Here is a 57,671-nt window from a genome sequence, read left to right as displayed (position 1 = left end):
GTTATTCCCCCTTATATTGGGGTAATCAGCTTGAGCCTTTAATTGCCAACTATTACCAACACAAGACAGGTCATAAGGTGCGTAAGGTCAATGCGGTGTTACAGCATCCTGATCCTGACAAACACTTTATGCTGGCGAATCTGGACTATGCCGTTGTGGGCTGTAATGAAGTACAGATATTGGAATGTAAATCAGTGGGGGAATGGGGAACCAAACTCTGGCGTGATGGTGTGCCTTTATACGTGATTATTCAGGTACAGCACCAACTGGCAGTGACAGGCAAACAGGCAGCGCATATCTGTGCCTTGATCTGTGGACATGAAGCCAAGATTTTTAAGGTTGAACGCAATGAAATTGTGATAGACCAAATCATGACTTCTGAACGGATATTCTGGAGCTGTGTGGAAAATGACATACCACCGAGTGTTGATGCCAGTGCATCGGCAGCCAAAGCCCTGCAACTGCTTTACCCACAACATACCCCTTTACAGACCGTTGATTTCTCCACACTGGAGGGTGTTGATCAACTGTTTACTGACCTGCTGCATGAGGAAAAACAACTGACTGACCATCAAACCAAGTATGACTATCTCAAACATCGGATTCAGGCACTCATGAAAGATGCCGAGAAAGCCATCTTTTCCAATGGTACTGTGACATGGAAAAAATCAAAGGACAGTGTGGTACTGGATCAAAAGGCATTATTACAGGCACAGCCTGAGCTATTAAACCAGTACCCACAGCCCCGACAAGGCAGCAGACGCTTTAATATTTATTCTGCAACAACCTAAATCGTCTGACTAAACAAGTTTTAGACCTATTTCCATCACACACCACATCAAACCATTTTATTTCCCTAAATTTAGAATTTGTGCAAAGTCGCCCCTCTTGTCCTTTCCCTAATACTAAGGAAAAGACGGTGGAGCAGCTTTGCATTTTTTATGTTCGCACAATGATTTCTCCCATGACATATGACTGGAAATCGTTTTTTCAGGAGGATTAAAAATATGGTGTAGGAGACAGTGCCTTCAATGGATTTGGGGAATCCGTAAACAAATGCAATAAAGGATAATCACCATGATTAAAGGTTTAGCAATTACCCCACCTGTGTTGGGACGTATCAGCATTGGCAAGATCGTTGAAAAAAATGGCAAACGTCTACCTGAAAAGGATGACCAGTTTACCATTACCAGCCAAATCCAGACTAAGGATGGCTGGGTGAAACATCCACTGGATGAACAACTTCGGGAAAAGGCACAAAATCAGAAACTTAGAACCATTCCAGCCCGTATGATCTTTAATGAACCTGAACTCAATCTTCGGGCAGAGTACAGCCTGTTTGACCGACAAACAGGACGCTTAATCTGCTCAGGCAATGGTGAAACCTGTCAGCGACTTGGACAGAACGGCATTGAGCAGCATCCATGTCCATCACCTGATCTATGCCCACTGGCACAAGGCGGACTGTGTAAGCCTTATGGCAGGCTGTATGTCAATCTGGATGAGTCGGATGAGTTTGGGACGTTTATCTTTAGAACCACAGGCTTTAATAGCATTCGGACATTGGCAGCACGGCTTCGTTACTACCATGCTGCATCGGGTGACTTACTATCATGCTTACCGTTGCAATTGACCTTACGAGGAAAAAGTACCACTCAAAGTTACCGCACTCCGATTTATTACGTGGATTTAACTTTACGTGATGGAATCAACCTGCAAGAGGCAATTACATCAGCTAAGCAGATTGATGAACAAAGCAAAGCCGCAGGGTTTTATCAGGAGGCGTTGGATCATGTGGCACGGCAGGGTTATGGCAATGCTAGTTTTGAGGTGGGAGGTGACGAGGGACTGGATATTGTGGAGGAGTTTTATTCGGATGATTCAGCTAAACATGAGCAACACTATCAAGCACAAGACATGGTAGATGTTCAGGATATCAAGAAAGGGCTACAGCAATCTGTACAGGCTTTGAACTAGGTAAGCTTTAATAGTAAGGGGGCTTTTGCTCCCTTATTTTTTTATTTGAGCAATAATAGGTTGTTGGTTTTTAATTCATCTTAACCGTGTATGAAATAATGAATTTATTTTTTATTTATTTGCAGTACGTAAAAAAGTGCAAAAAATATTTGCATTAGTGAATGCAGCACAGTATAGTGACTTCACGCAGTAAAAAACTTCAGTAGAAGTTCTACTGCGTGAATTTGAAAAATTAGCTAATTGCCAAACCAGTAATTTTTCAAAACAAAACTCACTAATCACAGGAGACTTTGTTAAACAGATTATATCTGAAAAATAACAAAGTACTCCAAGTTTATTAAAGGAAGGACTATGGAGACAAAATTAAAAAATATTGCTGAGATTTATACAGGGTTTACGCAACGCCCCCCTGAAAAATCAGTAAATGCTTTTGATTTAAAAACGATTCAAATTAAGGATTTAACCAAGGAACAAGTCATCATTTTAGATGATCAACTGGTTGATCTTGAGTGGTCTTATGATTCGAAGCCACAATATTTAAAGCATAATTCACTCATTGTGGTTGCTCGTGGGGAACCACGAGCATATGTATTCAAAGGTCAGCAACTGGATCAGGTTGCTGTGAGTAATCAATTTATCGTTGTAAATTTAAAGGTTGATGAAATTAAACCCGAATTTTTAGCTTGGTACTTTAATCATTCACAAGCAATGCGATCTTATTTTGAAATGAATAGTCGAGGATCATTGCTCATGATGCTCAGTATTTCGACCTTAAAAGAAGCTGAAATAGTTATTCCCTCTATGTTTCAACAAGAAGAGATTCTTCGACTTGCCGAAGAAGCACACAATGAAGCTTTAATATTCAAACAATTGACAGCTTTAAGAGCTGAATACAATCAAGCGAAGAGCGAACAAATTTTAGTGCAAGCCAAAGTGGCGCAATAAACCGAATTTTTGAATTGGAGAAATGAAAATGACAAATGAAGTAAATCAACACCCACAGCATTCTAAACTTGTTGGACTAGTTTGGAGTATTGCCAATATTATTCGTGGACCTTATCGTCCACCGCAGTATCGTCGTGTGATGTTGCCGTTAATTGTATTAGGGCGTTTTGATGCGATTCTTGCACCGTATGCAGATGAGATGAAAGCATGCTATGAAAAAGCTGTGGCGAATTTGCAAGATAAAACCCCAAATGTCTTTTTACAAAAGCAGTTGAGCCAAATTGCGGATAAAAATCGTAAACAAAATCTTTATAACATCAGTGGTTTTAATCTACAAAAACTGTTGGATGATCCAGATCAATTCACGGCAAATTTAACAAAGTATATTGATGGTTTTTCACCTAAAGCGAAGGATATTTTTGCCAAGTTTGAATTTGCGAAAGAAATTGAAAAACTTGATGATGCAAACCGTTTATATAAAGTCTTTCAAGAGTTCCGTAATGGTTTGGTTGAATCAGGTTTAAGCCTTGCGCCTAGTAGCGTAAGTAACTTACAAATGGGCTACCTATTTGAAGAGTTAGTACGTAAGTTTAATGAACAGGCAAATGAGGAAGCAGGGGATCACTTTACTCCACGTGAAGTGATTGAGCTGATGGTGAATTTAATCTTTGAAGAAGATCAGGATGAGCTGATTAAAGCAGGCGTGCACCGTAGTATTTATGACCCAACGGCGGGTACGGGCGGGATGCTGTCTGAGTCGGAGAAATTTCTTAAGAAATACAATGAGAAGATTAGCCTTGATGTCTATGGGCAAGAATATAACCCTGAGTCTTATGCGATTTGTTGTTCTGACTTATTGATTAAAGATGAACCTGCTGAAAACATTGTGTATGGCGACACGCTTGGTGTGAAAAATGCCAAGGAAAAAGATGGGTATGTTCCACGTGATGGTCATGCAGATAAAGACTTCCACTATATGTTCTCAAATCCTCCTTTTGGTGTGGAATGGAAAAACCAAAAAGACTTTATTGATGAGGAAGAGAAGCAAGGCTTTTCAGGTCGCTTTGGTGCAGGCTTGCCACGAATCAATGACGGATCATTATTGTTCGCTCAACACATGATTTCTAAAATGAAGCCTTCGCCTGAAAATGGTGGGGAAGGCTCACGTATTGCTGTGGTATTTAATGGTTCACCATTATTTACAGGTGATGCAGGCAGTGGTGAAAGTAATATTCGTCGTTGGATTATCGAAAATGATTGGCTTGAAGCGATCATCGCTTTACCTGATCAGATGTTCTATAACACAGGTATTTATACTTATATCTGGATTATTTCGAACAAAAAATCTGAACAGCGTAAAGGTAAAGTACAGCTCATTGATGGTACAACACATTATCAAAAGATGGCGAAGAGTTTGGGTAATAAGCGTCATGAGTTATCTAAAGCTCATATTGCTGAACTGACTAAGTTTTATTCGAAATTTAAAGACCAAGACACCAGTGCATTGATCCAAACCAAAGCTGGTGAGGCAAAGGTGTGTTCAAAGATTTTCAATAATCAAGACTTTGGTTATTTAAAGCTGACTGTAGAACGCCCTTTACGGTTGAATTTTACAATATCTGCTGAACGTATTGCCTTGTTGGATGATCAATCTGCTTTTGCAGGCTTAGCGAAGAGTAAGAAAGTAAAAGATACTGCTGAAATTGCAAAGGAAGAAGCAGCAGGTCGCTTGCAGCAAGAAGAAATTAAACAGGTACTTACAGAAAAAATTTCTGATCAAGTTTGGAAAAATCGTGATGAATTTTTAAAAGTACTTGATCCAATTCTAAAAGGATTAAGCTTTAAACTTGGCGCACCTGTGAAGAAAGCGATTTTGGAAGCGTTGTCTGAGCGTGATCAAACTGCGGATGTCTGCAAAGACAGTAAAGGGAATATTGAGCCAGATACGCAATTGCGTGATACGGAACTTGTTTCATTCCCTGACAATTTGACTTTACCTTTGCCTGTGAATTATGACAAAGAGCCTGACTTGTCTAAGTTATTGCCATTGGTTACAGCGCATTGCGAAGCTTATTTAAAAGCGGAAGTTTTACCGCATGTGGCTGATGCGTGGATTGATTATAGTAAAACTAAAGTGGGTTATGAAATTCCAATTAACCGTCATTTCTACGTGTATGAGCCACCACGCCCTTTAGAGGAGATTAAGTCTGAGATTGTTCAGCTTGAGCAGGAGATTATGCAGATGTTAGGAGGTTTGTCTGCATGAGCCAATTACCACGTTACGAAAGTTATAAGGATAGTGGCGTGCAATGGTTAGGGGAAATCCCTAGCCATTGGGATGTTAAACGCATGAAATTTGTAGTTGCTAATGTAGGGGATAAAGTTGATGCCAAAGAATCTGATCTTAGATATTTTGGTTTAGAAAATATTGAATCATTTACAGGTAAATTACTTGATTCAGTAGAGATTGAAAGTGAGGGGATAGGTCATAGATTCCAAAAGGAAGATGTTCTATTTGGTAAGCTAAGACCCTATTTAGCTAAAGTTTTTTTAGCTCAAGAAGAAGGTTTATCTTCTACCGAAGCTTTGGTGTTTAGATCTTCTGAAGTAATTTATCCAAAGTTTTTAAGTTATTACTGCTTATCGCAAGATTTCATTAATGAAGTTAACGGAACAACTTTTGGCTCTAAAATGCCTCGTGCAAGTTGGGATGATATTTCTTCATTTAGAATGGTTTATCCAAGTTTGGATGAACAAAAAATCATCGTAGGTTTTTTAGATAAACGTCTTGCCCAAGTTGATGCTTTAATTGCTAAGCAAGAAATTTTATTGGAGAAATTGGCTGAACAGCGCGTGGCTTTGATTTCTCATGCAGTGACTAAGGGTTTAAATCCTGATGTGGAAATGAAAGAGAGTGGCGTTGAATGGTTAGGGAAGGTGCCTAGAAGTTGGGATATTGCGAATTTAAGATATTTTATATCTTGTAATAGCGGTGATGCTTTAGAAAGTTCTAAAATTCTGAGAGACGCAGACGAATTTAATTATATACCAGTTATTGGTGGTAATGGTTTATTAGGTTTTACTGAAAATTCTAATTATAAAAAAGAGTGTATTGCTGTAGGACGGGTAGGTGCTCTATGTGGCAATGTTCATTTTATTGATTATGAATCATGGATTAATGATAATGCACTGTTAATTAAATTGATTTCAGATAAATTCAATATAAATTATTTAGTTTATTTATTAAGATCTAGAAATTTAAATGAATTGGCTTCTAAAACGGCTCAACCACTTTTAACAGGGACACAAGTTAAGGCTGAAAAAGTGTGTATTCCTTTAATGAGTGAGCAATTAGAAATTGTTAGGTATTTAGATACTAACTTAGAAGCCTTAGATAAATTACTTGAAACAGTAAATAAGACAATTCAAACGCTAAGAGAATATCGCTCAACCTTAATCACGCAAGTGGTGACAGGGAAGATTGATGTTCGAAATCTTAAAGTAAACTAAAAATATTGGGTCATATTTTTTTGGGGGGAAATGCCATGCATAGCGAATATTATTTTGAACAAGCCATCGAACAAAGCTTAACAACGGCTGGCGGTTATGTAAAAGGCAACCCTAAAGACTATGACCCAAGAATTGCTCTATTTCCTAAAGATATCGTTGCCTTTATTCAGGAAACGCAACCAAAAACTTGGGAAAAAATCCATAACTCATGTAAAGATGAAACAGAAACTCGTATTGTCAATGATTTAGCACATGCGTTAGATACGGAAGGTGCTCTATCAGTTTTACGCCAAGGCTTTAAATGCTTTGGTAAAAAAATCAAAATGGCATACTTTGCACCGAATACCAGCATCAATAAAACCACTCAAGAACAATATGATGCCAACGTACTCAAATGTACCAGACAGCTTCATACAGAATTTAATGAAATTCCAGATATGGTGCTTTCGTTAAATGGTATTCCACTAGTCACACTTGAACTTAAAAATGAGTTTTCAGCATCGGGTTGGAATGTTGAAGATGCCAAAATTCAATTTAAAAAAGATCGCAATGCCAAAGGACGTTTATTCGACTTTAAAAAACGTACCTTGGTTCATTTTGCAGTAGATACTTGTGACGTCTATATGACCACGAAGTTGGATGGAGAAAATACCTTTTTTCTACCCTTCAACAAAGGTTATTTAAACGGTAAGGGTAATCCTCCTGTAGAAGGTGATGTACGCACGCATTACCTATGGACGGAAACTTTAGCGCGTCATAGCTTTATGGAAATTTTTGCGCGCTACATGCATTTGAGTGTAGAAAGCAAAAAGATTAGAACGGATACAGGTTTTCGATATATCGAAAAAGAAATAATGATTTTCCCACGTTACCATCAATTAGATGCTGTGCGTAAACTCACAAAACATAGTAAAGCCAACGGTTCAGGTCATAACTACTTAATTCAGCACTCAGCAGGTTCAGGTAAGTCAAATACCATTGCTTGGCTCGCACATCAATTGGCATCGATGCACAATGCAGATGATCAGAAAATATTTAACTCTATTATTGTGATTACTGACCGTATTGTACTTGATCGCCAGTTACAAGATACCATTGCACAATTTGAGCATAAAGATGGTGTGGTACAAAAGATTGATGAGAACACCTTACAGCTCACCAATGCCTTAGCTTCAAATGTACCGATCATTATTACCACAATCCAAAAATTCCCATACATCATGCAATCTATTCGTACCCAAGCGAAAAAAGGAATTAAGGTTGATTTGAGTACAGAAGGAAAGCGTTTCGCTGTTATTGTCGATGAAGCCCACAGTTCACAAAGTGGCGAAACAGCAATGGAGCTACGCAAAATTCTAAATAAAGATGGGATTGAATCTGCGATTGCTCAAGAGTTTTTAGATGATGGCGATGAGGATGAAAGCGAACTCACCGATGATGTGAAAAAGCATTTATTTGCAGAAGCATCAAAGCGTAGTCGCCAACCTAATTTAAGTTTCTTTGCTTTTACTGCAACACCCAAATGGAAAACACTCGCTTGCTTTGATGAAGCAGGTGATAACGGAGAAGCTCCGTTTCATCATTACAGTATGAAACAGGCTATTCAGGAAGGCTTTATTTTAGATGTGTTGGCAAACTATACGACTTATGGGCAATACTATAAATTAATCAAAATTGCTGACAATGATCCAGAACTTGCAAAGAATAAAACCAAAGCTTTGATGGCTCGTTTTGTTTCCATGCATCCAAGCGTGATCGCTCAGAAAGTAGAAATCATTGTCGAGCATTTTAGAACAGTGACGATGCACCGAATTGGTGGTCGTGCCAAAGCAATGGTTGTAACGAATTCTCGTGAACAAGCAGTACGCTATAAGCTGGCATTCGATGAATATATTAAAGAAAAAAAATATACAGGGATTAAGTCTTTAGTCGCTTTTTCAGGGAAATTAGAGGTCGATGGTACTGAATATACAGAACCTAAAATGAACGGTTTTAAAGAAACTGAATTACCTGATCAATTTGACACAGATGATTATCAAGTACTCTTGGTTGCTGAAAAATATCAAACAGGATTTGATCAGCCTTTACTACACACCATGTTTGTAGATAAGAAGCTATCGGGAATTCAAGCAGTACAAACCTTATCTCGTCTGAACCGTTGTGCTTATGGTAAAGAAGATACTTTTGTATTGGACTTTGTGAATACCCATGAAGACATTTATAAAGCATTTAAACCATTTTACGAGTTGACTAAACTTGGCGATATTCCAAATGAGCAAAAGTTGAATGAGCTTGGTCATACATTGGATCAATGGAAGTTTTACTTTGATGCTGATTTAAATGAGTTTGCAAACATTTGGTTTAAGGATCGAAGCAAGCTAACAGGTCATGAACATAAACAGTTAAATAGTATTATTGATCGTGCTGTTGACAAATATAAGAAAATTCATCCTGATGATCTTGTGCATCAACAAGAGCAACAAAAACTATTTAAAAGCCAATTACAAAGCTATTTAAATTTATATCTGTTTGTCTCGCAAATCATGGACTTTACAGATTCAGAGCATGAGCAACGATATGCATATTTAAAAGCTTTACTGCAAAAGTTACCGAAAGGCTCTAAAGAAAATGAAGTTGATTTATCTAAAATTGTTGAACTTCAATTTTATCGCCTACAGAAGTTAAGTGAAAATAGTATCGATTTAGGGCATGGTGAAGCGAATGCCTTGAAAGGTTCTACAGATGTGGGAACAGGGCAGGCAGAATCTACTGATAATGTATCGCATCTGATTGATGAGTTGAATGAGGCGTTCGGTACAGACTTTACAGTAGCTGATCAATTGTTCTTTGATCAGGTTGAGCAAGCAGCCATCGAAAATGAAGAAATTGTACAAGCAGTGAACGCAAATTCTTTAGACAGTTTTACAGAGTACTTATCTGGAAAGTTGATTGATCTGTTTCTTGTTCGCCTTGCAGGAAATGAGGAAGTCTGTAATAAGGTTATGAGTACGGATGAATTGCGTAAAAAAGTTGCTGAGCGATTGGCGAAGCATATTTATACACGGACGAAAAAGATGGTATCTTAAATGATTCATTCATTTCCAAATTGTAAAAAATCTATAATTACTTGATTAGTTTGGGTGTTACCCAAACTGATGAGAGTAAGTATATCTATGAATTTTAACTAATTAATGGTCCAATCATTTATATATAGTGATTGAAAGTCAGCCAGCTAGTCAAAATGAGAGTATTACCGTCCCAGTCAGAAAAAACTAAATCGATGTGGGATGGAGGGGAGTTGCAGGACTGTTCGAGCACGAGAGATGTTTATAAAAAGAATATCAAGCATATTATGTCTTTGAGATAGCTTCAAAATGAGACTGTTTTGTGTCTTAGAATATTGAGAGAAATCCAAAAATTAATTGAAATTTATTTTAAGAGATTCAATATTATTTTGAGATTTCATTAGAAATAATAAAAAATTATCATGATCTATTTTCGAAAAAACAAACTTGAAGTCATAGGAAATCGTGATTTTAACTGTAGGCATATCATTAAAGAATAAATCTATTTTGAATATTTTATAAGATTTAGTAGTTAATTTTTTACCGAAAAAATCGAATAAATCATTATCAAAGCTCTGTGTGTAAAGAATTTTCTTTTCAAAGATATTGTTTGGATGAATAATTTCACGAGCATCAATTTTGGAAATGTGGTTAATCGATTCGAGATTATTTTTTACAAAACTATCTAAATTTAAAGTCTTTTTATTTAAGGAAAATTGAAAATTAAAAATTTTAGATAATAGATTACGTAATTTTAATATGCTTCTAGGTTGATCAAAGACTATAAAATTATTCGTGCTGAATTTATAAATTCTAAAGATAGTAGTTTCGACTTTCATTCTCTCTAATTTATTTAAATTATTATTTAGGTCTAAGTATTCCTCAATAAAAATATTTTTGTAATTAAAAACACACTCTATATAGGAAGTACGTTTTTTTACAACTTTTATACTCTCAGACTCATTTCTTTGGGTCTCACGTTCTAAACGTGATGGTATATCACCAAAGTCACAAGGAAAGGATGCATCATAAAAGCTTATTTTATTCATCATCTTTTACCAATTGGTTATCATATTCAGTTACGATCTGATCATAGGTCATGTACAGGAACTTGTCGAAAAATTTTAAAAACTCCGCTTTTTCAGTATCTAAGATCTTGTGTCTTTCTGTCGTATAATTTTCACCTTTTATATTTTTTTTGTATGTTCCTTTTATGTCATAAAAGAAGCGAGTACATTCTTTTGGGTTATTAAAACCAGCATTGATTTCAATCAATCTATTATTTTTTGAATCTTCTACAGTCCATGTTATTTCTGTTATGTAATGGCCTAGAGCTCTTAATCCTTGATATAGTGTATTTGTGTGTAGTGATGAACCAGATAGATGAGCGGTTTTAAGGAAGCCAGAGTCTTTGCTAGGTTCTAAATCATTTGGATCCAAGTCCATTACTGAGTTTTTAGAGTTATGATGAACTTTTATTCGTTTTACATCATGCAAAGAATACTTTTTATCATCCATTACAATTAGATTGAGAAAAAAAGTTGTTCTATATTCAGATAATAAAATATTTGATAAAGTAATTTCTTTTTTCTTAAAGGTTTGGTGTTTTGCACCTGCCACCTTTTCTATGATTTTATTTACAATAGGGTCAAGAACTTCATCAGAATCATATCTAAATACGACGTCATTACCATTTTGTTCTACCGAAATAGATTGATCTGTTAATGGTTTTTGAATCAATCTAGTATTACTTCTTTCGAGTGTCGAAGTTGTTAAATTTACTTCGTATTTATTAACACCTACACCTTTATGGCTCATTTGATTATCAGAAAATTGTGGGGCTATATCTTTGATTACTTCTTTGAAGTCTGCCAACGAAGCACCTGAAATCAGTAAGGAAGAAGTTTTCTTACTTTTTTCATTATAGTTTAAATTATCCAAAATGGTTTTTAAGCTATACCAATCCTTGAACTGTGTGGAAATATATTGACAAATACTTTCTCTACTTTCATTCGTTGATAAAAAAATCCCTATATTTCTACAAATGGCTAAAAGTTTTTCATCAGGTAGTTTCTGTTTTTGGCTATATAGTGCATCAAATATTTCACGATCAGAGACGAGTAAATTATCAAAACCAAATTTTTTCATTATCTAATACCCATTCCAATTTCTAACTCACTAAATTCGGTCGTAAATCTTTTAATTTTCTGATGTTCAATACTATCTAGGAGCTCAATTAGATTTGGTTCTTTAATATTTAGTATGCTTTTACATTTATTGATTGCAGTTGTAAAATTTATAGGGGCAAATTGATCTTGTTCTAGTTGAAAAATTTTTATGGAATTTCCCTGCTCTAGAATTTGATGATGTCGAAGGTAGTCAATCAAATAGATAAACTCATCAACTTCTTCACCTGAGGGTCTATAAAATATTACTTTACAACTTTTTTCCTTATCTTCAATTATGAAAAATGGGGATTTAAGTAGATCTATGGTGGCTGATTTGCTAGAACCAATGGTGGCTTGATCTTTGCGTTGAGGGTAAAAGAAAGTATAGTTTTCTGTTAATACTTTTCTTTCAAGAAGTTTTCCAATATGAGATGCAACATTGTTTAACCAAAATATATCATTAGGATCTAATACGTATATTTTACTTTGCTTCGGTAGATTAAAAATATTAGAAGGAACTTTTTGAAGTTTACTTGTAAATGATTTTGTATACTGCCCATCATGGTTATAAATAAACAGCATTCCATGAATTCTATAATCTGTTTCTTGCCCTGAGTAAAGTTTCTGCCACTCATCACTAATTTCTGCACATTGAACTTGCATTGATAGACTAGTTAGAGTTGATTCAAGATCTAATTTTTCGAGTGTACTTTCACTAAAACTTTTCAAGTCTGTATGAATGAAGTTTAAAGTGTTGGTATATGGATCATTGTAATGAAACACTACGTCTGCAGGGTGTGTTTTTTTATTATGATCTAAGTCCTCACATTTCCAATTTTGATCTTCTGGTTTTGATTTTGACCAACCAAAGTAACTAAATATGTCTTCAGACATTATTTTGGCCATCTCACCAATGTTTTGAGTCTCTGCCATTATTTTTGGCTCCATTAGATTATTCTAAATTTTAGAAAACGGATTCTCATATACAAATCAATAATGCGAGCATTTATTCCTGTCACTTCTTGACCTACATCAAAATTAACTATTAATTTTGACTTCTATAGAGCTTGTGATTTAAATTAACAATTAAATTCTATAATAGCAAAGACATACCATAATTTCTTCTCTTTTCGCTATCCGTAAGCCTCGTTTTTTATATTCAGTTACTTGATCTTTTATAAGTAGTAAAAATTAGTTTTAATTTAATAACTGACTATATACAGGGACATAAAAATATTACTTCAGATCTTGATGAAAAGCTGATAAACGGAAATGCCATCCATATGTCTGATTTAGACCTAATCCTAATAGTTAATTTTTCGGTGGGTTATTGGATAACTTGATAGAGCTGGATGAGTTTTGCGGATGATAATAGTTTTGGGTATTTTTACCGTGAGCATTTATGAACCATCTTGTATATCATTTAGCAGCATTTTCCCTACATTTTCAACTAATTCCCCCTTATTTCACCGCCTTACTTGAGATTGAAAAATCAACTTGATAGGGTGCTTTAGGTGATTAAAAACTAGAGTTTTTACAGTGGCTAAAATTACAGTTTATGTATGTCGTGATTGTGGCAAGGAGGAGGATACGTGGATTGGAGAGTGTCTTCAATGTGGAGCATATAATAGTTTCAGCAAAACAACAGTTGAACGAAAGGCTCAACATCGGGCTACAGCAGGTTTAAGTCATTCTGGCTATGCAGGACAACAACATCATATTACCAAATTAAATATGGTGAAGATGAGTCAGGAACTTAGGTGTTCAACAGGTATAGGAGAATTTGATCGTGTATTAGGTGGTGGGCTAGTCACTGGATCAGTGGTATTAATTGGTGGTGATCCTGGCATAGGCAAATCAACGCTACTTTTACAAACTGCTACGCATATCGCAGAAAATCAATCGGTTTTATATATCACAGGGGAGGAGTCACTGTCACAAGTTGCTATGCGGGCTAAACGATTAGGTTTGCCACTGGACAGACTGGATGTCATGGCAGAAACGAAAGTAGAACGCATTTGTGAGATATTAACGGAACAAAAAACTTCTATGGTGATTTTGGATTCCATTCAAACTTTATATACGGAGGCTATTCCTGCTGCATCAGGCAGTACATCACAAATTAAAGAATCTGCTGCAATTTTAACCCGACTTGCAAAACAAAGAGGGATGTCTTTACTTATTGTTGGTCATGTGACCAAAGATGGTGTATTGGCTGGCCCTCGTGTACTGGAACACATGGTTGATTGCGTATTGTATTTTGAGGGGCAAAGTGACTTACAGTATCGAATGATGAGAGCTGTTAAAAACCGCTTTGGGGCTGTAAATGAATTAAGTGTTTTTGAGATGACAGATCAGGGGCTAAGGGAAGTTATAAATCCGGCAACGATTTTCTTGGATCGCTATGGTGAGGCAGTTGCTGGTTCTGTTGTCATGGTCAGTCGAAATGGGGTGCGACCATTTTTAGTCGAAGTACAGGCTTTAGTGAGTGAAACAAAAACTACACCTAGACAACTTATTTTAGGACTGGAGTATAATCGCCTTACTTTGCTGTTGACCATTATGAAAGAACAAGCCAACGTGGATATTCTTGAACATAATGTCTATGTCAATATTGTGGGTGGATTGAAAATTACAGAAACAGCGTCAGATTTAGCTGTTCTATTGGCTTGTGTATCGAGCCTAAAAAATCAACCCTTACCTCACGATATGGCTGTGTTTGGTGAAGTAGGTTTGTCTGGCGAGATTCGGTCTGTACCCAATGCACAGGAACGTATAAAGGAAGCACAAAAGAACGGATTTAAAACTGTAGTCGTACCTAAAGTGAATCAGCCAAAGCAAGCTTTGGACTCTATGCGAGTGATTGCTGTGGAGTATCTGTACCAAGTCTTACAAATTGTTTTTGATCAAAATAGTGAGCAGCTTGAGTAAGTAGGATAGATCAAATTGGTTTTACCTGACATTATCTACGGCGTTTGCTGTAAAAAATGAGCTTCATCTAGTAAAGTAGCGATTATGGTACAGGTAAAATTTTGTTGTGGTATCTACTTAATTTATTGCCAGTATTACCGTATTGAAAATCCATACTGAAGAGAATTGAAAGATAGCTAATGAATGCTGAACATCCACTACTGCTAGAAATTCAAAAAGGCGAAAGCAAGACGCTAGAGTTTAAACAGCAGTTACCTAAAGGCCAGCAAATCGCCAAGACTTTAATCGCCTTTGCAAATAGTAGTGGTGGTAAGTTGATTGTTGGGGTTTCGGATGATCGGCAGTTGGTTGGGATTCGAGAAGATATCTTTGACCTGCAAGATAAAATTACCTCAATGATTTATGAGTTGTGCAGTCCGCAACTGGCAGCACAAATCTATATTGAAAATATTGCAGGCGTAGAATTATTGGTTGTGGAAGTGGCTCGGGGAAGTTTATTTCCATACTATCTTAAATCTGTGGGGCGTGAGCAAGGTACGTATATCCGCTTAGGTGCAAGTAACCGTGTCGCATCACCTGAGAATATTCAACAACTGGAATTGCAACGCCTCAATGTGAGTTTTGATTCGTTAGCAAATTATCAATACCCTTTAGAAAAACTAGATTTAACAGTATTGGAAACGGCTTTTAAAGCTGCTGATAAGGCACTTACCTTAGAAAAAATGCTGAACCTAAAGTTGGTTATAGAGGAACAAGGGCAGCATTATGCCAGTCATGGCTTATTGATTTTATTGGGTAAATATGAGCATGTCATGACCCAGTGTGCCCGATTTAAAGGCACAAATATGAGCGTGTTTTTAGATCGTAAAGAATATACAGGAGATTTGTTTTCTCAAATTGAGCAAACAGAAATTTTTATTAAAAATCATTTGTCTTTACGTGCAGAGATTCGTGGATTAAAGCGTTACGATTATTTGGAAATTCCAGAAAATGCCATCCGTGAAGCCTTAGTCAATGCTTATGTTCATCGGGACTATAGTAATTTTGGACGCAATATTAAAGTTGCTGTTTATGATGATTTGATCAATATTGTATCTCCAGGTGGATTACCTAATGGTTTAACTGAAGCAGATTTGTTGCAAGGACGTTCAGAAATTCGTAATCGAGTATTGGCTCGTGTGTTTAGAGAGCTAGGTTATATTGAGCATTGGGGTAGTGGTCTGCAACGGATAAAACAAATCTGTGAAGCAGAACATTTAACCACACCTGAATTTTTGGAAACTGGTGATTTTTTTGATGTGAAGTTATATCGTCCTGTGATTGAGTCATTAGGTGGCTCAATAGGTGGCTCAATAGGTGGCTCAATCGAAGATTCAGGTGGCTCAATGGTAAACACTGAAATATTGACTGACCGACAAAATGAGATTTTAGTTTTAATTCAACAAAATCCTAAAATTTCTTATCGTGATATGGCGGTACAGTTGGGTATCAATAATTCGGCAGTAAAAAAGCACCTCAATCATTTAAAAGATGCAGGTTGGCTTGAGCGTGTTGGTGGAACACGTGGGTATTGGTTAGTAAAAAAAGAAATTGAGTAATTTTAGTTGTTTATCGAGCCACCGTACATGTTGCCGATCAAGCTACCGTACACGCTGGCGATCATGTTCGACATTTGATTTTAGTGATGAATCAAAGATAGTATAATTAGATACTAGTAAGTGTCATTATCATAGCCAAACTGATATGAAGTGAATATGGCTTTGAAGAAATCAAAAAATAATTTAATTACAGAGAATTGATTTTAATGAGTAATCATTTAATTCCTTTATCTACAATAAGTTTGATTTCTGACTTTTTGTCAGATTATGAGACCCATGCTTCAATTGATTCACTCTTAATGTATACTTTAGCTACAGGAGAGGCTCCTCAAGGTAGTAAGCCTGTTAAGGTAAAACAATGGTTGATGAATACTAATAGGGATTTATCCGCAAATCCATTAAAAGTTTTGGGGCGCATCCTTGAGGGATATATTGAAACATGTCCTTTTCAGAACTTGAGTGAAGAGTCACTGGATAATTACTGGAAAGCTATAGAAAAAATTAAAAAGAATCTCGCTGATAATTCCTTAGTTTACATGAACGGAAATATTTTATTTGGAAATTTGAATAGTTCTTCAAGGACATTGGAACAGTTAATTAAAGAGTTAGATGTTGCATCAATTAATCAGGAGTTTGACAGAGCAATTAATAATGTTGAATCTAGCCCACGTGAAGCGGTGTCAGCAGCTAGCAATATATTGGAGTCTATCTGTAAAGTATATATAGAACAAAATAAGTTGGAGAAGCCGAATAAACAGGATTTAAAAGCTTTATTTACAGTTGTTAGAAAAGATTTGAATATCAGTACAGATTCCATTGAGGATGAAGATATATTAAAAATAATATCAGGGATAGTAAGTACAGTCGACGGTATTTCTGCGCTAAGGACTCATGCGAGTTCTGCACATGGAGCGGGTGTTCGGACGTATAATTTGCAGCCTAGACATGCCAGACTTGCTATTCATTCTGCTCATACTATCGCACTATTTTTACTTGAATCATGGAGTCACAAAAAGAATAAAATTGCGATCTAAAAGTATTTAGTAAAATATGTAAATATTTTTAATAGAAAATTTACGCCATTTTTACGCCATTCTAAGAATATTATTTAATTAAGTTTTTGATTTGGTTAGTTAAATTTGTTTTAAGTGTCCAATCCATCATTGGCGCAACACTAATTCGTGGTTGAAGTTTATTTTCAATGGGTTGGAGATCAGTCATTAAAAAAACACGCCTTAAAAGAACAAGATGGAAGAACGAAATGGAAAATGGTGAAGAAATACCAAAAGCTGTCTGAAATACGATGAAAAAAACCGCATTTCAAGACGCGCGCAATATTAGCATAAATTGTGGTTTGGGGCATGGTCTTGCTAGCGTGACATATTCAAGGTCAGGCTAGAAAAAGTCGGAAGTGTGGCTTAAGTAATTTAAATTTTTATGTGATTAATCTATAATTTTATAAACTTTATTGTATGGTTTCTCAGCAGATTTAACTGCCTGCCTTTATGTCTTTATTTTCCCAATATCTATTGCAACGCCAGTTTTGTATCTCGTTTGAATATCTAACGACGCAAAAAACGCATCTGGTCCCAACGACATTTGCAGGCTTTCCTGTGTGCATGACATTGGCTGACCGAGTACAAAGTGACACGGATATTGCTCCTTTAGAAGCAATGCAAGACTACCCTCAAAGCATTGAAAAAATTCTGCATTATTCGGGGAAAGGTCGAGATATCTCAGATTTTCAAACTTTTCTGAAAGATGCTCAGCAGCACGGGGTAGAGAATTTACTTTTGCTCAGTGGTGATAAACTCAAGCAGCATCAGGATGGGGCAAATGATCCGACTCTACGGAGCCGTTATTTAGAGTCGGTCAATCAAGTCATGGCAGCCAAAGACTTTGGCGGGTTTTATTTAGGAGTGGCATTTAATCCTTTTAAATATGCAGAAGCAGAAAAGGATGCGCAGTATTTTAAACTGAATAAAAAAATTCAAGCTGGCGCTGACTATGTGATTACACAGTTGGGCTTTGACATGGATGTGTTGAGCAGTTACCAACACTATATGCAGCAATACTATCCACATGTACCTGTATTGGCTTGTGTCATGCCTCTGACATTTACCCGTGCCCGCTTTATGGCCAAGCAAAAAGTCGCAGGCATCGTGCTTTCAGCAGATGTATTAAATTTTTTGCAACAAGAACAGCAAACTGATGCCATACAAGCTGAACAAAATGTCTATGCTCGCTGTGCCTTACAAATTTTAATGTGTCAGCAATTGGGCTATGCAGGGGTTCATTTATCGGCTTGCCATAAAGCAGAAGAACAAGAGAAGTTGCAAAAAGCAATTCTGCAATTTGCCACATTAACGTTTGAACAATGTTTAGCAAAATGGAAGATGCTTTGGCGCTCTAGTGTCGATGTGAACTTCCACCCGACGGGCGCAAATAACCATAAGGCTCCAGTTGAACAAGTTTTGAAATATAAAAGTATGCATGTCATGCATGAGTTATTTTTTAGTTCAAAACTGGCCAAAGGGGCGGGATCTTATATTTTTGCGGCCAAATTATGGCAAAAACCGAAAGCTGATGCGGCCTTGCTGAAAACAGAATTTATCAGTAAACATGGCATCGTGGGTTGTGAAAGTTGCGGACAATGTCGTTTAGGTGAAACCTTATATATTTGTCCTGAAACCTGTCCCAAAGGATTAGCCAATGGACCCTGTGGTGGCTCCAACCTTGACCGCTGTGAGTTTGAAGACCGTGAGTGTATACACTCGGTCAAAGCGCGGTTGGCGAAAGCCGTCGGTCAAGAAAAAATGCTGAAGCAAGAGCTCATCCCTACCGTTGCAATTGAAACTCGCCACAGTAGCTCTTGGAAAAACTGGTTTGTTCCACCGAATTCGTCACCAACAGAACAATAATTCACTTAAAGCATTATTCAGTCTAAAACCTTCATAAAGGTGATTCTTTCAAGCGCTAATCATTCTAAAAATCAGACGAATAGTCGTATAAAAAAATGAAAAAGATGAAATAAACAATTAAGATCAACAGCAGATGAAAATCAAAAATTAAAAATAGAAATGTGAAGAATTTGGGGAATACCACATGATGAAAAAGACCTGCTTAGGAATAGCTTTAGTTTTCACATTGTCAGGCACAACAGGCTGTTCAGTTGTCATGGCAAGCAAGCAGCCAAACAAGAAAAATACCGAAATGATTCAACAAGGGCTGTCTCGTAACTTGGTGATTGCTGAATTTGGCGCACCGATCACCTCTGAATATAAAAATGGCAAACGCTATGAAATTTATACTTTTACCCAAGGTTATTCGACTGCCAGTAAAGTCGGACGTGCATTTTGGCATGGTGCTGCAGATGTGGCGACCGTGGGGTTATGGGAACTTTTAGGAACACCTGCCGAATCCGTTTTTAATGGAAAGAAAATGTCTTATGAATTGATTTTTGATGAAAATGATCTGTTAGAACGTTATACCTATCTCACACAAGATGAAACCAAATAGTTGAATACAGAGATATTTTGATTGCATGCCGGTAAACAATTGCGCTAAGTTCAAATGGTAGAAAAATAAACGAATTATCCATTGGAATTTAGCAGGCATGATGCTACTTGAAGAAATATTCAAAAGTAAAAAGTCGGAACATACCGACCAATTTAATTTACGCATTCATCGAGGTTTGAGTTGGCTGAAAAAGTCGATTGATCTTCAAGATGACCTCGATTTGCAATTTATCAGTTTGTGGGTGTCCTTCAACGCAATATATGCGCAAGACTTACAGATTGCTCAGGACAAGCAAAGCTTAAGGCAGTTTTTATATGTGATTTGCCAAAAGGATGCAGAGCATAAAATCTATAATATTTTATGGGAGCGTTTTAGTCAGCCGATACGGTTGTTTTTGGATAATCCCTATGTTTATCAGGGTTTTTGGGATTATCAAAATCAAAAAATTAGCCATGACGCATGCAAAGAGGGCTTGGCGCATGAAAAACAGAAAGTACTACGCGCGCTTAAAGAAAAAGATTCCGTTGATATTTTAATGGTGCTGTTCAATCGCATGTATACGCTACGCAATCAAATGGTTCATGGCGGCGCGACCTATAAAAGTTCGGTCAATCGGAAACAGCTTCAAGACGGCTGCACAATACTGTTGGCACTCTTACCGGTGTTTATGGTGATTCTTTTGGAAAATGCAGAAACCTTGGATTTAGGCAAACCCTTTTATCCCGTGGTGCAGGTCAGTTAATTTGCAAAAATAAAGCCACTTATTGTGGCTTTAGAGCAATGATCCATACATTTCATTGTGGATATTTCAGTTGCCGTGCAGTATAGAGTTGATCGATTAATACGAAAAATCCAGCAGCAATTACTAAAGCAATCCCTGTCATGCAGGTGGTGGTCCAGCCACCATGATGCCATGCAAACACGCCCAAAGCTGAACCACATGCACCACCGACAAAATAAAACGTCATGTAAATTGAATTGATTCGAGAGCGTGCAATCGGGTTGAGTTGGAAGATAATATTTTGATTACAGCTATGTACCATAGCCAAACCGAGGTTGATTAAACCATAGCCCAAAATATAAAAGGCGAGGGAGCTTCCACCCAAATATAGCAGTCCCCAACTGAGGGCCAAGATGCTGCAACCGAGCCAAGTTAATTTTCGGTTGAAACCCAAATCCGCCCAACGCCCAATCCACTGTGTCGATAGGGCACCAAATACACCAACTAAAGTCACAACACCGACCCAAACATCGGCCAATTGAAAAGGTGGCTCAGTCAGTAACATGGCAATGGTGGAAAACAGCATACTCATCGCGGCAAAGACACAGCCTCCAATTAGAGAACGGAAAATTAACCGTGGCTCATGTTTGAGTAATGCGCCCATTGACTGGAAAACTTGGCTGTAGGGCATCCGTGTGATGCTGACCACGGGCAGACGTTTTTTGAGTAAGAGTGCTAATACCAACATCAAGAGCGCACTGAGGATGTAAATCGATTTCCAATGAAACAGATAGGACAATAAGCCAGAGAGACTGGTCGATAACAGAATGCCGACCAATAACCCACTCATTAAAAAGCCAACAACTGCCCCAATTTTTTCAGGTCGTATCGCAACAGTGACCAAAGGGATAAGAACCTGAGCAGCCACTGAAAATAGCCCCGTGATAATGGTTCCTGCCCAAAGCATGTATAGATTGGTCGAAAAAGCACAGAGGGCTAAACCGACAGTCGCACCAAGCATGAGTAATGGAATAAATTTGGCTTTATTCACAATATCGCCAATCGGCACAATAAACAGTAGACCCAAAGCATAAGAAATTTGCGCAAAGGTGACGGTTAGCGCAACTTCAGATTGTGGAATTTGAAAGCTCTGTTGGATAGAAGCCACTAAAGGTTGGCAATAATAATTGGCACCCGCACATAAACCACATGCAGCAGCCATAAGCCACAACAGGGTTTTATCATGGCTAATGTCGATCGAGGCTTTCATAAATTGTCCAGATATTGGGCGGAAGCGTATGCAAAGAATTTGCTGCCACGCTGTTGTGGTCACTATAAGGAAAATCAAACAGGTCTTAAAGTGTTTCTCTGTGAATTGTATCCACGCACGCGTTTAGGATTTCTTACTGAGACTGATCATCAAGACACCCAGCATATTCAGACCGCAACCGACCCATTGCCATAGGTTTAAGTGTTCATTCAATAAAGCGACGGCCAGTAAAATCGTTAAAATGGGCCCGATAGAGGCAATCATAGCCGATTGTGCAGCCCCAAGTCGGACGATACTTTGCATCATCAAAATGGTTGGAAGCACGGTTACCAATAGTCCTAGCGCTAAACCATACAGCCAGACTTGACTCGGGAGTTGTTGGAGCAAGGCGATAGGCTGTGGTGTTGCAAATAGAAAATGAATAATCGTCCCAACGCAGGCTATGCTCAGGGCTAGACCAGTAAAGTGTAAAGAACCAAACTTTTGCATGAGGCCTGGCGTGAGTAATAAGTAAATTGCAAATAACACGGCACTGGCAAAAACCAAACTACATCCGAGCCAAAAATACTGATCATGTGGTGTGGTACTTTGTTCTTGTAGCATCACTAACACTGTCCCGCCATAACTTAAAATCAGGGCAAGGATGGTTTTAAAACTCAGTGGCTTTTTGAATAAAACAGCGGAAGCCAGTACAGTTAATGTGGGATACAGGAAAAGTATAATTCGTTCAAGCGAAGCACTGATATACATCAAGCCACGGAAGTCGAGCCAACTCGAAAAGTAATAGCCGATTAGACCGGAAATGAGCAAGAGCACCCAATCTTTTCGTTGAATCGTTTGATAGGAACGTCGACTCAGCCATGCAATGACCAAGAAAAACGGCAATGCACTCATCATGCGTAAAGCCATGAGGACTGTGGCATCGACAAGAGGAGAAAGTGCATAGGCTTGCTTAATAAAAATCGCTTTGGTACTAAACAAGAAGGCAGCAATCAGTGCAAAAATTGCACCGATGAAGTGCGGACTAAGGTTTCTTGACATAAGTTAAGGTGTGCCTCATGACGACTGAACGAATTCGACAGCATTGTTCTGATAAGTTTGAACTGTCATTTTGATTATAAAAAATGCATCGTGCGAGTAAAAATGCAAAAAAGAATAGTACTTATTCCTTTATGCATAAGGGATTGCTAGATCAAACATGAAAAACAGCGGAAGAAATGACCAATTTGGTTTTGAATTTTTTAATCTCAACATGACTCGGCAGGTCAAATATATCAGGCTGAAACATTTAAGGTGAAAATTGCACACAAATGGTGCAATAGTGTTTTTTAGGGATAGAAAGTCAGTAGCGATATCATGATGCTAAATATTCAAAAAATTATTTTTTTAGCTAAAAAAGTCAATTCTAAGACTTAAGGCGAAGCATCAGGTGGGGAGGGCAAGACTTCGATAAACCCGAAACGTGCGCAAAAATCCATCGGATATTCAAGCTGACCAATTTGACGAGACTGTGGCAGAAAAATGTCAGTTTTCAATGCAGGTCAACACGTCAAAACTGTCAAATGAGTCAACGAGCTGATGCAGTCTGCATGAAAGAGTGACTCTACCTGACTTAAGTCGATTTTTAATGACACGTTCAGCTCATTGTGGGTTGAATGAAAATGTCACAATGATCAACGCAGTGAAACAATCTGCACTAAAACTAGCGAAATTATTTATGTTTTTGGTCTTAAGTAATATTAAAAAGTTATAAATAGGATAAAAATGAGTAATAAATCGACAAATAAAACTGAATAAATGAAATATCGCACCATTCTTTTCATGAATCATGAGTTCAAAATATGGGTATTTATTAAATAAATATTGGGTAGTATTTTAAAAAAGTTCAATTAGAATCCAAAAATTGTACAAAAACACATCCTGAGGGGAGACATCGCGGATTGCGATGTTTACTTAAGAAAAATTAGCTTGAGGAACGCTCATGCAGATCGGAATTCCAGCCGAAACTGTTGTCGGTGAAAATCGCGTCGCTGCGACGCCTGAAACAGTAAAGAAGTTGATCAGCGCTGGTCATAGCGTCGTTATTGAACGTGGAGCAGGGGTAAACGCTGCTTACATCGATAGCGCCTATGAACAAGTTGGTGCCAAAATTACGGATGATGCCTATACCGGTAGTCAAATGATTTTGAAAGTTCGTGCGCCTAAAGGTGACGAAATTCAAAAACTCACAGCGGGTACCACCGTTGTAGGGATGTTTGACCCTTACCGCAACACCGAACTTGACCAATTTGCGTCACAAAACGTGTCTGCATTTGCATTGGAGCTTTTGCCACGAACCCTATCTCGTGCGCAAAACATGGACGTACTTTCATCTCAAGCCAACCTTTCAGGTTATAAATCTGTGCTTTTGGCTGCGGCAGAATATCAACGTATGTTCCCAATGCTGATGACAGCAGCAGGTACAGTAAAACCTGCACGTGTGGTGATCATGGGCGTAGGTGTCGCAGGCTTACAAGCCATTGCAACAGCGAAACGTTTAGGTGCCGTAGTTGAAGCAACTGACTTACGTCCTACAGCACGTGACCAAGTTGAATCTTTGGGTGGTAAATGGTTAGACGTACCAATGTCACCAGAAGAGCAACAAAAAGCAGCTGATGCTGCGAAAAATGGTTATGGCTGGATGCCGGGTGAAGACTACATTCGCGACCAAGCGATTATTGTTGATAAAGCCGTATCGAATGCTGACATCGTGATTACGACTGCATTATTACCGGGTCGTGACGCACCACGTTTAATCAAAGCAGAAACCGTTGCCAAAATGAAACCGGGCTCAATCATTTTAGATATGGCGGTTGAAACTGGCGGTAACGTTGAAGGTTCTGTTTGCGGCGAAAATGTCGTGACTGCAAATGGTGTGAAAATTCTCGGTATTCCAAATATTCCTTCAACAGTTTCGACTGAAGCGTCGGCACTGTACGCACGTAACGTTTTGAATTTCATAGAAACCATGTTTGATAGCGAAAAGAACTTCGCGATTAACCCTGAAGAAGAAATTCAAAAAGCACTACTTGTCACTCATGGCGGCCAAGTGCTGCTGAAACGTGGTTAAGGAGAATCATCATGGTTGAAACGATTACTATTTTTGTCTTGGCAATCTTTGTTGGTTACTACGTGGTTTGGGGGGTAACACCTGCGCTACATACACCATTAATGGCTGTAACCAATGCTTTGTCATCGATCATTATCGTTGGTGCGATGATTCAAACCGTTGGCATCCCAGGCATTGTGGATGCAAGCGTACAGTTCCAAAGCATTAACGTGGTAAGTATTTTAGGTGCGGTTGCCGTTTTCCTTGCAAGTATCAACATTTTTGGTGGCTTTGCGGTGACTGCACGTATGCTTGAAATGTTTAAACCTAAGCAAAAGAAAAAAGAGGGTTAATCCATGGAATTCATTAAAGAATATGCGGATTGGTTCTACCTGATTGGTGCCGTTCTTTTTATCTTAACGTTGCGTGGTTTGTCTGGTCCGAAAACTGCGATTCAAGGTAACCGTTACGGCATGATCGCAATGGCGATTGCTGTAATTACTACATTCTTTGTCGCAGATCATCCCGTGATTTGGATGATTGTGGGTGCAATGGTGTTGGGTGCAGTCGTAGGTATTGCACGTGCAAAAACAGTTCCGATGACTCAAATGCCTGAAACTGTGGCACTGATGCACTCATTAGTCGGTTTGGCTGCGGTACTGATTGCGATCGCTGCAATTCTACATAACAACCAATTGACTGCGGCATTCGCGGAAAATGAAGCAGTACTAACAGCTGCGGGTGTAGAACATGCTCATATGAGCAAAGTTCATTTATTTGAATTGTTTGTAGGCTGTTTCGTTGGTGCGATTACCTTCACAGCATCGGTATTTGCTTACGGTAAATTGGCTGCGAAGAAATGGGCAAAAACCATTTCAGGTGGATGGGTAAAACCTGTTCAAGCCTTAATTTTCCTTGCGATGTTGGCGTGTGGTATCTACTTCTTCACTACAGGCAACATGAATGCTTTCTGGGCAATGACTGTTCTTGCACTTGCATTTGGTTGGGTATGGATTGCGCCAGTAGGCGGTGGTGATATGCCAGTGGTGGTATCGCTACTGAACTCGTTCTCAGGTTGGGCTGCAGCAGGGATTGGTTTCACGCTTGAAAACAACATGCTGATTGTTGCAGGTTCACTGGTTGGTTCATCGGGTGCGATTCTGTCTTACATCATGTGTAAAGCCATGAACCGTTCAATCATCAACGTCTTGTTTGGTGGTGCAATGGGTGGTACAGCAGTAGCGGCGGCGGATAATGGTGAAAAAGCACAGCGTAATCACCGTTCAGGTTCTGCAGACGATGCTGGCTTCTTGATGTCAAATGCGGATAGCGTTGTGATCGTACCGGGTTATGGTATGGCGCAAGGTCGTGCACAAAATGCCGTGAAAGAATTGTGTGAAATCTTAAAAGAGCAAGGTGTAAAAGTTCGTTTTGCGATTCACCCTGTGGCAGGTCGTATGCCGGGCCACATGAACGTACTTTTAGCTGAAGCTGACGTTGCATATGAAGACATTCTTGAAATGGACGAGATCAACTCTGACTTCCCTGCAACAGATGTAGTACTGGTGATTGGTGCGAATGACGTTGTGAACCCAGCGGCAAAAGACGATCCAAGTTCTCCAATTTACGGTATGCCAATCCTTGAAGCGCATAAAGCACGTACCATTATGGTGATCAAACGCTCTATGGCTACAGGCTACGCAGGTCTAGACAATGACTTGTTCTATAACGATAAAACGATGATGATCTTCGGTGATGCGAAGAAAGTTGTGGAAGATATGACAAAAGCCATTAATGGCGGCGGTCATTAATCCATATTGCCAAAGTCCCGCTGTGATAAAGCGGGTTTGAGGAAGATTTAAACCACCTTCGGGTGGTTTTTTGTTTTCTTTGCTTTTATTTTCTTGGCTTTTGATTAATTGGTGCTTCACACTAAAAGTGCACAAATATTTAGCGCATCAGGTGCTTGAATCAAATTGATGCGTATTTTGAAACCAAGGTGCAGATCGATGCGCTGTTTTGTTTCATTAAATTTTGTTTCAGAGATTCAAAATATTGTCACGAACTGGTTTTGTGACGCAATGCATTGAGAAATAATTAATTGTCTGAAATTTGGTATTCTTTTTGCACAGCATGGTTATTCTTGGGGGAATAATCATGAAAAAAACATACTTGATGGCACTGTTTCTGAGTGTCCTGACATCGACTGCATGGGCAGTCGACCCGCAAATCGCCAGTAATATTCAAGACATTCGTATTTCGCTCGACAGTATTTGGGTGGTACTGGGCGGTATCTTGGTGTTCTTTATGCAAGCCGGATTTGCCATGATCGAAAGTGGTTCAGTTCGCAGTAAAAACACCGTGAACGTACTCATGAAAAACTACATGGATGCCTGCTTGGGTGGTCTGGTGTTTTGGCTGGTGGGTTTTGGTCTGATGTTTGGGGTCAATACCACGGGCTGGTTTGGCTTAAGTCATTTTGCACCCGATCAACTGGATGATTGGCACTGGAACCTTTTGTTTTTCCAAATGATGTTTGCTGCAACGGCAACCACTATTGCCAGTGGTGCCATGTCGGAGCGGATTCATTTTGTGGCTTATGTGGTGAGTGCGGCCGTTGTGTCAGGTCTGATTTATCCTGTCTTTGGTAGTTGGGCATGGGGCAGTTTATTTGGCGGAGACGGTTGGTTAAAAGCACTCGGGTTTATCGATTTTGCAGGTTCGACCGTGGTGCATTCGATAGGCGGCTGGGTGGCTTTAGCGGGCATCATCGTACTGGGTCCACGTTTGGGGCGATTTGGACGCAATGGGCGAAGCCATTATTTACCGGGGCATAACTTACCTTTAGTGGCATTAGGTGGTTTTATTTTATGGTTAGCATGGTTTGGTTTTAATGCAGGCTCGACCATTAATGCCAATGTCAGCGTAGGACGTATTGCTTTAAATACGCATCTTGCAGCGTGTGCTGCCGCGGTTGCATATATGTTGCTCTGCCTCATCCGATCTAAAGCCATTTTGATCCGCAGCACGATAAATGCCTCACTGGGTGGTTTAGTTGCCATTACGGCAGGCTGTGCAACGATGTCTCCACTCTATGCAGTCATCACCGGTTTATGTACAGGTGTTATGGTGACCTTCCTGCCAATGCTCATGGAAAAAATGAAACTGGATGATGTGGTTGATGCGGTGACCGTGCATGGATTCTGTGGCGCATGGGGAACATTGGCTGCAGGGATCTTCCTTGAAAATAACATGTTTAATGGCGATGTCATCGCGATACAAGGGCTTGGAGTGATTGCAGCCTTTTTATGGGGCTTTGGCGTTGCGTTCATTGTATTTAAGGTCTTAGATAAATTGTTGGGTGGCTTACGGGTGAGTAAGCAACATGAACAACGTGGTTTGGACTATACCGAACATGCTGAATTGTCTTATCCCGAGTTTCAAAAAGATGTGACTTTTGAAACGGATGATATGACCAAACGTCATTAACAGGAGTAATGCAATGAGCACCGAACTGTTGAATTTGGCACAACGCCGCGAAGCTTTAGAAAAAGGCTTACAACAATTTATTCATGGGACTTTACTCGACAGTGCACTACGGCACTGGGAGCAGCAGTACAGCATGAAACCGTCATTTGTCTTAAATCGCTTCTTAAATGATATCTGTACCACAGAAGAGCTACGCTTTTATCGTAAAGATATGCTGAAGCAAGTCTTGTATGAGTTATCTACCTTAGAAAAGCAGGAACTGTTAAGGGTTGAAAAACCGCAGGAGCAGGAGCAAGAAGACGAGCTCATTGCAGAGACCATTAGCGAGGCCTTTTTAGGCTTTATCGAGTCAGTCATGCTGACGGTGAAATCTACAGATCAGGCTGATTTCACCCAAGATGTGATTCAGCAATTAGAAGAAATCGGGCTGGCAATTGCGGCAAATGCACAAATTAATTCAGCGAGTTTTGTCGAGTTTTTGCCTTTGACCAGTTATGCCAAAGTTTTAACGAGCATTTATGAAGTGTATTGTGACTTTTATGGCCCGATGCGTGCAGACCAAGTTTATGCACAAACCAAGCTGAAAATTAAAGCCAATTATCCTGAGGTGGATTTACACCAACTGCTTTAGTGTCGGGGGTAAAACACCATGAAGCTGATTGTCCGTGTATAAAGTGAAGGGATAAAAAAAGCGACCTATTTAGGTCGCTTTTTTCTGGAAGCTTAAGCTACAGTTTCTGGAGCTGTACGCCATAAGCTTTCTAAATCATAGAATTTACGTGCTGTAGGTAACATCACATGTACCACTACAAAACCGAGATCAATCAGGATCCATTCTGCATCACGTTCGCCTTCAACACCGATAGGGCGGAATCCAGCTTTACGTGCTTCTTCTGCCACGTTGTCTGCAAGAGACTTAATGTGACGAGTTGAAGTACCGCTCGCAATAACAATCGCATCTGCTACGTTGCTGATAGTGCTGATATCAAGTTCAATAATATCTTTGGCTTTTACATCTTCAAGTGCTTCACGTACAACAGCTAAGCAAGCTTGTACGTCTTTGATTTGCGTTGATTTTGCGAGATCGAGAGAATTAGAAGCGCTGGGCGATGGTTCTAAATTCATAGAGGGTATGATTTCCTTACAATTATACATGATCTAATATAGCGGTTTTGTTGCTGAATTTCAAATCAACACGTCATTGACCATTGGCTAAATGAGGGAAGTATTTGTCTTTCCACGCAAAAGAATGTGATGAGTTGCTTCGTGGTCGGTATTCAGCCGCGATGTAACCTGTATATTGGCTTTGATCTAACCATTTAAAAATCTCTGCAAATGGAATCTGCGCTGAGTCAGGTTCATGTCGCCCCGGACAGTCAGCAAACTGTATGTGACCGATATCCTGAATATTTTCTGCCAAAGTACTGAGAATATCTTCACCCATCATCGCCATGTGGTAGCAGTCATATTGCATCTTCAAAGTAGAGTGTTGTACAGCTTCAAGCATTTCCTGAGCTTGGGCAATATTTTGGACCAAAAAGCGCGGCATATCAGTGCCATTAATCATTTCAAATACTGGTTGAATATGATGTTCAGACAACATGTGGCACGCCAGTTTGAGGTTGCTCGACAAGGTATTTAAACATGGGAGCAAGTCAGCATCTTGGGGCTGTTTGCCGGCTAAAATATTGACACTCGGTACATTTAACGCAGTGGCATAGCGAATACATTGCTCTAAGGCCTGATGAAATTGATTTTCACGCCCCGGAACTCCCGCAAGACCATCACCACCTTGCATCAAATCACCCGCAGGGACATTGATTAAACACAGGCTTAAATCATTGATGGTGAGTTGGGTTTGGATCTGCTCAATACTCAGCTCATACGGAAACTGAATTTCAACATGCTTAAAACCGTGTTCACGAGCCAAAGCAAAACGCTCTAACAATGGCACTTCGGTAAAAATCATGGATAAATTAACCGCGAGCTGAGTCATGTATATCGTCCTTGAAGCAATTTACTTCTAAAGTGAAAGTCGTTAGTTATGTTCGACATGTTGAATGATGGTGGCTAAATCTTTTTCTGCAAAACCATTGTCCTGATGGGCTTTGAGTTGCGATAAAGCAAGGCTGGCAACAGGGATGCTTAATTCAAACTGGGCAGCCAGTTGGACTGCATTATTCAGGTCTTTAGATAAAGTTTGAACTTTCCATTGCACGGGCTCGAACTGATGCGTTGCCATACGTGGAGTTAAAATCTGAAAAGGCTTTGAGTCTGCAAATCCACCAGCAAGTGCTGGTGCTAATAACGTGGTGTCTACACCTGATTTCTCGGCTAATGCGACGGCTTCTGCGATTAACGTGCTATTGGCAGCGACGATCAGCTGATTACAAATTTTGGTGGCTTGACCTGTACCTGAGTCGCCCATGCGGGTAACACGTTGTGATAAAACATTGTAGATCAGACTCAAATCTTGAATCGTTTGAGCATCACCACCGGCAAAGATGACCAAAGTGCCTTGCTCAGCGCCTGCTGTGCCCCCCGAAACAGGAGAGTCAATCCAAGTGACTTGTTTCAACGTTGCAGCATGAGCCAATTGATGAGTTTGATTCACAGAAAGACTCGAGAAGTCGACAATAATTTGTCCTGCCGCTAAATGATTTTCGATGCTTGCATACACCGCGGCAACAACAGCATCATCTGCGAGACAAGATAAAACCACAGGATAATGGGCAATATTCTCCAATTGAAGCGCTGTCGCGCCAATCGCAATCAACTCATCACACGCAGCGGCAGTTCTGTTCCACACCGCAACTTCAAATCCTGCCTGAATGAGGCGCGTGGCCATGCGGCTACCCATCAGCCCCATACCTAGAAATGCAATTTTTGTATTACGATCAAACGCCATGTGCTGTACTCAATCTATCCTGTGTGACTATTTTACTTATATTGGCGTGGTAAAAACTGAACCTCTGGGTTCTTGTCTTTTTTACGTGCCAATTGGCTGTTTTTGCCGAGCAGTAATTTAAATTGCCAGATTTTTTCTAAACGTAAAGATCGTTTTGGACTATGTTCCATGGCATCTAGCACTTGTTTTGCTGCTGCCAAGGCATCTGGTGAACGTTGTGATAATTCTTCGGCTAACTGCTGCGCTTGAAGCAAAGGCTGTTCATTTAAATGCGTCACTAAGCCAATTTCCTTGGCATATTCTGCGTCAAAAATACGTGCTGTTAAGGTTAATTCTTTGGCTAAATCTAGTCCTATCACACCTTTGAGTGAGCGAGTTAAGCCCATATCAGGAACTAAGCCCCAACGACTTTCCATAATCGACATTTGCGTTTTCGGGTGGGCAATACGGATATCGGCAGCCAAGGCAAGTTGCATGCCTGCTCCAAAACAAAAGCCTTCAAGTGCGGCAATCACCGGCACAGGAAGTTGCTGCCAAATCAGAAAGGCTTTTTGAAATAAACTTTGACCGGGTTTTAACAGTTCCCATGCAGCATAGGCACGATTTTTCGGATCATTTAGGTCAGCCAAATCAATGCCAGCACTAAATACATTGGCTTCACCGGTTAAAATGACACAGCGTAAGCTACGATCTTTTTTTAATTTTTCAGCGGTGCTGACCAATTCTTTGAGCAATGCAAAGCTCATTGCATTACGTTTTTCTGGACGGTTTAAGTAAACCGTTGCAATGCCATTATTTTTTTCTACACGTAATAAAGCCATGGTAATTACTCTTGTTGTTTCTGCGCCCGAGCATAGCATGCACCCTGACAGGATACATGACAGTGCAGTCACAACAGAAGCTGGACGGCACTGACTTTAGTCGGACTGTGCTTAATTATTTTGTTTGGCTAAGATTTGTTGAGCTGCGTGTTCAACTTGAGCCATGACATTTTTTAACTCATCAAAACGGTTCAGGGTTTCTTGGACAAAAGCGTCATCTGCTTTACGGCGTTCCTTACGTAAGGTCGATACAAACTGCTCAAAATGACCTGAAACCTCTTGGAGGGTCGGAGCGCCCACATAGCGGGTTGCGCCATAAAGCCGATGTAGCACATGCTCTAATTGTGGAAAATCTTCATCTTCGATGAGCTGTGCCATTTCATGGATTTCTTGCTCAAAGCTATCGACGAGCATTTTCAGTAAATCGACTGCAAGGTCTTCTTTATTCGCGGCCAACTGCAAGCTTTGTTGCCAATCTAAAATGCTCGGCTCTAGGGCTTCAATCACTGAACTGCGCTCTATAACCGGCACTTTCTTAAAGTTATCGGTAGTCCATTGGGTCAAGATTTGAATAATTTGATCCATTTGAATGGGCTTTGTGACATAGTCATCCATACCACTTTGCAGAAGCTTTTGTTTTTCATCAGAGAGCGCATGTGCCGTCAAAGCGATAATTGGAAGGCGCTTATGATTTTCAAAAGTCGACTCAAGAGAACGAATGGCACGCGTGGTATCGACACCTGACATCACAGGCATTTGAATATCCATAAAGATGAGGTCAAAAGCCCCCAAACCTTGCTCTTGGCGAGCTTGAATGATTTCAATGGCTTCTTGTCCACTCAAAGCCTTGGTGGTTTTCACATTTAACTCAGAGAGCAGGGCTTCAAGTACAATCAGGTTCGGTAAATGATCGTCGACAGCCAAAATGTGCAGACCTTGACCATTAAATTCTTCATGTTGCTCTTGATCAAACCACGGCTCATTACTCAACAACTGAATCAGCGCTGTACGGCTGAGTGGTTGATGCAATGGACGGGCACGGTACTCGTTCAACATGTTTGGATCGAGCATCATTTGGTAGCCATAAACCGCTAAGTTACCGCTATAACGATGACGAATTTCTTTCAGTAAGGCTTCGGAGTCACCACTGTGATCGACGATCAACCAGGTATTTTCGTTGGTTTGCAACTGATTGAGTCGGCTAAATAAATCTAGGATTGACTGCGTTTCAATATGTTCAACATCATAATTTTCTAAATAATGACGTAGGACATTGGCAGTTGCTGGGTGCGCCAAATAAGACACAACTTGTAGATTGCTAAATTGTGGATGCACAATTTCAATTTCATCATCCACCACAAAGCGCGCAGTAAACCAGAAGGTTGAGCCTTTTTCTGTTGGGGCACGTTCTTGGTTATCTTCAAAACCAATTTGTCCATGCATTAGGCTGACCAATTGTTTGGAAATGGCAAGACCTAAACCTGTACCGCCAAATTGACGGGTCACAGATGCATCACCTTGTGAGAAGGATTCAAACAGTTTCTTACGGTCGGTACCGCTTAGGCCGATACCACTGTCTTGGACACTAAAATGCAGCAGACATTGACCGATGTCATCATGCTCCATACGGACACGGACAATAATTTCACCATCTGGGGTGAACTTAATCGCATTTGAAATTAAGTTGGTCAAAATTTGCTTGAAGCGTAGGGCATCGCCGACCACAAATTTCGGCACATTGTCCGCATAGTAGAAGGTCATATCAATATGCTTTTGCGCTGCCAATGGCGACAACATATCCATCACATCAAAGACGGCTTCTTCTAAGTCAAATTGCGCAGTTTCGAGTTCTAGTTTGCCGGCATCAATTTTGGAGAAATCGAGCACGTCATTAATTAAAGCCAATAAATGCGCAGAAGATTTACGAATCGTTTGTAGATATAAATTTTGCTCATTACTGAGGTTGCCTTGGCGCAGTAAAAGATGAATAAAACCATCAATACTGTTAAGTGGCGTGCGCAGTTCATGGGAAATATTGGCTAAGAACACCGACTTCGACTGATTGGCATGGATTGCTTGGTCACGTGCTTGACGGTAGGTGATGTTTTGCACCTCTAAAGTATCGAGCGTGCGTCTTAAGTCATCTTCCGTTTGTTCGGTATGTTCACGTAGTTCTAAAAAGCTGAAATGTAAGCGTTTAACAACATTGGCAATATCACGCTGTAATAAACGGAGTTCGCCAGTACTGTTAATGATCATGTGCTGATCTAGGGTGTCGGCATTTAAACGTTGTAACTGCATGCGAATTTCGTACATTGGTGCGATCCAACGACGTGAATAAAAATTCAAACACAGCAAAAGTAATAAGAGCGTCAATAAGCCTGTTGCAATCAACACGATTAACACGCGATAGCGGGCAATTTGCAGCGGTTGATTATCCAGTTCAATGCTTAACCATGCCGGCGTCTGGGTTGAATCTGAAATTTTCAGGGCATAAACATGGTTACCCTGATGTGGAATTGGTCCAATAAAAGATGCTTTACTGTCAAAAGCAGGCCAAATAGCTTGATCTTGAAAGCCAATGCTCAGGCGGTTATTGCCTTTGAAATCTATAATCGCAGCACGAATCAAATGTTTTTCGTTCAACATGCTTTGCATGGCATTACGAGCTTGATCAAACTGCCACGGATAATGGTTGAGTAACTCTATGGCAGATTCTGACGTGGGTTGATAGCGCGTCAGGATCGCGACAGCCATTTGTTTTTGTTGTGCTTTGGCTGCATTGGAGGTTTCTGTTATTACCAACATTGCACCGACACAGGCCAAAATGGTGATCGGCACGAAAATAAGTGCAATCAACTGACCATAGGCATGATTTAAGTGTAGGCGTTTAAAAAGCTTTTTGTTGATATTTGACATGGTTTAAGCAGTTTATTCCTTATGCCCCGAATATTAGCATGGATTATTTAAAACTGATTGCGCTTTAATCACTTTCGCGAAAAAGCGAGGCAAATGGGTGCAGGCAAAGGCATTTTTTCATACAATAGGCGCACCTCGATATAGGTGTGAATAATGAGTAATACAACCCCTGATTTTCAAGCAGACGATTTTTTATTAGACCATTACGTCGGCAACACGCCGTTAGTGCGTTTACAGCGTCTGGCAAGTCATACTCAAGCAACAGTATTAGCCAAGTTAGAAGGCAATAACCCAGCGGGTTCGGTCAAAGATCGCCCTGCATATAACATGATTATGCAAGCGGAAAAGCGTGGTCAGATTAAACTGGGTGATACGTTGATTGAAGCGACGAGCGGAAATACGGGGATTGCTTTAGCCATGGTTGCAGCAATGCGTGGCTATAAAATGACTTTGATCATGCCCGCAAGTTCTAGCCAAGAGCGTAAAGATGCCATGCGTGCCTACGGTGCTGAACTGATCGAATCAGAAAACATGGAAGAAGCACGTGATCTTGCCCTTCAAATGGAAAAAGACGGCAAAGGTTTAGTCCTAAACCAGTTTGGTAACCCAGACAATGTGGAAGCACATTACCTTACTACTGGGCCTGAAATTTGGAAACAAACAGGTGGTAAAATTACACATTTCGTCAGCTCAATGGGAACCACCGGGACCATTATGGGGATTTCGAAATATTTAAAAGAACAAAATCCGGATATTCAAATTGTCGGTTTACAACCGTCTGAAGGCTCAAACATTGCTGGTATTCGCCGTTGGCCACAAGAATATCTTCCTACGATTTTTGACCCTTCACGTGTTGATCGCATTATGGATATTCCGCAAATTGAAGCGGAAAAAACGGCTCGTCGTTTAGCACGTACAGAAGGTATCAGTGCAGGTACCTCATCGGGTGGTGCGGTATGGGCTTCAGTTAAATTGGCTGAAGAAAATCCGGATGCCGTGATTGTTTGCATCGTATGTGACCGTGGTGACCGTTACTTGTCTACTGGTCTATTCTCTGTTGTTGATCCTGAATAATTACAGTGGCCGAACGGCACTGGTGAGTACTTATGCGTTTACCTGTTTTAATTTTTGATATCGAAACACTGACAGATTTGAAGTCAGGTGCGCATTTGTATGGACTGGATCTGCCTGAGGTGGATTTAGATGCAGCGCTGACTAAACTGCGTCGCCAAGAGGTGGGCACGGATTTTCAGCGTTTGGCCTTGCATGAAATTGTCTGTATCTCTGGACTATGGATTGATGAAAAGGGCATGAAGTTGTTTTCATTTAGCCGTGAAGACAATAGCGAAGCTGAAATTTTAAAAAAATTCGTTTCTATTTTTGAAAAGCGTCATCCGACCTTGGTCAGTTGGAACGGTTCGCAGTTTGATTTGCCTGTGATTTTGTTCCGTGCCATGTATCACGGATTATCTGCACCAAGTTTGTTCGATCAGGGCGAGATTGATACGCAAAAGCGCTATAATAACTACCAGAATCGTTATCATCATCGTCATGTAGATTTGATGGATGTCATGGCCATGTTCCATGGTCGTCATTTTCAAAAACTTGACGATGCAGCACATTTACTTGGTTTCCCTGGTAAACGTGGTGATGGTGGCTACCATGTGCCTGAATATGTGCGTGAACAACAGTGGATGGAACTGACCAGCTACTGTGAAGGTGATGTGCTCAATACATGGTTGATTTATTTACGCTGGCTGTTGCTGAAAGGACAGTTATTGTTAAATGATCATCAGCACTTGATTCAAAGTACGATTCAATATTTACAAACTCAGCCGCAACACGCTGACTTTTTATTGGTATGGCAGCAAACCTCGCAACGTACCGAATTCACCCAATCTGATTTCCCATCTTCCACACATTAGGTACGCATGAAACACAAAGCCAAACCCCAAAAAGCCCAACAACCCATTTATACATTTCAGGTTGAATCGCTTTCACATGAGGGGCGAGGCATAGCGCACTTTGGGACGCATCCAGATCATCCTGCAGAAAAACACGGTAAGAAAGTCTTTATCCGTTATGCCTTGCCGGGTGAAACGGTGCGTGCGCGTATTACTAATGTCGTTAAGCGTCTCGAAGAAGCAGACAGTCTGGAATTACTGAGTGAAGAGTCTGCTCTACGGGTTAAACCGGCCTGCCCACATTATGGGGTTTGTGGTGGGTGTAGCATGCAGCATATTCATCCCGACGAGCAAATTCGTTTAAAACAAGATGTTTTACAATCACATTTGCAACATTTTGCTGGGATACAACCTGATCAATGGTTAGCTCCTTTACGTTCATTGCGTGAAGACTACCGTCGCAAAGCACGTATTGGTGTGCGTTACCTACCTGCAAAAGATAAGCTTGTGGTTGGCTTTCGTGAAAGCCAGTCAAATAAACTGACTTCGATTGACCGTTGTATGGTGTTGGATCGTGAGTTTGGCTCCATCACCACACTCAAACAATTGTTACAAAGTCTGCAAGGTAAAGCAGATATTGGGCATATGGAACTGGCCATGGGAGATCAAGAAATTGCCCTCCTAATTCGTCATACGGCGGAACTTTGCGCGGAAGATGTCAACCAATTAGTAAAATTTGCGTTACATAAAGAGTGGCAACTGTACTTGCAACCTGAAGGGCCAGACAGCTTACATCGCGTGGATCATCCCGATGCACCGATGCGTCTGCACTATGGTCTAAGTGACTTTGCTGTGGAATTTGGCTTTAATCCTCAAGACTTCACGCAAGTGAATTCCACGATTAATCCGCAAATGGTGAAACTGGCATGTGAATTGCTTCAGTTACAACAAGGTGAGCGAGTTCTAGATCTGTTTTGTGGCTTAGGAAACTTTTCTTTACCACTTGCTCAATGTGTGGGTTCAACGGGTCAAGTCGTTGCAGTTGAAGGGAGTGCAGAAATGGTTCAGCGTGGTGCAGAAAATGCACAAAACAATGGCCTTTCGCAACTGAAATTTTATTCACAAGATTTAACAAAAGATTTTTCGCATCATTCTTGGGCAAAACAAGGATTTGATGCATTATTGATAGACCCACCACGTTCTGGTGCAGAAGAAATAATGCGTTATGTGCCCCAATTTGGTGCAAAAAGAATCGTTTATGTGTCATGTAATCCTGCAACACTAGCACGCGATGCTGGAATGCTGGTACAACAAGGCTACCGTTTGAAAAAAGCGGGTGTCATGGACATGTTTACCCATACAGGGCATGTCGAATCGATTGCTTTGTTCGAAAAAGAAAATCAGATAAACGATCAAAAGTTATGAAGCGTAGAAAACTAGGAGTAGGGTATGGTCACAGTACGTGAACAATTACCTGGACGTCTCAATGAGTTGTCACAGGAAACGACTGTAGAACATGCCGAGCAAGCACAGCATGATTTGGCTGAATGGCTAGAGCGTGTGAGTGGCATGTTTGACGGGGCTCCTCTAAAGCAACTCGAAGAAGTTGCACATCTGACCTTACAGAATGAACTTGAAACAACGGTCAACCATCGCTCGAATACCTTCTATACGGGTATTGAAATGGCGGATATTCTTGCTCATCTGTATGCGGATGAAGATACGTTATCAGCAGCCATGCTGTATCGAAGTGTTCGTGAAGGCGTAACCAGTTTAGAAGAAGTCCAAAGCAAATTTGGCGATCAAGTGCATGCTTTGGTGAAAGGCACGCTTGCCATGGGTAAGTTGTCTGACCTGATTGAGCAAAATAAACGTCTAGAAGATCATTTTAATAATAACCAGCGTGAACATTTGACCGGCATTTATAAAATGCTGATTTCGGTGACCGAAGATGTTCGCGTTGTATTAATCAAACTTTCTGAACGTACCTATGCATTACGTGAGTTAGCGCATTCAACCAAAGAGCGTCAAGAGCGTGTCGCACGAGAAATTTTAACCATTTACTCGCCGCTCGCGCACCGTTTAGGGATTGCACAGCTTAAGTGGGAGCTTGAAGATCTCGCTTTCCGTTATCTAGCACCTGAACGCTATAAAGAAATTGCCTCTTTACTGAATGAAAAACGTTTAGAGCGTGAACAATATATTCAGTTCGTTACAGAAAAGTTGCGTAAAGAACTATTAGATCATGGCATTGAGGCCGAGATTAATGGTCGGGTGAAACACATTTATTCGATTTATCGAAAAATGAAGAGTAAGAACCTGAGCTTTGATCAGCTTTATGACATTCGAGCGGTTCGTGTTCTGGTGGATAATGTACCTGAGTGTTATCACACACTGGGGATCGTCCATCAGATTTGGCGTCATATTCCGCATCAGTTCGATGATTATATTACCAACCCGAAAGCCAATGGTTATCGCTCACTGCATACGGCCGTGATTGCAGAGAACAAATCTTTAGAAGTGCAAATTCGTACGCATAATATGCATGAAGAAGCTGAACTCGGGGTATGTTCACACTTTAACTATAAAGAAGGTTCTAAAACCACAGATTATTCATTTAATCATCGCTTACATTCTTTGCGTGCAGTGCTTGAACATTATCAAGAACGAAATGATGCTAGCGCACATAAAGAAGATGAAGATTCTGAAAACTTCGAACAAATCCAAGAGTTTGAAGATTTTGAGAAAATCTATGTGTTTAGTCGTGACGGTGATATCAAAGAATTACCACGCGGTTCGACTGTGCTCGACTTTGCCTATCATGTGCATACTGAAGTGGGCAACAAGTGCTATGCAGCACGGGTGAACCAACGTTATGTACCTTTAACCTATACCCTAAAAACTGGGGAGCAGGTCGAGATTTTAACCAAGAAAGATCGTGAACCGAACCGAGATTGGTTGGTGAACTCGCTGGGTTATATCAAGACGGCTCGTGCACGTGACAAGTTGCGTCATTGGTTCCGTCAGCAAGACCGTAGTAAAAACTTGGAAGTGGGACGTGAGATTCTGAATAAAGAATTGTCACGTTTGGCGATTCACCCGAAAAGTATCGATTTGAATGATTACTGCAATCATTTTAATGTGAAATTGGGTGAAGATATATTGATTGGCTTGGTGAGTGGTGACATTAGCTTGCATGCTTTAATCAATCAGGTTAACCGTCATATGCACCTCGATCAGGATGAGCCTGAACTGGTGTTAAAACCAACCTTGAACCCACGTGCAAGTCATACGCTTTCGGCGCATGGTATTTTGATTGATGGTTTGGACAATGTAGAACTACACATTGCTCAGTGTTGTCAGCCTGTGCATGGTGAATCGATTGCTGGTTATATCACCCTGAATCGTGGCGTAAGTATCCATAAGGTCGCATGTCCGGATTATATCCGTATGATTGGGCAAGAGCCTGAACGTGCGGTTGAAGCGGATTGGGAAATGCAGCCAACTCGTGGTCAAAGTGTGCAAATCGTGGTGGAAGCTTATGACCGTCGTGGTTTGCTTAAAGATCTGACTCAAGTGATTTTCTCAGACCAAATCAATATTCGTCAGGTGAATACCATTTCCGAGAGTGATGGTATTGCCAATATGAAGCTGTTGATTGAAGTGAAAGGCTTGGCGCAGTTGTCGAAACTGTTGGCACGTCTAGAGCAACAACCAGGCATTATCAGCGCACGTCGCTTGGTACAAGGTAGCTAAAAATAAAGCTGTATAAAAAACCCGCTGCGTGCGGGTTTTTTATTATATTGGGGGAGAGAAATTATAAAATTGAATGCTTATGCTGCCTTCAGAGCTTTTTGAAAAGCGTCGACAGAATCTAACACAAGCCATTGACCACTGGGTGGCAACAGGCTCTTTTAAAAATGGCAAAGCCGTGTGTGAACATTTTGGCTTAGCAGTTCCTTTAATTTCCCAATTATTAAATAGTCATCGGCAGATTGGAGAGAAATTTGCACGTGAGTTAGAGTCACAATTGGGACTCATAAAGGGAAGTTTGGATTATGAAGTTCAGTTTATAGAGCAAGATAAGCGCACTAAGAAACAAGCAAGCTTGGTCCTTTTTGAAATGCAGGTAGTTGAGACACAGGCATTTTCGTTAAAATTGATTTCAAATGATTCATCTCAATATTCAGCATTATTTAAAAACACTCAAGACCTGTATTTGATTCGCATCACAGCATCGTATTATGCCCCTGTATTACAAGAGGGTTGGCTTGTGGTCTGTGATGAACGGCGAGGGGTAGAGAGATCGGATCTAGCCTGTGTATATTTGCGAAATGGCTTAAATTTAATTTTAAACGTGATACAGCAAACAGATGATACATGGCAATTTGCAAGTCTAGACCAAAAACGACAGGTGGAATTCCTGCAATCCGATATTGAAAAGTTACATCCTATTATTGCGATTTTGCCTAGCTCATTTATTTAACTTAGTAGTATAAAAAACCCATCCGAAGATGGGTTTTGATCTGAACTATAAGTTGAAAAGCTTAAGGAATCTCTTCTTCTTCAAATTCAGGCTTCACTTGTACAATGAAGTCTTGACGGTTTAGACCACGCCATAGCGCGAAGGCTGTACCAATGTAGATTGATGAATATGTACCCACAAATACACCAACAAACATTGCAACAGAGAACCATTTCAGACCATCACCGCCCAGTACCATCATCGCTACAACAACCAGTAATAGTGTCATTGAGGTATGAATGGTACGGCGAAGTGTTTCAGTTAATGCACTGTTGACAACTTCGAGAGGCTCAGCACCACGAATCTTACGGAAGTTTTCACGAATACGGTCAGATACAACGATGTTATCGTTGAGCGAGAAACCGATAATCGCGAGTAGCGCAGCCAAAACTGTTAAGTCAAACGGCCACTGCATCATGGCAAAGATACCAATGGTCACCACGATATCGTGGAATAAAGACAGTACAGCACCCATCGCAAGTTTGAATTCAAAGCGAATAGTGACATAAACCAGCATGAGCAGTAGGGCAAGACCTACAGCGCCAGCAGAACGCACGTAGAGTTCATTACCGACTTGACCGCCAACTACATCAACTTTATGTACTTCTGCTTTATTGCCTGGCAATTGAGCGGCAGTCGTAATGGCTTTGGTTAGGTCTTCAGCTTCAATGTCTTTTTGAACTGGCATACGAACCATCAGGTCGCGGTCAGATCCTAAGGTTTGTACCACAGGGTCTTTAAAACCAGCTTTTGTCAGCGCTGAGCTCACATCGGTAGATTTTACTGGTTGACTATAGTTCAACTCTGCCGCCACACCGCCAGTAAAGTCCAAACCGAGGTTTAGACCTTTGGTGCAAATAAAAAAGATACTTGCGAGCGTTAAAATAATCGATATAAAGGCTGCCGGTTTGGCAATCTTCATAAATGGAATAATGCGCTCGTTGTCCGGACGGCCGTATTGTTTCGGTTGAGTATTTTCAGTCATCTTCGATCTCCTAAATGCTCAACTTCTTCAGGTTACGTTTTTTACCATAAATGATTTGTACGATTGCACGTGTCACAGTAATTGCTGTGAACATTGAGCAGACAATACCAATCATTAGGGTAACCGCGAAGCCTTTAATTGGGCCTGTACCAATTGCGAACAGAATGAAAGCAACCAAGAATGTGGTTAAGTTGGAGTCAAAGATGGTGTTATACGCACGATCATAACCCGCAACAATCGCCTGTTTCGGCGAGGCACCCCATTTAATTTCCTCTCGTATCCGCTCACAGATCAGTACGTTGGCATCGACCGCCATACCAATGGTAATTACGATACCTGCAATACCCGGAAGGGTGAGGGACGCGCCAATCCAAGACATGATGGTTAAAATCATGGCAAGGTTAACCACGAGTGCAAAGTTGGCAATCAAGCCGAACACACGGAAGAAGACTACCATCCAAATCGCAACCAATAAGAAACCGATTTGAGTTGATAATACGCCTTTGTCAATGTTTTCTTGACCGAGACTCGGACCAATTACACGTTCTTCAACGAAGTACATTGGCGCTGCCAATGCACCTGCACGTAACATCAAAGCAAGTTCAGACGCTTCTTGAGGTGAATCCAGACCAGTAATACGGAACTGAGAACCCAACACAGCTTGAATCGTTGCCGCATTGATGACTACAGATTCGGTATAAGGTGTACGCACTTCAGTTTGTGTACCTGTTGCAGGATCTGCAACATAACTAATTTTTTGTTTGTTCTCGATGAACAAAACTGCCATTCGTTTGCCTACAGCATTACGAGTAGCTTCAGACATCAACTTACCGCCCGCAGTGTCCAAAGTAATGTTTACTTCAGCACCACCTGTATCTTGGCTAAAGCCTGATGACGCGTTTTGTACACGTTCACCCGTTAAGATACGGTTACGGTTAAGCAATAATTGACGACCACTGTCCAAAGATTCATAAGCAAAAGCTTCGGTACCCGGCGGTAATGAGCCTTTGGCTTGACCTGTGTATGGATCGATGTATTGATCATTTAAATCAGAAACTAAGCGGAACTCAAGGTTTGCAGTACGACCAAGTACACGTTTTGCTTCAGCAGTATCTTGTACACCCGGTAATTCAACCACAATACGGTTGCTACCTTGGGTTTGCACCAATGCTTCCGCTACACCTAACTCGTTAATACGGTTACGTAAAGTCGTTAAGTTTTGGTTAACAGCATAAGACTGAATTTCTTGTTTACGTGTATCTGTGTAGCTTAGACGAAGAGTCGAACCTTCAGTTGTTGCAACCGCTTGTTGAGTATATTCATTGCCGTTACGACGAAGGAAATCCATAGCTGTAGAACGGTCATCATTATTTGCAAATTGCATCGTAATGGTGTTGTTGTTCAAAGATAAGCTATTGAATTTTAATTTATTGTTACGAAGTTGGCGACGTAAGTCAGCCGCGGACGTTTCCATACGTTGTGAAATGGCTTTGTCCATATCCACTTCAAGTAGGAAATGTACACCACCACGTAAATCCAGACCCAGCTTCATTGGTTTAGCACCAATTTTTTGTAGCCATTCTGGGGTAGTAGGCGCAAGGTTTAATGCGACGACATAATTTTCACCGAGCCCACGACGCAGTGCTTCTTTCGCTTTTAATTGTTGTTCGCTCGAATCAACACGTAATAAAGCGGCATTATTGGTGAAGCTATTGTCATGGCTGGCAATATTTTCAGATTTTAAAATCTGCTCTGCTTTTTGTACGATGCTTTGGTCAATCTGGGTACCGGCTTTGGCACCTGAAATTTGAACAGCAGGTTCATCAGGATACAAACTTGGCAGGGCATATAATGTACTGATGACTAGTACCACTAGAATCAGTAGATATTTCCATGCTGGGTAACGCATTCGTTTTCTTCTTAAAATGAAAAAAGCCGTGCGGGTGCACGACTTATTTTTTGATTAAAGGTTATTTAGAGTGCCTTCAGGCAGAACTGAAATCACACTTGCGCGTTGTACTTTTACTTCTACGCCACGGTTCAGTTCAACAACTGCAAAATCACCTTCGATTTTTGTGATTTTACCCATTAAACCGCCCGCAAAAACAACTTCACTACCAACACCTAGGCTTTCAATTAGTGCACGATGTTCTTTTGCACGTTTTGATTGAGGGCGCCAGATCAAGAAGTAGAAGATTGCGACAAATACCGCAATCATCAACAGGTTTGCCATCATGCTTGGTTGCTGTGCAGCTTCACCTGCCGCGTGAGCAGTAGAAATAAAAAGGCTCATTTCATTTTCCTAAACTAAAAAAACTGGTTATCAATACTTTGATAAATAAATTGGACTTGTTCAGCAATTTACCTTGTCTTTTTCTTCAGCGCAAATGCTGAAAGAATTAATCTTGAGGACAAGGTGGCACTTCCATGCCGCGACGACGATAAAAGTCTTCAACAAACTCATCAAAAGTGCCATGATCGAGAGCATCACGCATCGCTTCAGTCAGACGTAGGTAATAACGTAAGTTATGAATAGTACCGAGCATCGAACCGAGCATTTCGCCGCATTTCTCAAGATGGAAGAGATAAGATTTGGTGAAATTTGTACAGGTATAGCAGTCGCAATGTGGGTCAAGCGGACTTTGATCATGACGATATTTGGCATTGCGAATACGCACTAAACCATCAGTCACAAAATAATGACCATTACGTGCGTTTCGTGTTGGCATCACACAGTCAAACATATCGACACCGCGACGAACTGCTTCTACGATATCTTCTGGTTTACCGACACCCATCAAGTAACGTGGTTTATCCGCAGGCATTTTCTCTGGAAGATAATCTAATACTTTGATCATTTCTTCTTTAGGTTCGCCAACAGACAAGCCACCAATGGCATAACCATCAAAATCAATTTCTTTCAGACCATTTAAAGATTCATCACGTAAATCTTCATACATGCCGCCTTGGATAATACCAAATAGTGCATTACGGTTTTTCAGCACGTCATGATGTTGAGTCTTACAACGTTTCGCCCAACGCAATGAAAGCTGCAGTGATTTTTGCGCTTCTTCATGTGTCGCAGGATAAGGCGTACATTCATCAAAAATCATCACGATGTCTGAATTCAGTGTGTGCTGAATATCCATCGAAATTTCAGGAGATAAAAAGACTTTAGAGCCATCAATCGGAGAGCGGAAAGTCACGCCCTCTTCTTTAATTTTGCGCATAGCGCCAAGACTGAAGACTTGGAAACCGCCTGAATCTGTCAAAATCGGGTTATTCCATTTCATGAATTGGTGTAAACCACCATGTTCACGAATGACATCTAGGCCTGGGCGAAGATATAAATGGAAGGTATTGCCCAAAATAACTTGGGATTTAATTTCTTTAATGTCACGTGGGAGCATGCCTTTTACAGTACCGTAAGTACCGACAGGCATGAACATAGGTGTTTCAACAACACCATGTTCAAGGGTTAAACGGCCGCGACGAGCACGGCCCGATTGCGCCAATTTTTCAAACTTCATACAAGGTCCAGATCAAGGCGAAAAAACAGTTCGCTGATGGTAAGAGTGCTAAAAGTGCTCTATTTTCCTTGATTCTGCGGTTAAACGCTAGCTTTGTCGGGTGTTAAGTCTGTAAATTTATAGATCGCTTCTTGTGACAAGGCTTCATCTGAACTCTTGGCATTAAAATAGAACTGGTTAATTCGCTGCAAAATTTCTTCTTTTTCCATCGCAAATGTACCTTTCGGGTCCGATGTCATGGCCACGATACTGTCAATAAGCTTTTGAATATAAGGATTCGTGGTTGCATAGCTTTTTTCTAAGCTTAAAAGATAGACTTCATTGGCTACATGTAAATAGTTAAAAGGTTGTATTTCAACGATTTGAGCCAAATCAATCAGCAGGTCTTTATCATACTGAGACAGCTTCATACGTTTAGGTAAGTTGTCGAGTTTGAGCGGTTGTTTGGATTTGAGAAAATCGTCAAGTTGTGTACTTGGTATATTTAAAACCTGAGCTGAATAAATCTCTATTTCGGGCTGTGTCGGCACCGTGATAAAAAACAGAATATTGTCCAATTCAATGCCGTAGGACTGAGCCAAGTCGACTTTTGTTTGTTGTATGGCATTGAGCAAGATTGAAAGATGGTTAGTTGACTCAGACTTCATTGAGCTTTCGATCGAAGATGGATCAAGGTTTAAATAGCTCACTTCATTTACAGATGTTAGTTTAAACTGTGCCAAGTCTTGACTTAAAGACGGTAGGCTACGATAGCGCCATTTCGACACATTCCATCGATCATGCGCTGCAAGATATTGAGCAGAATCTTCATCTTCGGCAAAAATACTACGCTGCGTAGAGACAGCGATATAATCCATGGATAAATAGGAATTGAAGACCAACGTACATGCGTAAATATGGTCGTCCTGGTGCTGTTCATAGAGTTTGAAAAACGCCTGAATCAGCACATTTTTTAGTGCATTAATTTGATTGTGCATATTTTATTTTTCTTTCTAGTTTTGGAGGTGCTTGATCACCTCATCATTATTTTTTTACTTTGGTACGTTAAAGCCCGAACTTAAAAGTTCGGACGATAATCAAAATTTTGGCTGGCAGCTTGATCGCGGAAAGGGCGAACCGCTTTTTTACTCAGCAATAGCGTATTAATAATATTGTTTGGAAACACTTGAATGTGGTTGTTGAACAACTCGACGTTGCGGTTAAAAATGGTAATCGCCGCACCGACATTTTCGTTTTGTTCTTCAATTTCATTCATCATTTTCAGATAAATTTCATTGGCTTTGAGCTCAGGATAGTTTTCAACCACAACATTCAGGCTGCGCATCAGATCTTGATTTAAGGCTTCAATACGCTGTAATTGGCTGACATCGGTACTATTGACGTTCAAATTCATAATGTTTTGACGGAGTTCAGTGACTTTTGCCAAAGTCCCTTGTTCAAAATTGGAATATTGCTCAACCAAAGGCTGTAATCCATCTAAAATTTTGATTTTTTGACGTTCATAGCTAGCTACATCTGACCATGCACGAATGGTTGCATTGTGATGTCGGACAATGTTGTTGCGAATCATGATTGCACCAATCACCAATGCAATGATGATTAAAACAAAGATCAAAAGCCCCATAAAATTTTATCCTCAAGATAAAAGGTCGTAATTTAAAACATTATTGAATGAAATCTATTTTAAAAACTGCGTTAAGTCGTTTTTCAAATTTTCTAAAGCATTTAATTTAAAGGTTCTGAGATGTCCACGCAATGCAGAAACATCCTGAATTCGTTTTGCTTTACTACTGACTTTAAATAAATCTGTAGAGCCAAGATAGCACATTATTCGGTGGCTCGGATGAAATAGCAGATCACCTTCACGGTTTTGAAAAAAATCCGCCAGTCGGAGGACAAAGCCCGGGCTGAGCAATTTAGCGATTTCCATTTGGTTCTCGCCATAAAACTTTAATTTTTGATTGGTTTGAATATCGCTGCTGTGCCAAGGAAAACTATAGGGATAGCCAAAGTTTTTGCCTGTTGCAGATACGGCTAGTCCATGGATGCCAATATCAAAAACAAATACGCCCCACAGGTCTTTATGAATTTCTTTAACCGTGACTTCATCACCGTCTTTGTCACGTACTTTCAGTTCATTCACATAGTGATAATGAAAGACCATGACCTGATGCTGTTGCTGATTTTCATCTTCCCAAACGGTGCTTGCAAAGGTCTGAATATCATTCGAAAGGCTGCCTTGCTTAAACACAGGGAACATACGTTTAAGATTGCCAATAAACTGTAGATTATTCAGCGGCATCGAAATGTATTCAGGCTGTCGGTTAAAGGCCAGTTGGTATTTTTTTGCAATGCATTCGGTTTCTAAAAATGCAATTACATCTTCGATCGGATCATCTTTTTCATAGCTGATATACGCCCAAAACACCATGACCAATCCCGCAGCAAAGCAAAGCTGTGCCCAGCCATGATCGGGCTGAATTACAATAAACAGCATGAAGCCGATACCCAGTGCGGCTAAAGCCAGCGGCAGTAAATTTTCAAATTTGAGCGTAATGGGCGCGTTCCAAGGGTGCAACCCATCGAGGAGCTCTTGGTGTGTTTTTGCGTTTCGGCCTATATCCCATAGCCGAGCAATATTCTGAAAAACAACTTCATTCTTTTTGCGACGAATATGGATGGAATGCTTTACAGAATCTATCGGCATAGGGATGATTTCAGCGTTCGATTATTTGTGGTTAATGTTATCAATTAACATCGCATCGCCATAACTAAAGAAGCGATATTGGCTGTCGACGGCATGGTGATAGGCATTCAAAATATTGTCTCGATTAGACAGCGCTGAAACTAACATGAGCAGGGTAGACTCAGGTAAATGGAAGTTGGTAATTAAACGATCGACCACTTTGAACTCATAACCTGGGTAGATAAAGATTTGTGTATCACCAGTCCAACCCTTGAGTTCGCCGCCATTGGCTTGAGCAGCACTTTCAGTCGCACGAGTCGCGGTGGTGCCAACAGCAATGACTTTATTGCCACGTGCTTTTGTTTCACGGATTAAAGCCATAGATTCTTCTGATACGTCACACCACTCACTGTGCATGATGTGATTTTCAATGTCATTGGTACGTACGGGTAAGAATGTACCTGCACCCACATGCAAGGTAACAAAGGTTTTATTTACACCTTTGTCCGCCAATTTTTTGAGTAGCGCTTCATCAAAATGTAAGCTTGCTGTTGGTGCTGCAACTGAAGCCAATTTGGTCGGATCGTTAAAAACAGTTTGGTAACGTTCGGTATCAATCGCTTCTGCTTCACGGTTAAAGTAAGGCGGAATCGGTAATGCGCCGTATAAATCTAAAACTTGTAAAATAGGCTGTGAAAATTCCACAACAAATAAGTTTTCATGACGGCCTTGAACGGTCACTTTAACTTCGTCTGGACCAATAAATAATTCCGCACCTTCTTTAGGCGTATTGCTGGCTTTAATGTGGCAATGTGCGGTTTTTGGATCAAGAATACGTTCAACCAAGACTTCAACTGCACCGCCTGTAGCGCGTTTGCCTTTCAAGCGGGCTTTCATCACTTTGGTATCGTTCAGTACCAATAAGTCACCTTCATTGAGTAAGTCTAAAATGTCAGTGAAATGATGGTCGTGATATTCGCCATTGAGGTCGAGATGGAGCAGGCGTGATGCACTACGTGTTTCAAGCGGATAGCGGGCAATGAGTTCGTCGGGGAGATTGAAGTTAAAGTCAGAAAGTTGCATGTTAAGAAATCTGAAAAGGGGATAATGAAATTTGGCTTAGTATAAGCTTTTTTGGGTTTTAACGCTGAAATTGATGGATTATCCATCTAAAAATTCTTATACGGTTTATTTTTAATCAAATGAGAACATCATGCGTTGACAAGTTTTTGAAACAGTTTATTATACGTTTCAACACCTTCCCGAGGTGGTGAAATTGGTAGACGCGGTGGATTCAAAATCCACTATCAGAGATGATGTGTCGGTTCGAGTCCGACCCTCGGGACCAAAATTCTAAAAGACCCCAAGCTTATTAAGACTTGGGGTTTTTTATTGCCTGAAGGAAATCAATGATTTACGTGCACTTTGCGTGATATTTCATGCTTTTACATAGTGCCTTTTTAGTACCTTTTTGTGCTCTTGCCTTCAATAATAAACATCCATATAAACATCCAGAATACAAAGCTGGATGTCTAAAAGTATGGCGCGGTTAGTTAAGCCTTTAACTGTGACTCAAATTGAGTCTTCTCAACCCAATTCCAAAGACTATACATTATGCGATGGTGATGGTTTGTACCTTCGGATAAGGAAGTCTGGGACAAAGACGTGGATTTTCCAATACAAGAATAAGCAGGGATCTCGTGTAGTTGTTACGATTGGAAATTATCCTCAATGTAAATTAGCTTTTGCTCGTGAAAAAAGACGAGAGTATTTGACTCTTCAAGCTGAAGGCATTGATCCGAAGGAGTACTTGGAAAAGCTAGAGAGCACTCAAAGCAGAAACTACTCGCTAGAAAGCATCACTAGAACTTGGCTTGATTTGTATGCTGTTAAGAAGCCTTTAGATGAAGAAACCAAGAAAAAGAGATTGAGAAAATTTGAGAACCATCTATTTCCTCATATTGGTAATTTTCAGATTGAAGATGTTAAGCCAAAAGATCTTCGTATTACCTTAAACAAAATCTATGAGACCAGTGCTGATAATGCTCAGAGAATAAGGGCTGATCTAGTACTTATCTTTAGTTATGCTGTTCAGTATGGATACATTGAAGTAAACCATGCACGAGAAATGGAGAGCCTCGATCTTACTGCACCTAAAAATCACAGACCAGCTTTACCTCTTCTTCGTCTCCCTGAGCTACTAGCACGAATCAAAGCTGACTCAGGTGATGAAATGACAAAGCTTTGTTTGGAGTTAAGTTTACATATCTTCATACGTTCATCCGAACTAAGATTTGCAAGATGGGATGAAATCGATTTTAAGAAGAAGCAATGGATAATTCCTGCGAAGCGAAACCATGTCAATGGAGTTAAGCATTCTGATAGGGGAGCTAAAATGAGAGAACCTCATATTGTGCCACTTTCCGAACAGGCTTTAAGTTTATTGGTTAAAGTGAAGGAATTGAGTAGTAGTTCGGAGTTGGTTTTTCCAAGCTCATTTAAGAAAACGACATTCATCTGTGAAAACACCTTTAATACTGCCTTACGACGTATGGGCTACGATACACAAAAAGAGGTTTGCTTTCATGGCTTCAGAGCTATGGCTCGTTCGGCATTAGGTGAATGTGGGTTGTTCCAAAGAGATGCGATTGAAAAGCAGATGAGCCATCAAGAACGCAATGATGTGGTTGGTGCATATACACACGTTGCTGAGTATATGTTGGAACGAAAAAGGATGATGGATTGGTGGAGCCGATATCTACAGGATATTGCAGTTAAAGGATTCGTTTCACCTTATAGCTATGCTAATCCTGAAGTTATCCCATTTGTGCGAAATATTGCATGAGCCACGTTTATGGATAATTCAATAGAGTATTGAAGTTTATCCTTTATTAAATTACATTTACTTAGGAGAGCCTGAGCGGTTGCCGCCGCCCAGACCATTAACTTGTAAGCTGATTGCGAAATCAATACTAGGATAATGATAACGATGATTGCTAGAACACGCATCGTAAACCTCCAAGGTCAATTGGTAACATTGCAGTGTTACATTCATGATTGAACCAAGCATTAAAAAAGCCCCTTTAAGAAGGGGCTTTTTTAATGCACTAAGAAAATGAAACTATACTGTTGCTAATGCTTTGATCTTCTCAATTGGAATATCATTTAAGTATGACTTTTCCTTTAATGCATTCTGAAGAGCAGTAGCAAAATATTCTTGCTTGGTTTTACCTGTAAGTCTGCAAATGATCTCTAACATTCGATGATCTTCAGGTGAAACAATAAATGTAGATTTCGCAGGCTTTGCTCTTAATGGGGTATTACTTGCAATGATTTCCATAGAGGCAGCAATAGTTGCTCGTATTATTTCATCTTCGTTACTTTGTATCATTTAATCAACTTCCTTGTTGATAAATAGTGGAGTCAATATTTTATAGGTATATTGAGACTCATACCAAATTTAGTAATCAGAATAATGGGTCAAAGCTTTGAAGGTTAGGAAACTGTATGTGATTATTGCTGTCAAACGTTAGTTGGAATTTAGGGGCGAAAGTGCGTTTATAGTTATTCAAACAACACTTGCAAATTTCCACTGCTGGGTAGTCCTTGCTTATTGTGTAATCTTCTAGTTTAACAACTTTGTTATTGGTGAGATTGCATGCAGTGTTTTGACCAAACCAAAGGTGTGCTAGACCTCCTACTTTATGGAGGATCAGTGGTGGATAGTCGCCACTGATAGGAATCCAGTTGTCTAATATTGTATGTCCGTTTCTCTCGTATTCCTTAGCCTGACTCAGAGCTTGGGCTAGATTCAGATATTGCTTATTTTCTTTGAAGTATCCAGAGGCTTCTTTGACTAAAAGACCAAATTTATTACCTATTGGAATTACATCAATTTGAGATAAGCAGTGAAGAAGTGTTGCCTCTCTTTTTGTGGGTTCTATTGGATTCATTGTCAGCTTTGATGCTGAGTTAAGCTCGTTGAGGTGTGCGTCAATAGCTTCTATGAGAATACTGTTAGGCGGTTTGCCAGTGTGTTGGGATAAATGTGTTAGAGCTAGTTGGTAGGCTAATGGGAGCTCATATTGCTGCGTTGGTATCGGTAGAGTTGGCATAATTCGGACTCGAAATTTGTATGAATCAAACTATGGCATAGTTTTTATGTGTTTTGCAAATATTCTTTTAAAACAATGATTTAGTGCGTACGCACTTGCGTAAGTACGTACTTGCGTACGCATTTATTAAGGTGTTGTAATTGTTTAGAATAATGATATTTAAACATTATATGGCTGAGGCTTATTTGAAAGAGGGGGAAGGTTGGATGAGTGCTTGGTCTATGTTGTTGGGTTCAGTGTTTGGCACCTCCGGTGCCTTATGCGACTTTCATTAAAGTTGATAAGAATAGTAATGAGAGTTTTCCTTGTAAAACCAGCATAGCCTATCAATCGCTCTATCAAGTCTGTTCATGTGGGAGTGAATAATCTCTAGTGCGATTGATAGGCTGTCCTAAAGTTCAGTACTTCAGATTAGTTGAGAAACAGATTGTCTCGATGCCATTGTAAATATTCATTATGGCGAGGATCAGTATGAAAGCTGTTTGTAGGCTTTTTTAGGGAAGTGAGGAAATTTTTGTTTGAATGTTCATGCTTTATTCAATTCATAAAAAAAGCGGGTGAATTTCTTCACCCGCTTTCTCTGCTTATACTGTAACCCAAAGTTTACCTGTAGATAAGCCTTGGCTCGAAACGTACAGATAAGCACACCAACTGAAAAGGATAAGCTAAAGTAAAGTCATTTTGTAGGAGATGCAATAGCTAGCTCAATAAAATAATGCATTTTTTCAAACCATTAATTACAAGTAGTGGCGTAGCCTGAATTTACACAAGTATGAAGATTGCCATTTGAATCGCGAACTACTGATGAGTTTCCATAATTCGTTGAGCTATAGCCTCTGTTATTGTAACCAGTACCATAAGTGTTATTGCCATAAGTATTATAGCTAGAGCCTTGATTGTTAGGGCTTGAGCCATAAGTGCTATTATTGTTAGTACGATAGCTAGAACCATTGCTACTCGTTGTATTGTTACCATAGTTGTTGTAGGTTGTAGTTTGATAGCCACCTGAATTGGATGTACTTGAGTTGGAGACGTATGTTGAAGAATCTGAAACATACGTTGATGAATCAAGACTACCGCCCGGATAAGCTAAGGTAAGTGTTGGAATACTTGTAGCCAAAACAAAAATTAACTTTTTCATATATACCCCCTAGTTTTTGAAGGCTTTATAATATGTGAATAATCAAGCATTTTTTTAATGGTTAGGCTATGGTCGAGTGTTAACAGGACACATTTTGACTAGGTGTAACTTATGGTTTTAGTTTTTAGCCAAAAGTTTTGAGAAAATTACTCATCTTAGTACGAGGGTAGGGTTCTTACATTTGAACACCCTATACCCCCATCTACCCCCCCCATACCTCTATTCAGAAAAGGATTCTTTAGGGTAGAAAACACAAGATGAATTGTTTTGGTTGATGTCCTATCTTTGACTTGTTTAACACAAGGTTGGACAGTCCACCTGCCACCCCCTTTACATATTAGGAAAGCCAATGTTAGACACATTGTTATGAATAGGTCTCAGTGTGATACCAATTATTGCTCTAACTATCTCAGGCTGAGACAGTTAGCAGTCATAAGATATCAATGTGAGACACTTGAGATGAGTAACTGCACAATCCAAAGCAATATCGGTTTATTTAACAACGAGCAGTTGATCCCATTGGAAGTAGTTCTGGGTCAGTCTATCGCGTGCCATATTCCATGTTCTATTAGGTAGCATACTTGCTCCAAGGCCCAGCTTCTTCTTCCCATATTTTGTATGAATGGCTTCGAGAGAATCCATCAAGCTATCACTTAATGCAATGGTTTTCATATCAGTGAAGATATCAAAGGAGTGGCTGCTCTTAGGCTCTAAGCATGTAAGGATAACGCCACACTTCTTGTATGCAATATCTTTGGTAAACAGTCCATCTATCATTGCAGTGGCAAGCTTAGAAAGCACTAAGACGTTATCTGTTGGTTCAGGTAATGGAAGTGATAAAGACTTATTGTAGAAGGGTTTTGATGTATCGAATGGATTAGATTGAACGAAACCAATTAGACAGCCACATAACAATCCGTCATCTCTTAAACGATGTACTGCATCTTGAACATAAAAGGTCATCGCTTCTTTAAGATCATCAATGTGATATACACGTTGTCCAAAGGAACGACTAGCTATGATCTGTTTCTTTGCTTCAGGTGTATGCTCCAATTCAATGCATGATAAGCCATGCAATTCTAGAATTGTTCTGTGCATTACTATTGAAAATTGGTCTTTGATCATAAGCGGGGAAGCCATAACAAAATCAAGTACAGAGTGAATGCCTAAGCCATTCAGCTTCTTTGTATGCTTTCTACCAACTCCCCAAATTTCACTTACATCAATGCGGCTGTAAAGAGCTTCAGTAGAGCAAGGGTCCATTGAAACCAGATTACATACACCATTAAGGTAAGCATTTTTCTTAGCAATATGGTTGGCTATCTTGGCTTCTGTTTTGGAGCGGCCTATACCAATGCAAGCCGGTAAACCAAGCCATTTAAGTAAACGTTGTAGAATTTGTAAGGCATACTCTGTTAGGTCATAGTTTGCAGCATAAGCTGTGAGATCGAGAAAGCATTCATCAATGGAGTAGATCTCTTGTTCTTGCGGTGTAACAAAATCAGAGAGTATCTTCATAAACCTGCGCGACATCTCTGCATAAAGTGCATAGTTGCTTGATAGCACTACGACTTGGTGCTTCTCTACGATGTCCTTAATTTGAAAGAGTGGGACACCCATTTTGATGCCTAAATCTTTAGCTTCTTGAGAACGTGCAACAGCACAACCATCATTGTTTGATAAGACAATAACAGGTCTTCCATTCAAGCTAGGTCTAAAGACTCTTTCACAACTGACATAGCAGTTATTGATGTCTACTAAAGCATAGATTCGATGTTTACGATTCATGTGATGAAACCAAAATGAAAAGGTTCTGTATTACTTATGCTTTTTGAATGACTTTAATACGAAGGTAACAACTCCCCACACAACTACTTCCTGCCCATCATGAAAATGGATGTTTGGATAATCTGGATTTTCAGCTTTAAGCCAACGGTTTTTGCCTTCTTCGATCATTAGCCGTTTGACAGTAAATTCATTATCAATCCATACGACTACGATGTCTTCGTGTTTGGCTTCTAAGCTACGATCAACTACAAGTTCATCATTAATGTCGATGCCAGCACCTAGCATTGATTGCGAGGAAACAGTTACGACGAATGTTGCTGCCTCATTTTTGATGAGGTGCTCATTCATATCGAGCGTTTGTTCAATATAGTCTTGAGCAGGGGAAGGAAAGCCAGCAGAAACTTTTTCAGAAGCGAGCGGAATTCGCATAAATGTAGTTGGGTCAACCTGAGTAATGGATGCTACATCGTTAAAGATAGGTTTCTTGTTTTCAGCGAGGAAATGCTTTATTTCAATAACTTTAGATTCGGGTACTCGGATGACTTTAGTTGGTTCTTCATATAAAGCTTTGCGCCCTGATCCTTGTCGACTGCCACCATGATTACTAGTCATAAGACCCTCACTTGAAAAAGTTACGAAATCAAATGGTAGGGGATATTAGATAGACATTTCAATATGGATCTGATGAGTGGTGCTCACCTAGGCATGTGAGAGGAGGTGAATTCTTTAGGATTCATGGGCTTAAAAAATTGTGGAGCATCTTCAAAATTACAGTGAAGCCAGTCATCTCTAAGTTCATTTGGTATAACGATGATCGAGCGTTTTTCATCTTCTGGTTTATGGAAATGAGACATCAATGAGTGCTCTTCTGCATTGATGGTAAGCATGGACATGGAGCGTACCTGTTGCCCATTTAGGAGGATATTTTCATATATGGCTGCGACCATAAAAGGTAATCCATCATCTCTGTATATGCCCCATCTTTGGGCTTTGCCATTGACATATTTAGGTTCATAAATTGTTTGAACTGGGATGAGTGCGAACTGACTTCGATACCAAGCATTCCTGAAACTTGGCTTTTCATGAACTGTCTCAGTACGAGCATTGTAAGTCATGCGACCTATTCTCATGTCCTTGGCCCACTTTGGTATCAATCCAAACTTAACGGATCTCCATTCGATTCCTTCTTTACCTGCAAAGATGAGAGGGCTATCACTTAACGGGTAGAGGTCATCACTGAAAACCAAATTCATAGGTTCAGGTAAGCTGAGTAGCTTGGCTTGAGCTGGTCTTATAGGGCGGAAATTAGCACACATGAAAACCCCCGTTTTGCTCATCAGAGGAGTGATTGGGTAAATGGAGTGTAATGCCGCACTCCGTGCGGTGGGAGTGAGTTTTTAGGCTCATTCATTTACCGATATAGGAGTTACCCAAATGGAAATTTCAACAACTACAACAATCACATTAACAGAAGCAGATATTTGTGAAGCTGTTAAACAATACATTCAATCTAATGGTTTTGAGCTGGAAGATAAAGATGTAGAGTTTGTAAGTGAGCTACCACAGGAAGTTATTGTTAAGGTAGATGAAGCAACAGCTAATCAAACCAAAATGAAACACATACAATCTCCAGTAAGCACCCAAGAGCAGGCAGTAGATTGTTCGATGGCTGAAGATCTATTCACACCGTCATCAACTGACAGTAAAGAGGTGGTTTGTCAAAAACCGAGAGGATGGAATCCATTTCGTGACGACTCTCAAGGTGACAATGATCAGGTCATATCACATGCTAAACAATCTAATGGGGGAGTAATTGAGAAAGGGACAATCGCTAGTAATTTAGTTCATGAAAACATAATGAAAAGGAATCAGTTGTTCAAATAACTTGGGCTCGTTGTATCAGCACAGAATATATTGAGGTGGTTACAAGATAGGATAAACGTAAGCGTCCGCTGAACACACCTTATGAATTCATCCTATAAGCCTTAATTTAGTCCCCACTTAGAAACAAGTGGGGACTTAAATTTATGACTACAAATCATCAGACATCCATCGCATCTCTTGCGAA

48 protein-coding genes and 1 tRNA gene (1 of these 49 running past the window's edge) are annotated in these 57,671 nt (G+C 40.1%); 25 read left to right on the top strand and 24 right to left on the bottom strand.

All coding sequences use genetic code 11. From position 1 onward, the window contains the following. The 6 genes from FTU83_RS05720 to FTU83_RS05695 form a co-directional block, all read left to right on the top strand. Positions 1-791: the 3' portion of a YqaJ viral recombinase family protein gene (locus tag FTU83_RS05720; protein ID WP_180105873.1), read on the top strand. Its footprint begins 259 nt before the window's first position; 791 of the gene's 1,050 nt are visible here — the last part of the coding sequence; its start codon lies beyond the left edge, outside the window; its stop codon occupies positions 789-791. A gap of 286 nt (positions 792-1,077) precedes the next feature. Then, positions 1,078-1,977, top strand: coding sequence for a hydrolase or metal-binding protein (locus tag FTU83_RS05715; protein WP_180105874.1), 900 nt, complete (start codon positions 1,078-1,080; stop codon positions 1,975-1,977). 351 nt (positions 1,978-2,328) lie between these two features. Then, positions 2,329-2,922 (top strand): restriction endonuclease subunit S, encoded by a 594-nt coding sequence (locus FTU83_RS05710; protein WP_180105875.1) that lies wholly within the window; start codon positions 2,329-2,331, stop codon positions 2,920-2,922. Between the two features lie 28 nt (positions 2,923-2,950). Then, positions 2,951-5,188: a class I SAM-dependent DNA methyltransferase gene (locus FTU83_RS05705; RefSeq protein ID WP_180105876.1), complete on the top strand. Its 2,238-nt coding sequence runs from the start codon at positions 2,951-2,953 to the stop codon at positions 5,186-5,188. Next, positions 5,185-6,432, top strand: coding sequence for a restriction endonuclease subunit S (locus FTU83_RS05700; RefSeq protein ID WP_180105877.1), 1,248 nt, complete (start codon positions 5,185-5,187; stop codon positions 6,430-6,432). Before FTU83_RS05705 ends, FTU83_RS05700 begins: the two co-directional genes overlap by 4 nt. A gap of 35 nt (positions 6,433-6,467) precedes the next feature. Next, positions 6,468-9,518 carry a type I restriction endonuclease subunit R gene (locus tag FTU83_RS05695; RefSeq protein ID WP_180105878.1) on the top strand — a complete coding sequence of 1,017 codons (3,051 nt, stop codon included), beginning with the start codon at positions 6,468-6,470 and terminating at the stop codon, positions 9,516-9,518. Positions 9,519-9,850: 332 nt separating this feature from the next. Here FTU83_RS05695 and FTU83_RS05690 read toward each other — a convergent pair whose 3' ends face one another. Genes FTU83_RS05690 through FTU83_RS05680 form a run of 3 tightly spaced genes read right to left on the bottom strand, consistent with a single transcriptional unit; the run spans position 9,851 to position 12,598 of the window. Then, on the bottom strand, positions 9,851-10,549 hold the full coding sequence (locus FTU83_RS05690; protein WP_180105879.1) for a hypothetical protein: 699 nt from the start codon (positions 10,547-10,549) through the stop codon (positions 9,851-9,853). Further along, positions 10,539-11,645, bottom strand: coding sequence for a hypothetical protein (locus FTU83_RS05685; protein WP_180105880.1), 1,107 nt, complete (start codon positions 11,643-11,645; stop codon positions 10,539-10,541). Before FTU83_RS05685 ends, FTU83_RS05690 begins: the two co-directional genes overlap by 11 nt. Next, positions 11,645-12,598: a hypothetical protein gene (locus FTU83_RS05680; protein ID WP_180105881.1), complete on the bottom strand. Its 954-nt coding sequence runs from the start codon at positions 12,596-12,598 to the stop codon at positions 11,645-11,647. The genes FTU83_RS05685 and FTU83_RS05680 overlap by 1 nt, the downstream gene beginning before the upstream one ends. Positions 12,599-13,204: 606 nt before the next feature. On the opposite strand from FTU83_RS05680, the gene radA reads away from it, so the two are divergent. The 6 genes from radA (at position 13,205) to FTU83_RS05650 (ending at position 20,455) form a co-directional block, all read left to right on the top strand. Then, positions 13,205-14,596: a DNA repair protein RadA gene (gene radA / locus FTU83_RS05675; protein WP_180105882.1), complete on the top strand. Its 1,392-nt coding sequence runs from the start codon at positions 13,205-13,207 to the stop codon at positions 14,594-14,596. Between the two features lie 179 nt (positions 14,597-14,775). Further along, entirely contained in the window at positions 14,776-16,194 is a 1,419-nt protein-coding gene (locus tag FTU83_RS05670; protein WP_180105883.1) for a helix-turn-helix domain-containing protein, read from the top strand. A gap of 206 nt (positions 16,195-16,400) precedes the next feature. Beyond that, on the top strand, positions 16,401-17,228 hold the full coding sequence (locus FTU83_RS05665; RefSeq protein WP_257222531.1) for an abortive infection family protein: 828 nt from the start codon (positions 16,401-16,403) through the stop codon (positions 17,226-17,228). 471 nt (positions 17,229-17,699) lie between these two features. Next, a complete protein-coding gene (locus tag FTU83_RS05660) occupies positions 17,700-19,115 on the top strand; it encodes a methylenetetrahydrofolate reductase C-terminal domain-containing protein (protein WP_180105884.1) in 1,416 nt (471 codons plus the stop codon). A 187-nt stretch (positions 19,116-19,302) separates the two neighbouring features. Then, complete coding sequence (locus FTU83_RS05655) at positions 19,303-19,713, top strand: hypothetical protein (RefSeq protein WP_180009025.1); 411 nt, start codon at positions 19,303-19,305, stop codon at positions 19,711-19,713. Positions 19,714-19,810: 97 nt separating this feature from the next. Next, positions 19,811-20,455: a HEPN domain-containing protein gene (locus tag FTU83_RS05650; RefSeq protein ID WP_180004612.1), complete on the top strand. Its 645-nt coding sequence runs from the start codon at positions 19,811-19,813 to the stop codon at positions 20,453-20,455. 52 nt (positions 20,456-20,507) lie between these two features. On the opposite strand, the gene FTU83_RS05645 is transcribed toward FTU83_RS05650, so the two are convergent. After that, a complete protein-coding gene (locus FTU83_RS05645; protein ID WP_180004611.1) occupies positions 20,508-21,704 on the bottom strand; it encodes an MFS transporter in 1,197 nt (398 codons plus the stop codon). Between the two features lie 123 nt (positions 21,705-21,827). After that, complete coding sequence (locus FTU83_RS05640; RefSeq protein ID WP_180004610.1) at positions 21,828-22,745, bottom strand: DMT family transporter; 918 nt, start codon at positions 22,743-22,745, stop codon at positions 21,828-21,830. Between the two features lie 940 nt (positions 22,746-23,685). Between FTU83_RS05640 and FTU83_RS05635 the strand changes: the two genes are divergently transcribed. The 5 genes from FTU83_RS05635 to FTU83_RS05615 all read left to right on the top strand — a co-directional run bounded on the left by FTU83_RS05635 (position 23,686) and on the right by FTU83_RS05615 (position 28,912). Then, a complete protein-coding gene (locus FTU83_RS05635; protein WP_078191288.1) occupies positions 23,686-24,813 on the top strand; it encodes a Re/Si-specific NAD(P)(+) transhydrogenase subunit alpha in 1,128 nt (375 codons plus the stop codon). Positions 24,814-24,824: 11 nt separating this feature from the next. Further along, positions 24,825-25,145 carry a proton-translocating transhydrogenase family protein gene (locus FTU83_RS05630; protein WP_180008997.1) on the top strand — a complete coding sequence of 107 codons (321 nt, stop codon included), beginning with the start codon at positions 24,825-24,827 and terminating at the stop codon, positions 25,143-25,145. Positions 25,146-25,148: 3 nt separating this feature from the next. Then, entirely contained in the window at positions 25,149-26,603 is a 1,455-nt protein-coding gene (locus tag FTU83_RS05625) for an NAD(P)(+) transhydrogenase (Re/Si-specific) subunit beta (protein WP_078191286.1), read from the top strand. 346 nt (positions 26,604-26,949) lie between these two features. Next, the gene (locus FTU83_RS05620; RefSeq protein ID WP_180105885.1) at positions 26,950-28,281 is read left to right on the top strand and encodes an ammonium transporter; all 1,332 of its coding nucleotides are present in this window, start codon (positions 26,950-26,952) and stop codon (positions 28,279-28,281) included. A gap of 13 nt (positions 28,282-28,294) precedes the next feature. After that, positions 28,295-28,912 (top strand): hypothetical protein, encoded by a 618-nt coding sequence (locus tag FTU83_RS05615; RefSeq protein WP_168378723.1) that lies wholly within the window; start codon positions 28,295-28,297, stop codon positions 28,910-28,912. A gap of 92 nt (positions 28,913-29,004) precedes the next feature. Here FTU83_RS05615 and rsfS read toward each other — a convergent pair whose 3' ends face one another. The 5 genes from rsfS to FTU83_RS05590 all read right to left on the bottom strand — a co-directional run bounded on the left by rsfS (position 29,005) and on the right by FTU83_RS05590 (position 34,929). Next, a complete protein-coding gene (gene rsfS / locus FTU83_RS05610) occupies positions 29,005-29,406 on the bottom strand; it encodes a ribosome silencing factor (protein WP_078191283.1) in 402 nt (133 codons plus the stop codon). Positions 29,407-29,479: 73 nt separating this feature from the next. After that, positions 29,480-30,277, bottom strand: coding sequence for a hydroxypyruvate isomerase family protein (locus tag FTU83_RS05605; RefSeq protein ID WP_078191282.1), 798 nt, complete (start codon positions 30,275-30,277; stop codon positions 29,480-29,482). Positions 30,278-30,319: 42 nt separating this feature from the next. Then, positions 30,320-31,189 carry an NAD(P)-dependent oxidoreductase gene (locus FTU83_RS05600; protein WP_180039857.1) on the bottom strand — a complete coding sequence of 290 codons (870 nt, stop codon included), beginning with the start codon at positions 31,187-31,189 and terminating at the stop codon, positions 30,320-30,322. 32 nt (positions 31,190-31,221) lie between these two features. Further along, positions 31,222-32,010, bottom strand: coding sequence for a crotonase/enoyl-CoA hydratase family protein (locus FTU83_RS05595; RefSeq protein WP_180039859.1), 789 nt, complete (start codon positions 32,008-32,010; stop codon positions 31,222-31,224). Between the two features lie 111 nt (positions 32,011-32,121). After that, entirely contained in the window at positions 32,122-34,929 is a 2,808-nt protein-coding gene (locus FTU83_RS05590; RefSeq protein WP_180105886.1) for an ATP-binding protein, read from the bottom strand. A gap of 153 nt (positions 34,930-35,082) precedes the next feature. On the opposite strand from FTU83_RS05590, the gene cysM reads away from it, so the two are divergent. From cysM to FTU83_RS05565, 5 genes are all read left to right on the top strand, one after another. Further along, positions 35,083-36,003: a cysteine synthase CysM gene (gene cysM / locus FTU83_RS05585; RefSeq protein WP_180055878.1), complete on the top strand. Its 921-nt coding sequence runs from the start codon at positions 35,083-35,085 to the stop codon at positions 36,001-36,003. 32 nt (positions 36,004-36,035) lie between these two features. After that, positions 36,036-36,854 carry a 3'-5' exonuclease gene (locus FTU83_RS05580; protein ID WP_180105887.1) on the top strand — a complete coding sequence of 273 codons (819 nt, stop codon included), beginning with the start codon at positions 36,036-36,038 and terminating at the stop codon, positions 36,852-36,854. Positions 36,855-36,860: 6 nt separating this feature from the next. Continuing rightward, positions 36,861-38,258: a 23S rRNA (uracil(1939)-C(5))-methyltransferase RlmD gene (gene rlmD, locus FTU83_RS05575; protein ID WP_180105888.1), complete on the top strand. Its 1,398-nt coding sequence runs from the start codon at positions 36,861-36,863 to the stop codon at positions 38,256-38,258. Positions 38,259-38,282: 24 nt separating this feature from the next. Further along, the gene (locus tag FTU83_RS05570) at positions 38,283-40,589 is read left to right on the top strand and encodes a bifunctional (p)ppGpp synthetase/guanosine-3',5'-bis(diphosphate) 3'-pyrophosphohydrolase (RefSeq protein WP_078191275.1); all 2,307 of its coding nucleotides are present in this window, start codon (positions 38,283-38,285) and stop codon (positions 40,587-40,589) included. 79 nt (positions 40,590-40,668) lie between these two features. Further along, complete coding sequence (locus tag FTU83_RS05565) at positions 40,669-41,319, top strand: hypothetical protein (protein ID WP_180105889.1); 651 nt, start codon at positions 40,669-40,671, stop codon at positions 41,317-41,319. Between the two features lie 61 nt (positions 41,320-41,380). On the opposite strand, the gene secF is transcribed toward FTU83_RS05565, so the two are convergent. From secF to queA, 8 genes are all read right to left on the bottom strand, one after another. Further along, a complete protein-coding gene (secF, locus tag FTU83_RS05560; protein ID WP_180004599.1) occupies positions 41,381-42,343 on the bottom strand; it encodes a protein translocase subunit SecF in 963 nt (320 codons plus the stop codon). A gap of 10 nt (positions 42,344-42,353) precedes the next feature. Next, positions 42,354-44,252, bottom strand: coding sequence for a protein translocase subunit SecD (gene secD / locus FTU83_RS05555; protein WP_180105890.1), 1,899 nt, complete (start codon positions 44,250-44,252; stop codon positions 42,354-42,356). A gap of 54 nt (positions 44,253-44,306) precedes the next feature. Then, on the bottom strand, positions 44,307-44,636 hold the full coding sequence (gene yajC, locus FTU83_RS05550) for a preprotein translocase subunit YajC (RefSeq protein WP_078191271.1): 330 nt from the start codon (positions 44,634-44,636) through the stop codon (positions 44,307-44,309). A 106-nt stretch (positions 44,637-44,742) separates the two neighbouring features. After that, positions 44,743-45,873 (bottom strand): tRNA guanosine(34) transglycosylase Tgt, encoded by a 1,131-nt coding sequence (tgt, locus tag FTU83_RS05545; protein WP_078194179.1) that lies wholly within the window; start codon positions 45,871-45,873, stop codon positions 44,743-44,745. An 80-nt stretch (positions 45,874-45,953) separates the two neighbouring features. Then, complete coding sequence (locus tag FTU83_RS05540) at positions 45,954-46,850, bottom strand: DUF4303 domain-containing protein (protein WP_180105891.1); 897 nt, start codon at positions 46,848-46,850, stop codon at positions 45,954-45,956. Positions 46,851-46,930: 80 nt separating this feature from the next. Then, positions 46,931-47,497 carry a LemA family protein gene (locus FTU83_RS05535; RefSeq protein ID WP_180105892.1) on the bottom strand — a complete coding sequence of 189 codons (567 nt, stop codon included), beginning with the start codon at positions 47,495-47,497 and terminating at the stop codon, positions 46,931-46,933. Positions 47,498-47,551: 54 nt separating this feature from the next. Beyond that, complete coding sequence (locus FTU83_RS05530) at positions 47,552-48,580, bottom strand: hypothetical protein (RefSeq protein ID WP_180105893.1); 1,029 nt, start codon at positions 48,578-48,580, stop codon at positions 47,552-47,554. A 21-nt stretch (positions 48,581-48,601) separates the two neighbouring features. Beyond that, complete coding sequence (gene queA / locus FTU83_RS05525) at positions 48,602-49,642, bottom strand: tRNA preQ1(34) S-adenosylmethionine ribosyltransferase-isomerase QueA (protein ID WP_078191326.1); 1,041 nt, start codon at positions 49,640-49,642, stop codon at positions 48,602-48,604. A 178-nt stretch (positions 49,643-49,820) separates the two neighbouring features. Here queA and FTU83_RS05520 point away from each other — a divergent pair. Further along, positions 49,821-49,907, top strand: a tRNA-Leu gene (locus FTU83_RS05520). Positions 49,908-50,099: 192 nt separating this feature from the next. Then, positions 50,100-51,404 (top strand): integrase arm-type DNA-binding domain-containing protein, encoded by a 1,305-nt coding sequence (locus FTU83_RS05515; RefSeq protein ID WP_180105894.1) that lies wholly within the window; start codon positions 50,100-50,102, stop codon positions 51,402-51,404. 276 nt (positions 51,405-51,680) lie between these two features. Here FTU83_RS05515 and FTU83_RS05510 read toward each other — a convergent pair whose 3' ends face one another. The 6 genes from FTU83_RS05510 to FTU83_RS05485 form a co-directional block, all read right to left on the bottom strand. Next, positions 51,681-51,950: a hypothetical protein gene (locus tag FTU83_RS05510; RefSeq protein ID WP_180073952.1), complete on the bottom strand. Its 270-nt coding sequence runs from the start codon at positions 51,948-51,950 to the stop codon at positions 51,681-51,683. A 76-nt stretch (positions 51,951-52,026) separates the two neighbouring features. Next, positions 52,027-52,674, bottom strand: coding sequence for a hypothetical protein (locus FTU83_RS05505; RefSeq protein ID WP_180105895.1), 648 nt, complete (start codon positions 52,672-52,674; stop codon positions 52,027-52,029). A 733-nt stretch (positions 52,675-53,407) separates the two neighbouring features. Then, a complete protein-coding gene (locus FTU83_RS05500; RefSeq protein ID WP_180105896.1) occupies positions 53,408-53,815 on the bottom strand; it encodes a hypothetical protein in 408 nt (135 codons plus the stop codon). Positions 53,816-54,307: 492 nt separating this feature from the next. Continuing rightward, positions 54,308-55,603, bottom strand: a complete 1,296-nt coding sequence (locus FTU83_RS05495) for a Y-family DNA polymerase (protein ID WP_180105897.1) — start codon at positions 55,601-55,603, stop codon at positions 54,308-54,310. 30 nt (positions 55,604-55,633) lie between these two features. After that, positions 55,634-56,215 (bottom strand): LexA family transcriptional regulator, encoded by a 582-nt coding sequence (locus FTU83_RS05490; RefSeq protein ID WP_180073948.1) that lies wholly within the window; start codon positions 56,213-56,215, stop codon positions 55,634-55,636. 83 nt (positions 56,216-56,298) lie between these two features. Beyond that, on the bottom strand, positions 56,299-56,919 hold the full coding sequence (locus FTU83_RS05485) for an SOS response-associated peptidase (RefSeq protein ID WP_180105898.1): 621 nt from the start codon (positions 56,917-56,919) through the stop codon (positions 56,299-56,301). A 118-nt stretch (positions 56,920-57,037) separates the two neighbouring features. On the opposite strand from FTU83_RS05485, the gene FTU83_RS05480 reads away from it, so the two are divergent. Next, positions 57,038-57,487, top strand: coding sequence for a hypothetical protein (locus FTU83_RS05480; protein WP_180105899.1), 450 nt, complete (start codon positions 57,038-57,040; stop codon positions 57,485-57,487). Positions 57,488-57,671 lie beyond the last annotated feature (184 nt).

It is taken from the genome of Acinetobacter sp. YH12152, assembly GCF_013418285.1.
Classification (GTDB): domain Bacteria; phylum Pseudomonadota; class Gammaproteobacteria; order Pseudomonadales; family Moraxellaceae; genus Acinetobacter; species Acinetobacter amyesii.
This window is presented reverse-complemented; position numbering and strand designations above follow the sequence as displayed.

Coding starts and splice junctions, on each gene's coding strand:
- rlmD (WP_180105888.1), top strand. CDS start 36,861: ATGAAACACAAAGCCAAACCCCAAAAAGCCCAACAACCCATTTATACA.
- FTU83_RS05570 (WP_078191275.1), top strand. CDS start 38,283: ATGGTCACAGTACGTGAACAATTACCTGGACGTCTCAATGAGTTGTCA.
- FTU83_RS05665 (WP_257222531.1), top strand. CDS start 16,401: ATGAGTAATCATTTAATTCCTTTATCTACAATAAGTTTGATTTCTGAC.
- FTU83_RS05680 (WP_180105881.1), bottom strand. CDS start 12,598: ATGGCAGAGACTCAAAACATTGGTGAGATGGCCAAAATAATGTCTGAA.
- FTU83_RS05685 (WP_180105880.1), bottom strand. CDS start 11,645: ATGAAAAAATTTGGTTTTGATAATTTACTCGTCTCTGATCGTGAAATA.
- FTU83_RS05615 (WP_168378723.1), top strand. CDS start 28,295: ATGAGCACCGAACTGTTGAATTTGGCACAACGCCGCGAAGCTTTAGAA.
- FTU83_RS05500 (WP_180105896.1), bottom strand. CDS start 53,815: ATGAAAAAGTTAATTTTTGTTTTGGCTACAAGTATTCCAACACTTACC.
- FTU83_RS05670 (WP_180105883.1), top strand. CDS start 14,776: ATGAATGCTGAACATCCACTACTGCTAGAAATTCAAAAAGGCGAAAGC.
- FTU83_RS05505 (WP_180105895.1), bottom strand. CDS start 52,674: ATGCCAACTCTACCGATACCAACGCAGCAATATGAGCTCCCATTAGCC.
- queA (WP_078191326.1), bottom strand. CDS start 49,642: ATGCAACTTTCTGACTTTAACTTCAATCTCCCCGACGAACTCATTGCC.
- FTU83_RS05600 (WP_180039857.1), bottom strand. CDS start 31,189: ATGGCGTTTGATCGTAATACAAAAATTGCATTTCTAGGTATGGGGCTG.
- FTU83_RS05495 (WP_180105897.1), bottom strand. CDS start 55,603: ATGAATCGTAAACATCGAATCTATGCTTTAGTAGACATCAATAACTGC.
- FTU83_RS05485 (WP_180105898.1), bottom strand. CDS start 56,919: ATGTGTGCTAATTTCCGCCCTATAAGACCAGCTCAAGCCAAGCTACTC.
- FTU83_RS05700 (WP_180105877.1), top strand. CDS start 5,185: ATGAGCCAATTACCACGTTACGAAAGTTATAAGGATAGTGGCGTGCAA.
- FTU83_RS05645 (WP_180004611.1), bottom strand. CDS start 21,704: ATGAAAGCCTCGATCGACATTAGCCATGATAAAACCCTGTTGTGGCTT.
- FTU83_RS05655 (WP_180009025.1), top strand. CDS start 19,303: ATGAAAAAGACCTGCTTAGGAATAGCTTTAGTTTTCACATTGTCAGGC.
- FTU83_RS05690 (WP_180105879.1), bottom strand. CDS start 10,549: ATGATGAATAAAATAAGCTTTTATGATGCATCCTTTCCTTGTGACTTT.
- FTU83_RS05595 (WP_180039859.1), bottom strand. CDS start 32,010: ATGGCTTTATTACGTGTAGAAAAAAATAATGGCATTGCAACGGTTTAC.
- FTU83_RS05540 (WP_180105891.1), bottom strand. CDS start 46,850: ATGCACAATCAAATTAATGCACTAAAAAATGTGCTGATTCAGGCGTTT.
- FTU83_RS05590 (WP_180105886.1), bottom strand. CDS start 34,929: ATGTCAAATATCAACAAAAAGCTTTTTAAACGCCTACACTTAAATCAT.
- FTU83_RS05620 (WP_180105885.1), top strand. CDS start 26,950: ATGAAAAAAACATACTTGATGGCACTGTTTCTGAGTGTCCTGACATCG.
- FTU83_RS05510 (WP_180073952.1), bottom strand. CDS start 51,950: ATGATACAAAGTAACGAAGATGAAATAATACGAGCAACTATTGCTGCC.
- secF (WP_180004599.1), bottom strand. CDS start 42,343: ATGACTGAAAATACTCAACCGAAACAATACGGCCGTCCGGACAACGAG.
- FTU83_RS05695 (WP_180105878.1), top strand. CDS start 6,468: ATGCATAGCGAATATTATTTTGAACAAGCCATCGAACAAAGCTTAACA.
- FTU83_RS05630 (WP_180008997.1), top strand. CDS start 24,825: ATGGTTGAAACGATTACTATTTTTGTCTTGGCAATCTTTGTTGGTTAC.
- FTU83_RS05640 (WP_180004610.1), bottom strand. CDS start 22,745: ATGTCAAGAAACCTTAGTCCGCACTTCATCGGTGCAATTTTTGCACTG.
- FTU83_RS05480 (WP_180105899.1), top strand. CDS start 57,038: ATGGAAATTTCAACAACTACAACAATCACATTAACAGAAGCAGATATT.
- FTU83_RS05565 (WP_180105889.1), top strand. CDS start 40,669: ATGCTGCCTTCAGAGCTTTTTGAAAAGCGTCGACAGAATCTAACACAA.
- FTU83_RS05605 (WP_078191282.1), bottom strand. CDS start 30,277: ATGACTCAGCTCGCGGTTAATTTATCCATGATTTTTACCGAAGTGCCA.
- rsfS (WP_078191283.1), bottom strand. CDS start 29,406: ATGAATTTAGAACCATCGCCCAGCGCTTCTAATTCTCTCGATCTCGCA.
- FTU83_RS05660 (WP_180105884.1), top strand. CDS start 17,700: ATGTCTTTATTTTCCCAATATCTATTGCAACGCCAGTTTTGTATCTCG.
- yajC (WP_078191271.1), bottom strand. CDS start 44,636: ATGAGCCTTTTTATTTCTACTGCTCACGCGGCAGGTGAAGCTGCACAG.
- FTU83_RS05705 (WP_180105876.1), top strand. CDS start 2,951: ATGACAAATGAAGTAAATCAACACCCACAGCATTCTAAACTTGTTGGA.
- FTU83_RS05635 (WP_078191288.1), top strand. CDS start 23,686: ATGCAGATCGGAATTCCAGCCGAAACTGTTGTCGGTGAAAATCGCGTC.
- FTU83_RS05535 (WP_180105892.1), bottom strand. CDS start 47,497: ATGGGGCTTTTGATCTTTGTTTTAATCATCATTGCATTGGTGATTGGT.
- FTU83_RS05715 (WP_180105874.1), top strand. CDS start 1,078: ATGATTAAAGGTTTAGCAATTACCCCACCTGTGTTGGGACGTATCAGC.
- FTU83_RS05515 (WP_180105894.1), top strand. CDS start 50,100: ATGGCGCGGTTAGTTAAGCCTTTAACTGTGACTCAAATTGAGTCTTCT.
- FTU83_RS05625 (WP_078191286.1), top strand. CDS start 25,149: ATGGAATTCATTAAAGAATATGCGGATTGGTTCTACCTGATTGGTGCC.
- secD (WP_180105890.1), bottom strand. CDS start 44,252: ATGCGTTACCCAGCATGGAAATATCTACTGATTCTAGTGGTACTAGTC.
- FTU83_RS05650 (WP_180004612.1), top strand. CDS start 19,811: ATGATGCTACTTGAAGAAATATTCAAAAGTAAAAAGTCGGAACATACC.
- FTU83_RS05710 (WP_180105875.1), top strand. CDS start 2,329: ATGGAGACAAAATTAAAAAATATTGCTGAGATTTATACAGGGTTTACG.
- tgt (WP_078194179.1), bottom strand. CDS start 45,873: ATGAAGTTTGAAAAATTGGCGCAATCGGGCCGTGCTCGTCGCGGCCGT.
- FTU83_RS05580 (WP_180105887.1), top strand. CDS start 36,036: ATGCGTTTACCTGTTTTAATTTTTGATATCGAAACACTGACAGATTTG.
- FTU83_RS05530 (WP_180105893.1), bottom strand. CDS start 48,580: ATGCCGATAGATTCTGTAAAGCATTCCATCCATATTCGTCGCAAAAAG.
- cysM (WP_180055878.1), top strand. CDS start 35,083: ATGAGTAATACAACCCCTGATTTTCAAGCAGACGATTTTTTATTAGAC.
- FTU83_RS05490 (WP_180073948.1), bottom strand. CDS start 56,215: ATGACTAGTAATCATGGTGGCAGTCGACAAGGATCAGGGCGCAAAGCT.